Here is a 57,671-nt window from a genome sequence, read left to right on the forward strand (position 1 = left end):
TACTGAATTGCCTATCGTGACCGAGTGCAAGCCCCAACAACCCGAGAAAGCACCCCATTCGATACTCGTCACCAGATAGATATTACCATCATAAGTAACCGTAGAAGGAATAACCACATCGCCCGAATAAGAGTGACTCGTAGAATTACCTAATTCATTGGTAACCGTAACCTCCTCGCCATTTAGGTTGTAATAAATTCCTCCCACTTGAAAATCATATGCACTTGCCGAGAATATACCCAATAAAGCAACCATGAACAAAAGCCACCCAGGTAAATAAGATTTCATAGCATCATATTTTTTGTCTCCCTGCCCCCTGGGGTAGACGTTAAAAAACGAAAGCGTAGGGAACATTTTACCCTCTTGAATCGAGTAATACGCTTTTATAAATTTATTTGCAAAATTAAGGCATAATTCACTAAAACAGATCTATCAGGAGCGTTTTTTCATTCTTCCCACAATGAGATGTAAATGGTTTCTATCGATATTCCCAAAATGCCGGGGCAGGCACGAACAAAGTCCCCCGAGTAAAGCCCCACCCGGGTATTTACTGGATTCCGCATCACAGTGCGGAATGACACACTCTCCGCATCAAGTGTGGAATGCCGCCTGGCACAAAAAAGGCGGCAGAGTAATACTCCCTGCCGCCCAATCGTATCGAATAGATTCCTATTTACTTCACCCAAACCTTCTGCGACCGATTGCCCGCACATACGATATAGAGGCCTGCACCCGGCAACAATACCGTAGATTCGTCGCCCGCATAAACCAACTGCCCCATGGCCGTATAGACCCGATAAGCCTCATCGACATGCTCTACATACAGGGTATGACCTGCGGCATAGACGCGCATATCGTTGTTATCGACCGATTCCACGCCGGTTGGCGACTCCATGATGTTCGTAAAATTACTCCAATACGAAGCCTTCTGATATGCACTTTTACTGCCGGCAGGCACATACAAGGTAGCCTCATAATCCTCAAAAGTATTAGCATCGATTACAGGAGGCAGCTCGGCATAAATATATATATCCTGCAAATTATCACACCGGTCAAAAGCGTACTCACCGATACGAGAGACCGATTTGCCGATGGTCACCGAAGTCAACTCCTTGCAATAGCCGAATGCCGAGGCCTCTATGCTCTCCACAGTCGGTGGAATCGTCACCGAGAGTAACCCTGCACAAGCACAAAAAGCCGAAGGCCCGATGTGCTCCACCGACAGGGGAATTTCTATCGAGCTCTTTCCACCCGGACATGCACAAAGCGTAGTCCTGTCCTTGTTATAGAGTACACCGTCTAACGACGAATAGGCCAGATTCTCTTCCGAGACCGTAATCTCTTTTAGATTAAGGCTACCCACGAAGGGATTGGCTTCGATAGTTGCCACCGACGCGGGTATCATCACCGACTCCAAACTGGTACTTGAGAAAGCACCCTCCCCAATATAGTTTACGGCGTCTCCCGGTGAAACAGACTCTAAACTCGTACAGTTCAAAAAGGCCGAAGACCCAACATACTCTACTGAATCGCCCATAACCACCGACTCCAGTCCGGTACAGCCATTGAAAACACCTTCGTTGATACGTTTCACCGACGCAGGTATCACTATCGATTGCAGACTGATACACCCAGAGAAAGCATATTTACCAATCACCTCTATCCGCTCACTCCATATCACCTCGCCCAACCGTTTACAACCACTAAAAGAATAATCGCCTATCGTTATCAACGACTCGGGAAGCGTCAACTTTTTCAGATTCGCACAACCTTCAAAGGCCCAGTTTCCGATACTTGTTACCGAATAGTTTTCCCCGTCGTAAGACACTATCGAAGGGATTACCACATCACCCTCATAGGTCGGTTCAAAAGCCGATTCACGAGTGACCGTGACCTCTTCGCCGTTAATCTCGTAATAAATCCCTCCCGATTGAAAGTCATAGGCATCAACTCGAAAGATTCCCATCAGCAAGAATATGCCTACAAGACTTCGATACTCCTGTATTTTCATGTTTAGATAAATTTTGTATTTGTATATAAAACGGGGCCACAAATACAATATTATAAAAAATAAGAGCTATTTATAAGATTCTGCTACACTTACGAGAAATTTCTATTAACTATACCGCAATTTCCAGAACACAATTCTTTCATATTCCATATCGTATTACCTTCAGTCCATATTTCTGGATTCCGCATCAAGTGCGGAATGACCGCTCGACGCGTCGCGTCGCGGTATGACACGGCAAGTCACCCCGCACCCCGATGCGGGGTCCAGAAAAGAGAAGGCATTGGAAACTGTTGCAGATATTACCTATGCCAACAATTTTGCCAGTATTCCTGGATACCGCGTCGTAGCGCGATATGGCACACTCTCCGCAGTGCGGAATGGACCAGGCAGTGGAGTCCGGAGTGATATATACACAAAAAATACCCCCGGCCCGGAACGCTCCGGGTCGGGGGATTTTTGCAAGCCGCAAGTGCGGATTTTTTTGATTAGTTTATTGATAACGGGCATGACGCCCTTTTGCTAAATCGGGATTAGTCGATTTTGCCGTTTTGCTCGAGCATCAGGGTCTTGGTGGGCTGGTCGCAAACCTCGGTGGGACCAAAGTATTGGATAGGACCGGGGTATACGTAGCAGGTGTTCATAGCCCACTCGTCGCGATGTGCGGCAAAGTATTTGAAGGGTGCACCGTCGAGGTGAACGAGGGCTTTTTGGATAACCGGTTTCATCTCGCCGTGGCGACGCTCCATGTTCATCATCATGGTTACGGGCACACCGCCGGCAATCCATTCGCTGGCCGGTTTGGTGGTGTTGCGTACCGACGACATGTAACCCGTGCGGCCTTCGCCTACGAGCAGCGATGCGGTGTAACCCAGCGAGTAGCAGTAGTCGGCGTCGAAGTTGGAGGGATCGGCGCAACGGCCTTCGTAACCGAAGAAGTGGTATTGAGTAGCGAATTTGCCTACATATTTACCGGCTTCTTTCATCTCGGCCAAGCGACGGCCTACCATCTCGCCCAGCAGTTTCTCGGTCTCGATGAGCGATACCTGTACGTTTCCGTGGGGGTCGCGGTCGAGCGTGAGCTGACGGGCCACACCCTCGGGCAGGCTGGCGTAGATTGTCGAGTTTTCGGGCGAGAGGTGTTTGATAATATAGTTTCTTTGCTCCGATTTCTTGATCATGGCAAACTCGGCACCATTCTTGGCCAAAAAGTCGTTGAGTTCGGCGATAAGGCGCTTCATGGCGGGGATGAACTCGATGAGACCTTCGGGAATCAGCACCGTACCGAAGTTGAAACCTTTGGCAGCACGAGCGGCTACGATATCGGCGATATAGTTTACGATGTCGTCGAGGGTCATCTGTTTGGCCTCAACCTCCTCGGAAATCAAGCAGATGTTGGGTTGCGTTTGCAGAGCGCACTCCAGAGCGATGTGCGAAGCCGAACGGCCCATCAGTTTGATGAAGTGCCAGTATTTCTTGGCCGAGTTGCAGTCGCGTTGGATGTTACCGATAACCTCGGAGTATACCTTGCAGGCGGTATCGAAACCGAAGGAGCACTCGATCATCTCGTTCTTCAAGTCACCGTCGATGGTCTTGGGGCAACCGATTACCTGTACACCGGCACCGATTTGTTTGTAGTATTCGGCCAATACGCAGGCGTTGGTGTTGGAGTCGTCGCCACCGATGATAACCACGGCTTTGATGCCCAACTCTTTGATGATTTCGAGACCGCTGTCGAATTGCTCTTTCGTCTCGAGTTTGGTACGACCCGAACCGATGATATCGAAACCACCCGTGTTGCGGTAGTCGTCGATGATGTCGGCAGTGAGTTCCATATATTTATGATCGATGAGTCCGCCCGGGCCCAACAGGAAACCGAAGAGACGGCTATCCTTGTTCATGGCTTTGAGTCCGTCGAAGAGACCCGAAATCACGTTGTGTCCGCCAGGAGCCTGACCACCCGAAAGGATTACACCCACGTTGATGGCAGGATACTCTTTCTTGGGAGCGGCTTCGAAACGAAGCACGGGCATGCCGTAGGTGTTGGGGAACAACTTGGCGATAGCCTCCTGGTCGGCCACCGATTGAGTGGCTTTGCCTTCGACGATGGTTACGCCGTTTTTGATGGCTTCGGGCAGCTTGGGCTGATACGAAGCACGAGCAGTTTGAAGTGCACTTTTCTTCATTGTAATCACTTTTATTTGTGTATGTTTGCTTTATCTTTTTTAGCTGGGCAAATTTCGCATTTTTTTTTCAAAGAGCCAAACAGCTGGGTATTAAATTCCCATTTCGTCCCAGAGAAACGATGCGACCAGGAAGTCTGTCTCTTTTTTACTCATCAGCCCGCATCGAGTAGCTCTCGAAATAGTGGCCGGTGAGGATAAGGTTCGAGATGTCCCAGGCCTCGCGCTGCCGCGGGACGAGGGGCGACCGGGTGTCGCCCACCACGCTGCGGTCCCAATAGACGGCGCTCTTTACCGGGGTACGCAGCAGGCTGTACCCGAGGCCCTTCCAGGGATATTCGTTGCAACCCATCACATCGAGCAGTGTGGGGTAGATGTCTATCTGCCCGGCCACCGCCTCGTACGAAACGGTCCAGGGCGTGTTCAGCAGCAGGAGAGCTACCTCGCGGTCGGCCAGCGTACGGGTGGCGCGACCCTCGAGCACATTCAGCCCCAGCTCATCGTGGTCCGACACGATAGCCACGACCGAACGGTCATAGAGTCCGCAAGCCTGCAGCGAGTCGATAAACTGGCCCAACTGACGGTCGAGCCGATGGAAAGCCTCCATCGTGTTGATGAGTTCGTGCGACGACGTGGGGTATTGCGACAGGGCGGTGGGCTCGACCGGCTCACCGTTGGGGGCGTGGGTCGAGATGGTGACCAGCTGGGCAAAGAAGGGCTGTGGTGTCTGGCGCAGAATGGCGAGGCCCCGGGCCAGCATGGTAGAGTCGTCGAGTATCTCGCTCGACTCGAAAGCGCTCTTGTCGTAGAGGGTGTCGAACCCATAGGCGGGCGAAGTCTCCACCTGGTTCCAGTCCTGCGCCCGGTCGCAAACGATATTGAGGGTGCGATACCCCTTCTGCTTCAGGGCATGGCCCAGAGCGGGATAGCGATTATCGCCGTAGAGCACCGCGGTAGCTCCCGTGCGCACGGGCAAAAGGCCGGTATTGAACATGAGGTGGCCGTCGCTCGAACGGCCATCCTTCACCTGCGGTATCAGATGGAGAGCCGCGAAGGTCCCCTCTTGCCTCAACAGACGGTTCAGTCGGGGCATAATCTCCACCCCGCCTACCGTGCGGTCGAGCATCCACGAGTTCATCGATTCGACGACGATGAGAATCAGGTTGCGCCCCGGCTCCACGGCCAGACGGTTATCGGTATAGCGGGGCATGTCGACCAGGTAGTTGTCGACGGTTGCCCGTTCGTCGGCCGTCAACTCGTCCGACTGTACCAGCGACGACACCAGCACATAGCCCGTGTAAGGCACTACCCCGTGATAGATGAGGTATTCGCGGTAATTATAAGGAGTGATGAAGGCGGTCCAGGGCGATTCGCGGTCGGCCGACGCCCGATGGTAAATCTGGTACGACCGTCCACCGTAAGCCGCTAAGGCTATCACCAGCGACACGGCGGCAGTTATCCACCGCACACGCGGCGAGGGGTACGACCGCTGCTTCCCGAAATAGAGCAGATAGGCCGCCAGCAACAAAAGGGTGGGAACGAAGAGGGTGACATCGCGCCAGCGAAGCAGCCCCCGCACGCTGTTGAGCAGCACGCCGTTCACGTTGTCGAAGAGCAGAAACGACGAGTAGGGCATCACATCTTCGTAGACCCGGGCATAACAGCTCTGCGCCAAGCAGAAGAGATCGAAGAGGAAGAGCGGGATAAAGACCACCCACCGGCGGCGGGTGAAGAGCAGAAGGGGCAAGGAGAGTACCAAAGCATCGCCCACCGTAGGCAAGAAGGCCAACAGCGTGTCGCCTATCGGCCGTCCCTGAGGCAACAGGATGCGCAGATTGAAGATGGTCGAGCACTTCAGCTCGATATGCAGATACTCGATGGGATAGACGAAACAAAGCACCACGAGCAGGTGGAAGAGCAGGTATCGTCCCTCGCACGCCCAGGTATAAGCCGACAACCAGTTTCTGTTCAATCGCATGGCATTCACTCACATTCGATGCAAATGTAGTGAAATAAAAATTGATATGGCTCCCCCAACTATCGTTTTATAGTAAAATAGCCACGTGTTATCATCTGCCTAGAAATGTCCCAAGCCTCAATCTGCTGAGGAACCAATGAATCGTCGGGGGTGCCATAGACCGCCTTGTTCCAACCGACCGCACTGCACACCGAAGACCGTAAAATACTATGACCAAGCCCCTTCCACAGATACTCGTTGCACCCCATCACATCGAGCAGTGTAGGATAAATATCAATCTGCCCCATAACAGACTTGTGGGTATACTTCAATCCAGCATTGGCCACTATAAAGGCGACTTCGATATCGTTGTACCCTGGTACAGAACAGGGCTCGAGCAACTGATTGTGATCCGAGGCGATTGCAATAACCGTATTTTCATACAATCCGTTAACCCGTAGAGAATCGATAAAGGCACCTATACAGCGGTCGGTGTAATGCATTACCTCCATGTAGTTACGTACCTCGGTCGGGAAACCTTCAGCATTCGACAATGCAGTAGGTCGAGTCGGGGTATTGTAAGGCTTGTGCGAAGACCCCGTAATGAGTTGATAGAAAAAGGGAACTTTCTCTGTTTTTATCTGCTCAATAGCCCGTACCATCAACAAACTGTCGGGAACAACTTCTGCACCATTTAGCCGATCCCAATTATGGTCATAGCCATAAGCCTCACTCGCCTCGGCCTGATTCCAATAATTATTGCAATCGACCGTCATACTCACAGCTGTATAATTTTTCTGTTTCAAGGCTTTGGCAATCGAATAGTAATCAAGATTGGCATATCGGGTGGCCACTGCTCCACTCTGCAAGGGGAGCAAACCGGTATTGAACATAAACTGCCCGTCGCTCGAACGACCGTCTTTCACCTGAGGAAACACATGCACAGCTACGATAGAGTTACTATCGTTAGCGATCCGGTTAAGACAGGGAGTCACTTCTACCCCGCCAAACTGCTGGCCAATTACCCACGAATTGAGAGATTCTACAATAATCAAGACCAAATTTTTCCGGTTGTTTCCTTGAATCAAATTATCTGTATAACAGGTATAATCGTCGAAAAAAGAGTCGATTTTAGCCCGCTCCTCATCCGACAGTTCAGGCTCGGGTATCAACCCGGTTACCAACTGATAGAGCGTATATCCACACAAGCCATTATTGTCGATATAGAGTATATTGTTGGGATAGGTCATAAAACGATCGATAAAGGCTGTATACTGTCCCGACTTTATGTCACGCACCGAAAGCATGGCATAAAAAGCTACAGCTATTCCCACAATGGCTGCAATCGGCCACCACAGCCGCTTCCGCTCGGCCAAGACCCGCTTCTGGAGAAACAATTTATAAACTACAGCCGTCAACACAGTAGGAAGCAGGGCCAGCCAGTCAACCCAACGTGCCGATGCCAATGCACTGTCGAGCAGCAACGGTGATACGTTCTCGACCAACAGGAACGACGAGAAGGGTATGATGTCGAGATAATTGCGATAGTACCACACAGCCGAGAGACAGAACAGATCGACCAACACCAGCACAATAAAAATAAGGCCCCGTTTTTTCAACACAAACAGAGGCGACATGAGAATCATAGCATCAATCAGAGTCTTGATTACATGGTTCGGTACCGATGACACCATGTTGGTAGGTCTCACCACCTGCATGTACAACAGCCATATAACCGAGGCAACCGAAATAACCAGCAAAATAAAAAATGCCCATGTATATATATTCTTCTCGAAAAAAGACAAAATAGGTTTCCCTACTTTTCTCTTCAGACTATTTACGATTTCCATTACTCACTTTTCAAAGCGGGTACAAATATAATATTATAAAAAAATCCGAACACACAATCCATTCAATTCTTAAAAAATTTTTAATTTTGTCTGATTCTTTGTTCTATCCCCTATGAAAAAAGAGAGTATATGGCTCGTACCCGTAGGCGGACTGGCCAATCGCATGAAGGCAATCGACTCGGCCGTAGCCCTGAGCCGGCAATGTGGCAGCGAGTTGCACATCGTGTGGTTCAAGGACCCGGGGCTGAACTGCCGGTTCGACCAACTGTTTGCCCCCATCGATCGGCCGGGGGTTACCGTCACCGGGGCTTCGAGGCTCGACTTGCTGCGCTACGACCGCCCCCGCCGGAAAAACTTCTTCATTCCCAGCCTGTTCCAGCAGCCGGCATTCGACCGCCGCATGTACGAGATGGATACGTCGCGACGCTTCCGCGAGCATTTCGATTTCGAGGCGTGGGCCCGAGGCCACAAGGTCTACATCGCCGCCTTTGTCTACTTCTACGAACCCCGCACCGAGTGGGACCGCTTTGCCCTCTTCGAACCGCACCCCCTCCTGAAGCAGGAGATTGAGACGCGCCGGGCCCGATTCGGCGACCACACGATAGGGGTGCATATCCGTCGTACCGACAACGCCATCTCCATCGCCCAAAGTCCTACCCGACTCTTTGTCGACCGCATGCAGCAGGAGATCGATCGTAACGCCGATACCACCTTCTATCTGGCGACCGACTCCGAAGAGGATAAGGCCCTCATCACCGCCCGATTCGGCGACCGGGTATTCTGCTCGCCCCACCGGGCCGACCGCAACAGCCTCGAGGGGATGCGCGAAGCCCTCATCGAACTCTATCTGCTCTCGCACACCCGGCAGGTGCTCGGCTCGGTACACAGCTCATACTCCGAGACGGCTGCCCAGATAGGGCACATTCCCTACGAACTGTTGCAGGAAAAGGTGCCCCGATAAAACAGCAAGCCGGCCCCGGAGTGGTTGCCCCGAGGCCGACTATCCAGAGAGCCGGCAGCGTTTCTGCGACACGATGTCGGTCGCCCTGCCCTACTTGACGATGCTGCGCAACATGGCGGCCGCCTGCTCGGGCTGCCCCAGAATCTCGTAGACGAGAGCCGCACAGGTGTAACAAACCACCTGTACCAGCGAGTCGGCAATCTCGTACTTGTCGGCATCGGCCTGCGGATAAGCCACGTAACGGGCCGTCTTCACCCGATGCGCCTCGACGCGAGGCGGCAACGAGTAATAGTCGAGACACTTCTGGCCCCCCACGTTGGAGAGCACGCACACCGGAGTTGCCACGCCGCCGCGGGTGTAAAGGTTGAATTGCAACTCATAGGCGGGCGAGGTGTGGTCGATAAACGAGGTAACCGGCTGTCGCCACCCCTCCATGCAAAACTCGGTCATGCGCCACACATCCGAGGGCAGCACCACCCGGCCACTGCCGTCGGGCTGACGCTCGGGTTGCAGCGACGAGGCGCAGTCGGTCTGCGGCAACAGTTCGACCGGGGTCGAAGCCCACACCGACAGCAGCGCATCGGGCAACTTGGCCCGAATATACTGCTCGACATCGATGCCCACCTCCAACTTTACCGAGGCATTGCTCACATCGGTGAGCTCCTCCATGTTTATCTTGACCCGTTCGACGAGGTCATTGACACTTATCTCCATCGCTACCCCCTCTTCTGTTTCAGAAAGTTATTTTCGTCGACATAGATATCCCCCTCGGCCAGGGTGTCGCTCCACAGCTTCAACTTGCCACTCATCCCCTCGGGCGAAATTCGGGTCGAGCTTTGCACCTGCCCGGCACTGTCGAGTTTCGACAGCGTTATCTGCTGAGGTGTGACCAGTATCTGATGCGAGCCTGAGTCGTCGGACTGACTCAATGTCAGGCGAATATTATCGTCCGTATCCCAGTCGATGACCAGATTTTTCTCATCGGGTCCCCAGAATACCAATCCCTTCATCGTGGGGCTGATAATGATGTCGCACTGCTCCTTCGAGACGCGTAACTCACCGCTCTGCGAAAGGAAAGTACCCGACTCCAGATGGCGGATTTCGCCGTTACACAGCTCCCACGAAGAGTTGCCGCTGGTCGTTCGGATCGTCTGCTGCTGATCCAAGACCATCAGTTGGTCGGGCAGCATCTCCAACCGGTCGGCCACGGCGTAGAAGTGGGCAACCTCCTCCCAGTTCGACGACGCCCCGGGCGACAGACTGGTACTCCCCACCGAATCCTTCACCCGATAATAACGGCCCATGAAATAGACCACATCGACCACTCCGTTGGCACACGTGTAGGTTGCATCGCCATTCCACTGACCTCGATACATATATATCGGTCGGATGGCATCGTCGAAGGTCAGCGGCGTTACATAGTCGCGCCAGACCGAACCGTCCCATACCAGGGTGATAATGGCGGCCGAGTCGGTTACCACGGTCAAGGACGATCCCTCCTTCAATGCCGGGAACAGATGCGACCCGGCATAACCGGCCACATAGACAAAACTGGCCGGCTGGCCGCTCTCGACCGCCGGGCTAAAGGTGGCCGGGTCGGTGACCACGCCGAAAAACGGAGCGGGTGCCGCATGGTTGGTGTCGTACCATGAGCGGCCCGTAGAGTCCCATACCCAGATAGACTGGGTTTTGCCGTTGATGAAAAACTCGCCGGCCAAACCACCCTCGGGGTAGGCCGAGAGAAGCGCGTCGAGCCCGTAGAAAAATCCCAGGCACCCATTTTGTCCGCGCAAATGACTGTGTTCTCTTACCTTCATCGTCTTTTCTTTTTCTTTAATTGTGTAAATACCAAATGGAACCGCTCGGCCGCCTGCTCGATGAGAGCCGGCGTGGAGACCTCCTCGTCGGAGAGGCCATAGGGTTCCTGCCTCAAATAGTCGCGGGCCGCCTGCCACGAGCGAATACCGGGCACCAACTGGTAGGTCTCCTGCTCTACCCGGGTATCGGGTATCTCCATCAGCACAAAGCGCCGGCCGTATCCCCGGCTCTGCTCCAGTGCCTGCTGCAACGCCTCGTCTTCGGTCGAGAAGAGGCCGTTCACGCCGTCCCACGCGCGAAACTGAACCCGACGGGGCACCCCGTTCACCACGACCGAGGTACTCAAATTGCCCAATCGGGTCTGATAAATCTTGTTCATAGTTCTCCTTTCTTCTAAATTGAATATTGCCCACCTGCCGGTGGTCCAGAAAAAAACGGGGCAACCGGCTCGCCAAAATACCGGTTGCCCCGTTCAGTCCCCCTTGTTCAGATTTCGTTGCGAGCCGGGGGTGAGCCGGTCAGTCTTAATGGTTTATCATCCGAGCGGCTCGATGCGCATGTGAGCTGCCGGATAACGCAGCGTCAAGCAGCTGGCCTCGGTCAGTACCAGGGCATCGGTATTGCGCACGCCCGCCTTCTTCAGGTCGAGCTCCTGTGCACCGAAAGGCACATGCGACCACTTCTGGATGAACTCGGGATCGAAGATAAAGCCGTAGTCGTGCATGCCGCAGTCGTCGAACACCTCAGAGTAAAGCACATACAGTTTACCGAACTTCGAGCTGATTTCCGAGAAGTCGATGCCCCACTTCACCTTGTCCTCGCGAGCCATCACCACCTTGGTCATCTCAATCTTGTTGATAAGTCCGATGAAGACCGAACCACCAATCAGGATTTTACGCTTGTTGCCACCGTTGCCCGTGAAGGCCTGACGCATCATGTCGATCAAGTCGTCTTGCGTCATCTCTTTCGTCGGGTTATAGGTGTAGTGGTTACCGGCCTGCCACCAGATACCGCCCGTGAGCATCACGTTCTCCTTCTTGCGCGGGTCGAAAATCGTATTCTTCACCCCGAACATGAAGCTCTTCTCCATACCCAGACGCATGTCGTAGATGGCAGCCTCTTCGGCATCCGAGAAGTCCCACTCGACCTCTTTGTTGGCTATCTTCTGGAAGGTCGACTGCTCGATTTGCATCTTGAAAATCTGGCAATAGTTCTGACTCTTGACGGGCAATGCCGAGAACTGTGCCGTCTGTACGTCGAGTTCGGTAGCCGCACGGCCCATGCGGATGAGCTGTTTGTTGGCCGGAATCGAAGGCACACAATTCTCTACGGTACCGATTTTCATGCCGTTTACGGGATAGACCGTGAGCGAGCCGGTCTCCTCGTCTTTGGCGGCGATATAGAGCACCAGGTCGGCATTCGACTGGGTAGTACCGTCGGGCTCATACCCTTTCACGCCCTGCACGAGAATCGTCTCGGATACCTCGAAGATGCTGTTGTCCACGGCATCGATCTTGGCCTTCTTGTGCGACTCGTCGGCCGAACCCGAAGCGGGTGCCGTATACGCGGTTTTCGTAAACGACTTGGTGGGTTTCACGTCGACCGAATAGTAGTCAACAATCATCGACGACGACTTGCGGGCACCATTCCATCGCGACAACTGGTCGATGGGGGTCGACATGGGCCGGATGCGCACGATGCGCTTGTCAATCTCGTTGCGCAACAGCGAGGGGCTACCCTCGCGCACCAGGTCGGTAGTGAGCGGTTCGCCGGTCACAAGCTTACCGCCCGACACACCGGGGATGATGGCTGCCAGCGCCAGGCCACCGTCGAGCAGCCCGTCCCAAATCTGCCAGCAAACTACCAGAACCAACAGACCCGCCAGCCAAAACAGCGGAGTTTTCCACTTCGTTAGAAACTGTTTCATCTCTTCTCTCAATTTTTCAAAATTCAACAAAAACATAGGATTACAAAAATTTAATTAGGGTATCAAACTCTTCACTCTCCAGACAACCGGGGCTACATGTCCCACACGCTGCGACGGCGACGGTTGCCAAAAACCGGCGACAGCTCGGAGGTGTCCGACTCGAAACTGCCCCCGTTGCGCATGGGAGGCAACGAATCGCCACCCCGCTCGCGACGCTCGAAGACGATGCGCTCGTTGCGGCCCCGCACCTCGCCGTCGCGCTCGGCACACGACAAATCGCGGTCGTAGTAGAGCCCCTTGAAGAGCAGGTTCAGCACCTCGTCGTTCAACTCGCCCATGAACACATGGTTGCACAGGTGGTACACCCGGTCGAGGAAACCCTCGAACTCGGCATCGTTCATCCCCTTCTCGGTCTTGAAGCGCTCCATGCAACGGCTGCTCTTCTCGAGATTCTCGCGCATTTGCGACTCCAGTTCGTTGAACCGGGCCACCCGCGACAGATACTCGTCGTTGGCCCGACGCACCTCGGCCATGCGGTTTTCGTCCCGGGCACAGTCGAGCATATCGCGCCCGAAGTAGCGCACGCAGGCTACCAGCGCATCGTCGCCACCGATTACATCGGAGATGAAAGCCCCCATCTTGGGATTCGACATGAACAACTTGCACAGCTTGCTCTGGTCGTCGGCCAGCCGCTCATAGCGCTCGTTGCGGTACGAGTCGTACTCCTCCAGGGCATCGAACAGCTCGTCGTCGTTATCCAAGGGCCGGGTCGGGAATCGATCCAAAAGCTTCTCTACGAGCAAATCGCGCGATTTCCGCCGATTGCGATTTTCTTTCTGATAATTCTTTTCCATAAATTTAATTGATTAGATTTCCCATATATGGTACCGCAAAGTAAACCCCGCACTCGCCCCCTTTTATGGCAGCTTCATACAAACTCGACTCCCGTCGAAAGATTTCGCCATCGGCGAAACGATTACCGAAAAATTTCTTTACCTTTGTTACACGAAAACAGGATGCGGTTCGGGATAAAAAATATCGGAAAACAGGTGCCGATATTTTATTCTCCGCTCACCTTTCGCTATTTTTGTGGCACGATTGACCGCGGCTCTCCGCCCGTGCGGAACCGACGCATCGACCGACAACTCAAACTAAATAACATATATAACTATGGCTATTACACCGTTCAAGTATCAACCCATGTTCCCGCTGGGCGAAGATACGACCGAGTATTATCTGCTTACGAAAGACTATGTGTCGGTAAGCGAGTTTGAAGGGAAACCCATCTTGAAAATCGAAAAAGAGGGACTCACCGCCATGGCCAACGCCGCCTTCCGCGACGTGTCGTTCATGCTGCGCCGCTCGCACAACGAGCAAGTGGCCAAAATCCTGAGCGACCCCGAGGCCAGCGAAAACGACAAATACGTGGCACTCACCTTCCTGCGCAATGCCGAGGTAGCCGCCAAAGGCGTTCTGCCCTTCTGCCAGGATACCGGTACGGCCATCATCCACGGCGAAAAAGGCCAGCAGGTCTGGACCGGATACTGCGACGAAGAGGCTCTCTCGCTGGGCGTTTACAAAACCTACACCGAGGAGAACCTGCGCTACTCGCAAAACGCTCCCCTCTCGATGTATGAAGAGGTGAACACCAAATGCAACCTGCCTGCACAAATCGACCTCGAGGCTACCGAAGGCATGGAATACCGCTTCCTCTGCGTAACCAAAGGCGGCGGCTCGGCCAACAAGACCTACCTCTACCAGGAGACCAAGGCCATCCTCAACCCGGCCACTCTCGTGCCCTTCCTCGTTGAGAAGATGAAAACTCTGGGTACGGCTGCCTGCCCGCCCTACCACATCGCCTTCGTCATCGGTGGTACTTCGGCCGAGAAGAACCTGCTCACCGTCAAACTGGCCTCGACCCACTACTACGACAACCTGCCCACCACGGGCAACGAATATGGCCGCGCATTCCGCGACGTAGAGCTCGAGAAACAGGTACTCGAAGAGGCTCACCGCATCGGCCTCGGTGCACAGTTCGGCGGCAAATACTTCGCCCACGACGTGCGCATCATCCGCTTGCCCCGTCACGGCGCATCCTGCCCCGTAGGTCTGGGTGTAAGCTGCTCGGCCGACCGTAACATCAAGTGCAAAATCAACAAAGAGGGTATCTGGATCGAGAAGCTCGACAGCAACCCCGGCGAACTCATTCCCGAGGAATTGCGTCAAGCCGGCGAAGGCAATGCCGTGAAGATAAACCTCAACCAGCCCATGAGCGAAATCCTCAAGGAGCTCGACAAATACCCCGTAGCTACCCGCCTCTCGCTCAACGGTACCATCATCGTAGGCCGCGACATCGCTCACGCCAAACTCAAAGAGCGCCTCGACCGTGGCGAAGACCTGCCCCAGTACATCAAGGATCACCCCATCTACTACGCCGGTCCCGCCAAGACGCCTAAAGGCATGGCCTGCGGCTCGATGGGCCCCACGACAGCCGGCCGTATGGACCCCTATGTAGACCTGTTCCAAAGCCACGGCGGCTCCATGATCATGCTCGCCAAGGGTAACCGCAGCCAGGCCGTTACCGACGCCTGCAAGAAACACGGCGGCTTCTACCTGGGCAGCATCGGCGGTCCTGCCGCTATCCTGGCCCAGAACAACATCAAGAGCATCGAGTGCGTAGAGTATCCCGAGCTCGGCATGGAGGCCATCTGGAAAATCGAGGTAGAAGACTTCCCCGCATTTATCCTCGTCGATAACAAGGGCAACGACTTCTTCAAACAGATCAAACCCATCTGCCCCGCCCACAAATAATCTCGCGGGACAAGTTCCTATACACCGGCGGGGCTGCCTTACTAAAGAGGCAGCCCCGCTGTATTTTTACGAGATTCAATTCATCTACTTTCCCCGCTTCTCCTTCTCGAGAAGGTGCTTTGCCGCCAACCGATAGGTATAACGCACATTCGGGTCACTCTGATCCCAAGTGTCCAGTTCATCGAGAATCAACTGTGGGAACTTCTTGCTGATATCTCGCAACGCATTACCTACCGATTTTCTCACATACTCGCTCGAATCGGCCTTGTGTCTACTCAAAAAAGCAACAGCCTCCAAAGGATGCTCCTTGAAATAGGGTCGCGAGGTCCATATCCTCAACCCTTCGGTAACAGCCCGTACTACATTCGGATGACCATCGGCCAACCATTCAGCAATAAGAGGCAAAGTGCTTTCATAACCTCGCTCTTTACAAATAAAGTCAAACGATTTGGCCAGCATCTCCTGCACACGCCAATTCTCATCGCAGCTTACCCGCTCTTTCAAAAAACTCAGGGCTTTTTCATTGTCTACTCCGGCATACCCCAATAAAACAACCGACAGCATACGCACCTGATAAGCCGGATGTTTGAATAATTCGAGCGAAAGGCCGTAACACTCTTCGTCACTACACGACTCGTGTATCCGATGAGCCGCATCCAAAATATGCTGAAATCCATTTTCAACCGTTACAATATGGGCAATAATCTCTTCGAGGTTCATATTCATTAGGTTTATCTATCGCTGGAGTATGAAACCGCGCAATTCAATCGAGATTCTGAGCATGAGATTTGTGCTCCATCATCTCGCGTACACTGTTTACCTCGTCGATAAGTTGTGTTTGTGAAGGCAGATACAATTTATATTCACGGGCCAGTATGGTTTTATTATCTTCGGGAAGAGCCATCTTCACGGCCGTATCGTTCTTGCTGGTACACAAAAGGATTCCTACGGTGGGATTCTCGTCGGCCATCTTTTCCACCCGGTCGTAGTAGTTGACATACATTTGCAACTGTCCCAAGTCCTGGTGAGTCAGTTTGCCCGTCTTCAACTCAACCACCACAAAACATTTCAGCAACCGGTTGTAGAAAACCAAATCGGCAAAAAATTCGTCATCCTCCAACAAGATACGTTTCTGCCGGGCCACAAAAGTAAAACCCTGCCCCAGTTCGAGCAAGAAGTGCTGCAAATGAGTGATGATAGCCGACTCCAAATCTTTTTCATAATAGGTTGCCTGAGGCTTCAATCCCAGAAACTCCAAATACATGGGGTCTTTGATAATCTCTTGCGGCGACTGCGGCATGCGCTCCTTTCGCGCCACAGCCAACACAGCCTCCTTGTCGTTGCTCAACAACAGCCGTTCGTACAACTGGGAGTTTATCTGCCGCTCCAGCTCCCGGGCCGTCCACGCATTGTTCACGGCCTCCAGTTCGTAATACTCCCGTTTATCGGCTTCCGATATAGCCATCAGCATTTTATACTGCGACCAATTCAATTGCGTCCGCAGTGTGGACGCAATTGGATACAACCGATAAAACTGCCTGCTTCGCTCCAACTGTCGCACCGAAAATCCGCTACCATAATCGGGTTCCAACTGCTTGGCCAGGTTCTTTATCAGGTAACTGCCATAGTCGGCCCTCTCTTTTCCTTGTTGCTCCTCCTCAAAAATGCGGCGTCCCAACTGCCAATACATCTGAACCCGGCAGAAATCCACACTACGCACCGCATGAGCACGAGCCGCATCGATAATGCCGCGGATGTCGTTCAAAAACAGTTCTTCCTTTTTCATATCTCCATCCATGGTATTTACTTGTCAGACTTATACATACAAATATAAACAATTCCTTTCACTTGACCAAATGCAGAAGGGTCCCCTCCGAAAACAGGCAGGGCCCGACGAACGGCAAGCGTTCTCGGGCCCTGTATGGTTGGGCTGTCGGCCTCGTAGGCGAAAGACTTTCCGCCTCGGCCGATGTGTTTAGCCTTTCTTTTTCTCCCCGATGTAGATGGTGCAGGCACCGAAGGTGAGGCGGCGGCAATAGCAACGGTCGAAGCCGGCACGACGGAAGATGTCGAGCATAGCCTCGCCCTGCGGCACGACAGCCACCGAGCGCGGCAGATAGCTGTATGCGCTGCGGTCTTTCGATACCAGGCGACCTATGAAGGGGATAAAGGTATAGGTATAGAACTTATAAAGCTGGCGGAAGGGAAAACGCTCGGGGGTCGACAGCTCGATGACACACAATGCACCACCGGGACGGAGCACCCGATACATTTCGCGGAATCCCGCCTCGAGGTGTTCGAAATTGCGCACCCCATAGGCCACCGTCACCACGTCGAAGCTGTTGTCGTCGAAGTCCATCGACAGGCAATCCTGCACCTCGAAGAGGATACGGCGCTGGGCATTGCGCTTGACCGCCTTCTCGCGGGCAATCCGCAACATACCCTCCGAGAGGTCCACACCGATAATCTGGTCGGGGTTGAGCCGCTCGTCGAGCAGCAGGGCCAGGTCGCCCGTGCCCGTAGCCACATCGAGTATATGGCGGTGTGGATAGCGCCGCAACATCTTCACGGCCACCCGGCGCCACCAGCGGTCTATGCCCACGGTCATGGTACGGTTCATCGCATCGTAGGCCGGCGCAATGGAGTCGAACATCTCGCGCACCTGCGTGGTCTTGTCGGTCTCCTCGTTATAGGGTTTTATCTCTTCTGCTTTATAGTCCATTCGTTATGTAATCCTTTCTCCGCCCCCTTATTTCTTGCGGCTGTTCAGGAAGTCGGTCACGTTCTTCTCGATACGGGCAGCCAGGTCTTCGCCTTCGGCCTTGACAAACTTCTCGCCCACGATGTGCTCGTAGAGTTCGATGTAGCGGTCCGATACGCTGTTGCAATACTCCTCGGTCATCTCGGGCACCTTCTGACCCTCTTTGCCCTGGAAGCCGTTTTGAATCAGCCATTGGCGCACAAACTCTTTCGAGAGCTGACGTTGCTCTTCGCCACGGGCCAGACGCTCCTCATAACCATCGGCATAGAAGTAGCGCGACGAGTCGGGCGTGTGGATTTCGTCGATAAGGATAATCTTGTCGCCAATCTTACCGAACTCATATTTCGTATCTACGAGGATGAGCCCCTTCTGAGCAGCCATCTCGCAACCACGTTGATAGAGGGCCAGGGTATATTTCTCGAGTTGCTCGTAGTCCTCGCGCGAAACGATGCCGCGGGCAATGATTTCGGCCTTCGAGATGTCCTCGTCGTGACCCTCGGCAGCTTTGGTCGTAGGCGTGATGATGGGGTGCGGGAATTTCTCGTTCTCCTTCATACCCTCGGGCATGGTCTCGCCGCACAGCGTACGGTTGCCAGCCTTGTATTCGCGCCAAGCGTGACCCGTCAAATACCCCCGTACAACCATCTCGACCTTGAACGGTTCGCAACGCAGACCCACGGTCACCATCGGGTCGGGAGTAGCCACTTTCCAGTTCGGAAGAATATCGGACGTAGCGTCCAGGAACTTGGCGGCAATCTGGTTCAGCACCTGTCCCTTGTAGGGAATACCCTCGGGCAGAATCACATCGAAGGCCGAGATACGGTCGGTTACCACCATCACCAGCAACTCGTCGTCGATGTTGTACACATCGCGCACTTTACCATGATATACACTCTTTTGTCCGGGAAATTTGAAATCGGTTTTTACCAAAGCATTTTTCATTTCTGTAATACTTTTTCTGTTTATAATATAGTCGTTGTATGTCCTCTGTAAAGACACGGCAAAGATACAACATAAAAACGAGATAGCACGTCAATTAAAACAGATTAAGCATTACCCGCGTCGACAATCTTTCTCCCCTCACGATACCGCTGCCCCTCCCGGGCCATGCACTCAAAAGGGCGATATTCACCCCGCCCAATCCCCATAAGTCTTTCGCTCCGTCGGGGCCAACCAACCGCCCACAGGCCTCACGCCTCAGGCTTCTCCTTACCGGCCTCTTTGGCAGCGGCACGCTCCTGCTTGCGGGCCTCGGCAGCCTTGCGCTCCTTCTCGTCGTGCTTTTCGTAAGCCTCGACAATGCGCTGTACCAACTTGTGGCGCACAATATCCTTTTTGCCGAACTCCACGCGAGCTATACCCTCGACATTCTTCAATATACTTATCGCCTGCACCAGACCCGACGTCTGCGAGGCCGGCAGGTCTATCTGCGTCATGTCGCCCGTGACTATCATCTTGGCGTTCATGCCCAGGCGGGTGAGAAACATCTTTATCTGGTGTGTCGTGGTGTTCTGCGCCTCGTCGAGAATGATGACCGCATCGCTCAACGTACGGCCGCGCATGAAGGCCAACGGGGCAATCTGTATCACGTTCGACTCCATGTACTCCTTCAGCTTGGCGGCCGGAATCATATCTTCCAGCGCATCGTAGAGCGGTTGCAGATAGGGATCGATCTTGTCCTTCATGTCACCCGGCAGGAAACCCAGCTTCTCGCCGGCCTCCACGGCGGGACGGCTCAGGATAATCTTCTTCACCTCCTTGTTTTTCAGAGCCTTCACGGCCAGAGCAATAGCCACATAGGTCTTGCCCGAACCGGCCGGCCCCAGAGCAAACGTGAGGTCGTTGTGGGCAAAAGCCTCGACCAGCTTCTGCTGGTTGGGCGTGCGGCCCGTGATGGGCTTGCCGTTCACCCCGTAGATGATAAGGTTCTCCAGCGGTTTCACGGTCTGCGGCTCATCGCCCTTGATGATGTCGATAATCACCTCTTCGCCCAGTTGGTTATACTCGGCACAATATTTCTCGAGCTGCTTGATTTTCTGCTCGAAAAGTTCGGTCTCCTTCTCGTCGCCGATTACCTTCATCACATTGCCCCGGGCAGCGATGCGCACCTTGGGGAAAAGATTCTTAATCACCTGCACGTTGGCGTTGTTCACACCGTAAAAAGTCACCGGATCGACGGCGTCCAATATAATTACTCTTTCTATCATTCGGCTGTTTCCTGTTCTTGGCCCGGCCTGTACACACCCGCCTGCCCCCTCGACCTTCACGCAGTCGACGACACAAGCCCGATACCTCCCGGGCAACTTATGCAAAAATAAAAAATTATCTGTTCATTTCTCAAAACAACGAGGGATAATTCATCGACATCTTTTCGAAGAAGCCCTCGGTAAGGCGCGACACCGCATAGTCGCCTATAGCTCCGGCCTCGATGCGCAGATAGCCCGGCATGGCAGGCTTCTGCTCGGTCTCGACCACATAAAAGCGGGCATGGATTACCCGGTGCGAAAGCACATGCTTGCAACTGTACACCTGGGCCGACACGCTCACCCGACCGGCCCCGGCAAACAGTTCGCCCCACACCTCGCTCTGCTGCAGGGCGTCGAGCGGCTGCTCTTCGGCCGTCTCGACAAGCGGCAGCTCATACAGATTGCGCCAGATGTCGCGACCCTCGCGCCGGCGCACCCAGGTATAACCCTCGTGCCGCACATAGAAGTAGTTGAAGTAGCGGGGCTTCACCACCGTGCGTCCCTGCTTCACCGGCAACTCCTCCACACGGCCCGTTGCCAAAGCCATGCAGCGGTCGGCAAAGATACACCTGCCGCACTGCGGCGAACGGGGCACGCAATAGAGCGCCCCAAACTCCATCATCGCCTGGTTGTAACCGCCGGGATCCTGCCGGTCGAGCAGCTCGTCGGCCAGGGCGGCAAACAGTTTTTTGCCTTCGGTCGTGTCGATAGGGGTGTCGATGCCGTAGATGCGCGAGAGCACCCGATAGACGTTGCCGTCGACTACGGCATGAGGCAACCCATAGGCAAACGAGGCAATAGCCGCCGCCGTGTAGTCGCCGATACCGGGTAGCGAACGTATGTCGTCGTAACTCCGGGGGAACTCCCCGCCAAACCGCTCGACCACCTGCCGGGCAGCAGCCAGCAGATTGCGGGCCCGGCTGTAATAGCCCAGCCCCTGCCACAGTTTCATCACCTCGTCGTCATCGGCCGCAGCCAACGCCCGCACGTCGGGGAAGCGCGACACAAAGCGGTTGTAGTATTCATACCCTTGTACCACCCGGGTCTGCTGCAAGATTATCTCCGAAATCCAGATGCGATACGCATCGGTTATGCCCCGCCACGGCAACACCCGGTGATTCCGGGCATACCAGTCGTGCAGGTCGGCGGCCAACGGCGATACGGCCCCGTTCGATAGTTCTTCCTTTCGTCTCATATTCCATGCAAAGATAGGACACACCGTGGGTAGAAGCAAATTTATTTGAACACACCGATACCACAACCGCACCCTCCCCTTCTTCATCTCGACAACTCACCAATAGCAGGAGTCGAATGGAGGATAATATTGGTTGCCATTACCACAAAAAGAGAGGCAGAAACCGATGGAAAATACCACCTGTCCCTGCCTGTTCCAAGCAAATCACTACAAACTATCGTTTATCCATGATACCAAATTTCACCCATTCCTCCTGAGGGAAACCGCTTTTAATCAAATAACGGAGGACATTGGCCTGGTCCTTTACCTCACAGAGCTGAACATTGGCTTTCCGCAGCTTCTCCGACACCTCGGCTCTAAGAGCATCTACTTCCCGAATCATCTCTATTGCTTTCGACGCTTCGGCTTCCAATTTATCAACAGCCGCTGTACCGATGCCCAATTTGGAAAGTTCTTGAAAATGAGACCTGATTCCTGCCACCATAGTTAACGCTTTTTGTGCATTTTGCTCAAATGTCTTTGACATAAACATTATAAATTTTAAATAAAACAAGGATCTACAACGCATCGAAATGCGCATGGATCCATAGCAAATATACGAAAAAAAACTTTTTTTTGTAACCTTAAAAAAGCAACTTTTTATATATAATTCACTCATTTCCAATCTATATAGAATCTCGTCCAGATAGATTTCACTCTATCCACACGACACAGATCGAACCTCAATCGGTACAAAAAAGTGACCGCACAAAACCGTCTTTTCCGATTTATACTTACATTTGCAATCGTACCTAATTTTTTTCGTTATGAACAACGACAAACAGCGCATATACAGCGGAGACTGGAAACCCCTGCATCCCTACACCGGCTCGGCATCGACCGACCTCTACTACATTACCCTGGCCAACAAAGTATTGACCGCGATTCGTTCCATCGAAAACGACCTGGCCGAAGACGACTACCGTAAAATCGACCCCTCGGAACAGAAAGAGCTGGCCTGTATCCTCACCGCCTACTTCGAGGATGTCATCTCGCAAACCGGCATCTTCCAGGCCTTCTCCCGCGTCTATCAACAGAAGTATGGCAAATCGCTGCCCTTCTATTCCCTCGACAGCGACTACACGCCCGGCGAAATCAATACCGAGGACATCCAGTTCCTCATCTGGCACTACCACATGCAGCTCAACAACCTCGACATTGCCTACTCGCCGGCTCTCGATACTTTTGCCGCCATAGCCGCCGACGTGATGGAGTTGTTCGAGGCCGAATACGAAACGGCGCCCGAAAACGAAAAACTGCTCCACTACCTCCAACTCGACGAGAAGGAGCAGCACAACCTCTACGCGCTGCATGCGCGCTTCCTGTGGCTCTGCACCCAGTCTTACCTCTTCTCCAACAACGGATACCTGCTCGAAGACCAGGCCGAAGCGCTGGCCGACGAAGCCAAGGAGAACGGACTGGAAGACCAGATTCCCGACATGGTCAACCAACTCTGCAACGACTTCGGCTTCAACCAGGTCACCGAGTTCATGCGCCTCACGCCGCCCCACTGGCTGGCCGAGGTTCTGGGTCCGGAATCGCCCCTCTACGACTCGCTCAGGAGCATGGGCCACAAATACACCGGCTACTACCGCTACGAAGGGTGCGACGACCGGGTGACCCGCTTCCGCCACATCGCCACCGACCGAGTGCTCGAGGTGACCAACCGCTCGCTCGTGGGACTGCCCCGCGACATGAAAAACCCCTCGCTCATCCTGCGCACCGGCTTCGTCGAATGGAACGGCGAATGGTGGCTCTCGGGACAGATTACCAGCTACGAAGATAGCGAAGACCTCATCGGCCAAATCACCGGCGACGACGACGAATACAACCTGTTCGAACCCGACGACGACCTGCCCGACGACGAACAGCAGATTATCCTCACCGACATCCTCTCGACCACCGTGGGCGAAGAGGGGCAGACACTCGACGAGTCGGATACCGCCTGGCAGGCCATGCTGAGCGACGAGATAGGCGAAGACTTCTTCATCGCCCAGGTCGAGGCCGGCCAGATAAAAGGACTCCAGTTCTACGACGACCCGGGCCGACTGTTGCTCGATAACCTCCGCTTTGTCACCGAATACATAAAACGATAAACACTTTAACTTTAATCATTTAAAAGAATTCATCATGAAAAGATTATTGCTGCTACCCATCACCCTGCTGCTCTGTATCGTCAGCCTCTGTGCCCAACAAGTCGACACCGTCACGATACACAGCAAAATGGGTCACGACCTGAAAAATGTGGTCATCCTGCCCAAAAGCTACGCCGAGGGCAACACCCGGTACCCGGTTGTATACCTGCTGCACGGCTGCGGCGGCAACTACGCCTCGTGGATTACCATCAAACCCGAGTTGCCCCAACTGGCCTCGCAATACAACCTCATCATCGTCTGCCCCGACGGACTGATAAACAGCTGGTACTGGAACAGCCCGCTCAATAAGGACATGCAGTTCGAGGACTACATCTCCGACGAAGTCATCCGCTATACCGACTCGCACTACCGCACCATCGCCGACCGCAGCGCCCGGGCCATCTCGGGTCTCAGCATGGGCGGCCACGGTGCCATGTGGAACGCCATCCGTCACCGCGACGTATTCGGTGCCGTGGGCAGTACCAGCGGCGGACTCGACATTCGCCCCTTCCCTACCAACTGGAAGATGCAGAACCAACTGGGCGAATTTGCCTCCAATAAAAAGCGTTGGGACGAGCATACCGTCATCAACCTCATCCCCTCGCTCAAAGACGGCGACCTGGCTATCATCATCGACTGCGGAGTCGACGACTTCTTCCTCGAGGTCAACCGCCGGGCCCACCAATCGCTGCTCGACCACAACATCAAGCACGACTACATCGAGCGACCAGGGGCTCACAACAATGCCTATTGGAACAACTCCATCGACTACCAGTTGCTCTTCTTCCACAAATTCTTCGCACAGCCCAAAGAGCCGAAGAAATAACAGCCCTGCCGGGCATAGAGGGGGATGCCAAAACACGTACAGCCAACGAGCTATCGACGAATTAAACGATTGTCTAACCTATTATAAAACCAAACTTTTATGGCTATGAACAAAAATCTAATTCTTACAGCCCTGCTGACTATCCTGTTTTCCACCGCCTCGATGGCACAAGAGAAGGTCTATCAACTCTCCAGTCACATCCTCGACATCAACGCCGGCCAACCGGCCACGGGGGTAACCATCCAACTCTCGCGGCTGGCCGACGGGCAGTCGTGGCAACCGGTCGATGCCAAGACCACCGACGCCAACGGCCGGGTGAAGGAGTTTCTCGAGAAACGCCCCGGCACCGACAACCGGGGCATCTACAAGCTCACCTACCTCGTAGGTCCCTACTTCGAGGCGCAGGCGCAAAAGTCGTTCTACCCCTTCATCGAGGTGGTATTCGAGATTACCGACGACAGCCACTACCATGTGCCCATCACCCTGTCGCCCTACGGATACTCGACCTACCGGGGCAATTGAGCGATTTATAAACAAATTACGAGATACGGTACTCCGTTTCAACAAAATTTTCCAAAGCCCGTTAAATAGTTAATAAAATAATTTGTTATACGACAATTACGTTAAAAACAGTTTGATTTTAAACTATCTGATTGGAATATTGAGCAATACGCCTTATATTTGTACCATGTTTTTTCATAGTATTAGATTTAAGGTTTACAAATTGGCTGTCGTGAGACAGCCTTTTTTTATTTTATATGCTCCCCTGCTACGCCGACAGTCACCTCTGCCGCGCCCCGGAGCTGAGCTCCCGTCCAACCGGGCGAAATACTCGGCGATTTCGCACGAAATCTCCGGTAGATAACCTGCCTATCATTCCTCTTTTTTTGCTAATTTTGCACCCAAATCTCATGGTAAGCCCTATGAACTATCAAGTTTTCGCACCCACCGACTGCTCGGCCACCATCGTACTGCCCACCTCCAAGAGCATCAGCAACAGAGCTCTCATCCTCAACGCCCTGTGCCGCGACGCCATTCCCGTCGAGAACCTCTCGGAGTGTGACGACACGCGGGTCATGCGGCAGGCCTTTGCCGGCAGTGGCCCCGTCGTCGACATCCACGGTGCCGGTACCGCCATGCGATTCCTCACCGCCTACTACGCCCAACGGCCGGGCAGCCGCATCACCCTCACCGGGTCGGCACGCATGCAACAGCGCCCCATCCGTATTCTGGTCGACGCCTTGCGCTCGCTGGGGGCCGACATCCGCTACACCGCCCGCGAGGGATTCCCCCCTCTCGAAATCTGCGGTCGCGAGTTGAAGGGCGGCGAACTCACCCTGCCCGGCGACGTCAGTTCGCAATACATCTCGGCCCTGCTTATGATAGCCCCCCGCATGCACTACGGCCTCACCCTTACCCTCACCGGCGAGATGGTATCGATACCCTATATCGAGATGACCCTCGGCATGATGGCCCGCTTCGGCATCGAGGCCCGGCGCACGGAAAACACCATACGGATACCGGCCGGCGAATACCGCCCCGCCCCGTTCCGGGTCGAGCCCGACTGGTCGGCAGCCTCCTACTGGTACGAGATTGCGGCATTGGCCCCGGCGGGCACCATCACGCTGCCAGGTCTCTCGACCGAAAGTCTGCAAGGCGATGCCCGCATTGCCGCCCTGTTCGAACCGCTGGGTATCAATACCCTGTTTTCTTCAGACGGAGCAAAACTAATAAAATCGGACCACCGCACAACCGAATACCGCTGCGACCTCTCCGAACAGCCCGACCTGGCCCAAACCCTCGTCGCAACCTGTTGCCTGCTGGGAGTTCCCTTCCACTTCACCGGACTGCAAACCCTGCGCATCAAGGAGACCGACCGCATTGCCGCCCTCTGTGATGAGCTTATAAAATTAGGATACAAACTATTATCTTCGGACAGCACACTCACCTGGAACGGCGAAACCGTCGCCCCCGGCGAGTCGCCCGTCATACAAACCTACGACGACCACCGCATGGCCATGGCCTTCGCCCCGGCAGCCTTCCGCTTCCCCGGCATCACCATTGCCGACACGACCGTTGTCGACAAATCGTATCCCGGCTATTGGGACGACCTCGCCCGGGCCGGCTTCACCCTCACCCCCCGGGAGAAAGGAGGTATTTCGCTATGATTATACTCGTCATCGCCATCGTACTGCTGGGTCTCGTCACCTACTACTTCCACCGCCGCGACCAGCGCAAACAGGCCGCTGCCGGCACACCGCCCCCGGCCGAAGAGAAACCCGCACCGCCGCAAGAGTGTTGTGGGCAGCACCTCGTGTGCGAGCGCGACAGCCTGCTGGCCGGGGTGAGCAAGGCCATCGAATACTACGACGACGAGGAGCTCGACGAATGGAAGGGGACCCCGGCCGACCAGTACACCCCCGAGCAGGTAGAGCACTTCAGGGACATTTTCTACACCCTCCTGCCCACCGACGTGCCGGGATGGGTACGCAGCCTGCAACTGCGCCAGATCGAGGTACCCGAAGCCCTGCGCGACGAGATTCTGCTCGTGGTCAACGAGCAAAGAAACATCGACAAATAACCACCGTTTACAATGGATATTTTCAATTATACATTTTTTCAAAATGCCCTGTGGGCGCTCCTCCTCATCTCGATTATCAGCGCCATCATAGGCACCTATATCGTAGCCCGGCGCATGCTCTTCATCACCGGAGGTATCACCCACGCCTCGTTCGGCGGATTGGGTATAGGCTACTTTCTGGGAATAAGCCCCACCCTCTCGGCTCTCTTCTTCGCCATACTATCGGCGCTGGGGGTCGAGTGGATGTCGCGCGGGAAAACCGTGCGAGAAGACTCGGCCATCGCCGTCATCTGGACACTGGGCATGGCCGTCGGCATCATCTTCATCTTCATGACACCCGGCTACACCCCGGGACTCACCGAGTTCCTCTTCGGCAACATCCTCACCATCACCCGCACCGACATCCTGGTGTTTGCCGCCTTTGCCGCCCTGCTCGTCGTCTACACCCTGCTGCAATACCGCCGCATCGTCTACACCGCGTTCGACACCGATTTCGCCCATACCCGCAGTATCAACACCCGGCTCATCAACTACATCATGACCTTCTTCGTAGCCACGGCCGTGGTCCTCTCCATCCGGTTGGTAGGCATCATGCTGCTCATCTCCATCCTCTCCCTGCCGCAGATGATAGCCGAGCTCTTCTGCCACCGCTTCCGCGACATCATCTGGCTCTCGGGACTCATCAACCTTCTGGCCGGTATCGGCGGGCTGCTGCTCTCCTACTGGCTCGACGTGCCGGCCGGCGCCACCATCGTCTTCACCCTCATCGTCGTCTACCTGGTAGCCAAGCTCCTGACGAGTCAGATGCAACGCACCGTAGCTAAAAGACAATAAAACCGCCGTTTTTCAGTTTAAAAATATGGCTTCTTATCCCCGTAGCGTTTGAAAAAAAGAGTAATACATATCGTCGTTCTGCTGGTGACCCTGGCGCTCGTATCCTGTTCGACCAAGAAGAATACGGCCTTCACCCGCTTTTACCACAGCTTTACGACCCGCTACAACGTCTATTTCAACGGGATAGAAAACTACAAGGAGCAGATGAAAAACATGGAGACCGAGTATCAGGACAACTTCACCGACCTCCTCTACATGCACCCGGCCCAAGCCTATGCCAACCCCAAGGACCCGCAACCCTCGGGCAGCTTCGACCGCACCATCGAGAAGTGCCAGAAAGCCATCCAGCTCCACTCCATCAAGAAGAAGCCCAAGCGCGACTCCCGAAAGATGAGCGACCCCAAATATCGCGACTACCTCAAGCGCGACGAGTACAACCCCTTCATCCACAACGCCTGGCGACTGATGGGCCAGGCCCAGTATTACAAGGGCGAGTTCCTCGAGGCCGCAGCTACCTTTCTCTACATCTCGCGTCACTTCACCTGGATGCCCGACCTCGTAGCCGAGGCCAAGCTCTGGCAGGCCCGATGCTACATTGCCCTGGGCTGGCTCTACGAAGCCGAAGACATACTCCAGAAAATCAACAACGACAAACTGCCCGAGTCGCAAAACAACTGGTTTGCCACCGTCAATGCCGACTACCTCATCCGCAGCGGCCAATACCAGAAGGCCATCCCCTTCCTCGAGACCGCCATCAAGTCGGCCCCGAGCAAGCAACAGCGCATCCGGCTCACCTTCCTGCTGGGGCAGCTCTACGAAAAAACCGGGGTCAACGCCAAAGCCTACGAGACTTTCGGGAAGGTCATCTCCATGAACCCGCCCTACCGCACCGAGTTCAACGCCCGCATCAAGCAGACCGAGGTCTTCTCGGGCAAAGACATCACCAAGGAGGTGAAAAAGCTCACCCGCATGGCCTCACGCGACCGCAACAAAGAGTACCTCGACCAGGTCTACTACGCCATCGGCAACCTCTACCTCTCGCGTAAGGATACCCTCAAGGCGATGGAGAACTACCGCCTGGCCAACCAGAAGAGCACCCGCAACGGCATCGAGAAGGCCATCTGCCAGGTGACCCTCGGCGACCTCTACTTCGACCGGCGCGAATATGTCGACGCCCAGCCCTGCTATGCCGAGGCCCTGCCTCTGCTCAAGGAGAATTTCCCCCGCTACGACCTGCTCTCGCGGCGCTCCACCGTGCTCGACGAGCTGGTAGTCTACGCCCAGAATGTCGAGTTGCAGGACAGTCTGCAAGACCTGGCCGCCATGAGCGAGACCGAGCGCAACAAAGCCATCCAGCAGATTATCGACGACCTCATCAAGAAAGAGAAGGAGGAGGCCGAAGCCCTTCAGCGCGAAGAGTATCTGGCCCAGCAACAGGGGCCCCAGTTCAACAGCAACAACGCGGCCAAGAACAACGCTACCATGATTTCGGGCGACAAGTCGTGGTACTTCTACAACAAGACCATGGTAGCCGCCGGTAAGACCGAATTCCAACGCACCTGGGGTAGCCGTAAGCTCGAGGACGACTGGCGCCGCCGCAACAAGTCGGGATTCTCGATGAGCGACTTTGCCGAGAAAACCGATGGAGGAGGCGACACCGAGGAAGGCATGGAGGTCGACGAGAACGGCATGCCCCTCGAGGAGAGCCCCGACAGCGCCCAGCTGGCCGATGCCGAGGATCCCCACAAACCGGCATTCTACCTCAAGCAGATACCTCTCACCCCCGAGGCCCTCGAGGTCTCGAACGAGGTGGTGGCCGAAGGTCTCTTCAACATGGGTATCATCCTCAAGAACAAGCTCGAGGACTACCCCGCCGCCATCGCCAACTTCAACCTGCTCGAAGAGCGGTTCCCCGAGAACCCCTATCGGCTCGACGTCTACTACAACATGTACCTCATGTACATGCGCAACGGCGACGAAGTCACCGCCGGCATCTACCGCGACAAGATACGGTCTACCTTCCCCGAGAGCGCCTATGCCCAGGCCATGGCCGACCCGCACTACCTCGACAACCTGCGGCGCATGAGCACCGAGCAGGACTCCATCTACGAGGATACCTATGCCGCCTATCTCGCCAACAACAACGCGGCCGTGCACCGCAGCCGCCAGTATATGGAGGAGAAGTATCCCCTCTCGCCGCTCATGCCCAAGTTCCTATTCCTCGACGCGCTCGCCTACGTGGGCGACAAGCAGTACGACAAATTCAAGGCCGGGCTGAGAGACCTGCTCGAGCGCTATCCGCAAGCCGACGTATCGCCCCTGGCCACCACCATGCTCAAGGGGGTAGCTCAGGGCCGGCAGGTAGCCGAGGGCAGCGGAAACCTGCGGGGCATGCTGTGGAAGGCCCGTCTGACCAACGACACCACGACCGTCCTCAACGACACGGCCCAGGTAGCCTTCACCCAGGACCTCAAGGCTCCGCACGTGCTCCTGCTGGTCTACGCCACCGACAGCGTATCGTCCAACCAGTTGCTCTTCGACGTGGCCAAACACAACTTCACCACGTTTGTTATTAAAGATTTCGACCTCGAAATAATGACCTTTAACGAAATAAGTATGTTAGTTGTCAAAGGATTTAATAACTTTGACGAGTTGTCGCACTATCGCCGGTTGCTCGACCACAGCGAGACATTCCGCTACCCGCCCGGTGTCAAGCCCGTGATGATCAGCGAAGACAACTTCAAGAAACTGCTCGAAGGATACAGTTTCGAAGACTATTTCTTATTTCTTGAAAACAACCCGCTACCAGAAGAGCCTTATGAAGAACGGTAAAATACTTTGGGCCGACGACGAAATCGATTTGCTGAAACCGCATATCCTCTTCCTCCAACAGAAGGGATACGACGTCACCACCGTATCCAACGGCCGCGACGCCCTTGAAAAAGCGGCTCACGAGGTTTTCGATCTCATCATTCTCGACGAGAACATGCCCGGCTTGAGCGGTCTCGACACCCTCAGCCAAATCAAAATGGACAACCCCTCCATCCCCGTGGTCATGATTACCAAGAGCGAGGAGGAGAACATCATGAACCAGGCCATCGGTAACAAAATATCCGACTACCTCATCAAACCCGTGAATCCCAACCAGATACTCCTGTCAATCAAGAAGAATCTCCACCACAAGGAGATTATCCTCGAGAAGACCTCGAGCGACTACCGGCAGGAGTTCCAGCACATCAGCAGCCAGATAAACGACTCCTATTCGTGGACCGACTGGTACGAGGTGTACAAGAAACTGGTATTCTGGGAACTGGAGCTCACCCAGGCCGAGAGCGACATGGACGAACTCCTCACCCTGCAGAAGAGCGAGGCCAACAGCGCCTTTGCCAAGTTTGTCAAGAAGAACTACGAAAAGTGGATTACCGGCGGCGAACACCCCCTGATGAGCCACGAGCTCTTCAAGACCAAGGTATTCCCCCTCATCGACAACGGCGAGAAGGTATTCTTCATTCTCATCGACAACTTCCGGCTCGACCAGTGGCGGGTCATCAAGCCGCTGCTCAGCGAATACTTCACCGCCGAGGAGGACCTCTACTTCAGCATCCTGCCCACGGCCACACAATATGCCCGCAACGCCATCTTCTCGGGCCTCATGCCCAACCAGATTGCCCGCATGTTCCCCGACCTCTGGGTCGACGAAGACGAGGAGGAGGGCAAGAACCTCAACGAAGCGCCTCTCATCCAGACGCTGCTCGACCGCTTCCGCAAGCGTTACACCTTCTCCTACAACAAAATCAACGAGTCGGCTTTCGGCGAGAAGCTCATCCAGAACTTCCCGCAAATCGAGAACAACCAGCTCAACGTCTGCGTGCTCAACTTTGTCGACATGCTCTCGCATGCCCGCACCGAGTCGAAGATGATTCGCGAGCTGGCCTCGACCGAGGCGGCCTACCGCTCCATCACCGAATCGTGGTTCAAGCACTCGTCGGCACTCGACCTCTTCCGCAAAATCGCCGAGAAAGATTTCAAGATCATTCTCACCACCGACCACGGTACCGTACACGTGAACAACCCCATCAAGGTAATCGGCGACAAGAACACCAACACCAACCTGCGCTACAAGGTGGGCAAGTCGCTCAGCTACAACCCCAAGCAGGTTTACGAAATCAAGTCGCCCGAGCGCTACGGACTGCCCTCGCCCAACATCAGCTCTACCTACATATTTGCCACCAACCACGATTTCTTTGCCTACCCCAACAACTACAACTACTACGTGGGCTACTACAAGGATACTTTCCAGCACGGCGGCATCTCCATGGAAGAGATGATGATTCCACTGATTACACTCACAAAAAAATAGAATACGATTATGCACACCCTTGTCATAGGAAACCTCGACCAGATAAATAAGACCGCCCGCCAGTTCATCGAACTCATGGCCGACTACACCGTCTTTGCCTTCCACGGCGAGATGGGCGCAGGCAAAACCACCTTCATCAAAGCCATCTGCGAAGAGCTGGGCGTCGAAGACCCCGTCAACAGCCCCACCTTCGCCATCATCAACGAATACCGTTCGGCCACGACCGGCGAACTCATCTACCACTTCGACTGCTACCGCATCAACAAGCTGCAGGAGGCCTACGACCTGGGAGCCGAGGACTATTTCGCCAGCGGCGCCCTCTGCTTCATCGAGTGGCCCGAAAAGATTGAGGAGCTGCTCCCCGACGATTGTGTGAATGTAGAGATTACCGAGACCGACGGCGGCGTCCGCACCGTCAACATCGACCTGTAATCGGCCGTCCAATCGCAACCGTCGCCCGCCATGCACCACGCCCCCGACCTCATACCGGCCCTTATCGTGTTGAGCCTGTTCCTCATCTCGGGACTGCTCGCACTCGGTGCGGCCCTGGGCAACTGGGGGTGGTTCTTCAACAGCAAGAACTGCCGCCTCTTCACCTCGCGGCTCACCCGCGGGCAAGCCCGTTGGCTCTACGGCATACTGGGGGCTCTCATCCTGCTGATGACAGTACTCATCGCACGCGACATGCTGCCGCAGACGGTATCCGCCCGCGAACCGCAGCCCCACCCGGCGACGGCATCGCCAACGCTCTACCTCGGCTGCAACACGTCGACAAACGACTCGGGCAACACCACATTCTCCATCGTCAACGCCTCGGCAAAGAGCGGCGCAATCTCCCGGTCGTGAAACCCGGCTATGCCGCACCCGATGCGGGTCACATAGAAAAGCAGCTCGCCGTGTGCCCGGGCAAAGGCGATAAACTCGTCGACGTAGGGCTTGATAGTCTCCACTCCGCCCTGCATCGTGGGTATGGCGTATGACTGTCCTTGCAGTCCCACGCCCTGCCCCCACACCGCACCGAAGTGCCGCATGGCCACGCGCGCGGCTCCGCCGCCGTGCATACCGGCCAGATTGCTGCCAAACACAAACACCTCGCCGGGCGCCAGCGAAGTGATACGCTCCGGGGTAAACCGCCTCGGACCTGCCGTCCGGCCACCCGCCTCCCGGGCAGCCGAATACTCCTTGTTCTCTTCCTGTTTCATATCTGCTTGCGAGCCTGTGGCTCGATACCAAAAATAGGCAAATTCTTTCGATTGAGCCCCCTCTGTCCTCCATTTTTTCTGCACGCCCCCGGCACGACTCCCCCACCCTCCGCGCTGCACCGGTTCGGTCTGCGGTTGTAGGTACAAACAATTCGGCACACGGGTTGTTATATATCCACAACATCTTACCGAACCAATTTTAAATAAACGCTATTATGAAAAAGATTCTGTTCGGGGCTACCGCCCTGCTACTCGTGCCGGCCCTCTCGGCCTGCTGCGACGACGACAAGACCACCGACGAACCGGCTCAACCCGAGGCGGTGCAACTGATTACCCCCAACGTGAGCGCCCGTATTGCCGACCCGCTCAACCAAAATCCCTTCACGGGTATCCTCGAAATCTATCCCTGCTACGCCGAGACCTCGACCTACTACGGCAACTACATTAACAACAAAAAGACCGTATTCAACGGCTACTACACCATTATCGACGGCCACATCTACGGCGAGTACAACCGGCCGCTGCAACTGCCGGTGGGCACCTACAACATGGTCTACTGGGGCACCCCGAAATACGACGACCCCATCTACAACACCCCCGCCATCAACGAGCCCGGTATCACCCAGGATGCCGACCTCTCGACCCTCTACTTCAGACTGCGGGCCAACACCGACGGCACCTACATGCCCGTCTATGACCTGGTACACGCCGTGAAACCGGCCAACGTGGGACAGGAAGACCTGCAGGCGGCCCTCACCCGCGTGACGGCCGGCATACGCATCATTGCCAAGATGCAGGACAACTCCGAATTCAACCCCTCCATCACCAACATCCAGGCCCGTATCGGCGGCATTGCCGAGAAGATGAACTTCTACACGGCCGAGGTCGAAAACACGACCAAAGTCGTCAAGTTCGACCTCGAACGCTCCGACGACAACACCATCATGAGCAACGCCACCGTCATGCTCTTCCCCTCGGCCGAAAATCCTCCGCTCGAGCTAATCATCACCCTGGCCAACGGTACCGAACATACCCTGTCGAAGAACCTCAGCTCTACCCTATCGCCCAATACCAAGCTCACCCTCAACATCGTCCTGGGCGAAATCCTGTCGGGCGAAACGCCGGGCGACTTCTCCATCGAAGACTGGAACGAAGTGAGCGAAACCATCGAATTCCCGATTATCAACTGAATACGACCAAGTCCATAGCGAGGCTGTCGATACAACCTCCCCCCCCCTCAAACAGCAAGGCGACCCCCGGTCCTCGGGAGCCGCCTTGCTGTCGTATCTTCGCTCTACGGTTATCCGTTCGATATACAACCGTTACACTATCTTTTCAGGTACAGCGCCGGCCCGGCACTCCACCCCCTCGAGCCGCAGCAAAGCCGCCTTGCGTTCCACCCCACCGGCATACCCGGTGAGGCTGCCGTCGCACCCCAGCACCCGATGGCAAGGCACCACGATACTCACGGGGTTGTGCCCCACGGCGCCGCCCACGGCCTGTGCCGACACCCGGCCACCGCCCCGCTCGCGCTCCAGTTGCCGCGCTATCGCCTTGTAGGTAACCACCTCGCCGCGCGGTATCTGCTGCAACAGCCGCCACACGGCCAGCCGGAAATGGCTCCCCTCCAGCCGCAAGGGCGGAACCGCCCCGGGATTTTCGCCCGCAAAGTAGCGGTCGAGCCACACACGGGTCTGGTCGAAGAGCGGTAACGCCTGAGCTTCGCAGGCCGGCAGGCCGGCCTCGGGGTAATACTTCTGCCCGTCGAACCACAGCCCCGTCAGCCGCTCCCCGTCGCTGGCCATCGTCATCGGTCCCAGCGGCGAAAGGTATCCCTGTCTGTAACGAAAAAGTTCCATCCTGCCGATATATAAAAACGACAAGCCCCGGGCATTGCACACACCCGGGAGCTCGGTGTTGTAACGATAATTTGCGATTCGATTATTGCGGTTGAGCCGGATTCTCGGGCTCCGACTGTGCAGGCTCCGCAGCAGCGGCAGCCTCGTCGGCTACGGCGAGTTGTTCGCTCGCCTTAATCTGCTCATACAGGGTCACTATCATAAAGGCCGAAATGATGAGCGTCACCACCACGCCTACAATCAAGGCAATAAAGCCGATGATATTCAGTACTATCATCATCAGAACAGCAAGAATGATTTTCCCCATGTTCCCGTGAGTCATCGACCAACTGCGTTGAATGGCATCGAATACCCCCAGAGAGGAATCGTCGACATAGGCCAAAACCGTAAACATCAGGCGCAAGACCAGATACAAAGCGACCAGCGAGAAGAGGATGGAGACAATGCCCGATACCCCGCTGAACATCATACCCAACGTGTATCCCAACTCATAGGGATTGGAGAAATCGGCAACGGCCAAACTCGACCCGAGACCGGCTACCAAAATGACAACCCCGACCAACATGGGCAACATGCAGATGAAACTCACCACCACGTTCAACACAATCAAGCCGCCCAATTTAGGCAACATCTGTCCGAATGTCGAGAACGAAGGCTCTTCGCCCGCATGGGCATTCAGCATGATTTTATTCATACTGGCACTGAACCATACCGACAAAACGAGGCTTACGATATAGAAAAGCCAGTACCGGATCGAAGTCATATCGCTGCCCCCCAGCAAAGAGACAATCCACGACACCACCATGATTCCCAAAAAGAGGCCGAGCATGACAATAAAGTGCTTACGGGTCAATGCCCACCCCGTCTTCAATGCGCCGTTAGGCGACAGCAATTGTGCTTTCATATTGTTTGTTATTTAATCGATAATCTTAATCAACTCTTGCAAATATAATATTATTAACAGAATTAGCCCTATTCACAGACAGAAAAAAAATTTTATACCCCTTTTCATTTGCCTCTGCAGCCACCTTTCACTACCTTTGAAGAAAAACGCATTACACATGAAAACCGTCTCTATCGAAAAGGAGTTTGTCGCCACCTGCCCGGCTCTCCGCATCGGGGTCATCCAGGCCCGGGTAGCCAACAGCGAGAGCGACCCGGCACTGTGGCAGCTCATCGGTGAGGAGGAGGCACGCATCGCCTCGACCTACCGGCTCGACGAAATCAACAAACGCCCCGCCATACAGGCCACCCGCAAGGCCTACCGAGCCTTCGGGAAAGACCCCAACCGCTACCGGGTATCGTCCGAAGCGTTGTGCCGCCGCATCGTCAAGGGCTTGGGCATCTACCGCATCGATACCCTCGTCGACCTGGGCAACCTCGTCTCCATACGGGCCGGATACTCCATCGGAGCCTTCGACGCCGACCACATCGACGGCGACCACCTCACTCTGGGAGTAGGCCGCGAGGGCGAACTCTTCCATGGCATAGGCCGGGGCGTGCTCAACATCGAGGGGCTGCCCGTCTACCGCGACCGCACCGGCGGCATCGGCACCCCCACCAGCGACGAGGAGCGCACCAAAATCTCGCTCGACACCCGTAGCCTGCTGCTCCTCATCAACGCCTACGGCGAGGAGATGCCTCTCGACCAGACCATCGACTGGACGGTCGAGCTGTTGAAGCAGTTCGTCTCGGCTACCGACATCACCACAACAATCGTCGCCACCTCGCAGTTCGTCCTCTCGGAATAGGCCCTGAAACCAAAGAAACTGCCGTTCAGAAAACCCGATTACGAGTACAGCCAGCCGCTTCGACCGCATGAACAACCGGAACTTGAGACAGGCATCGCATACCACGCAGTCCTTTTAGAATACATTTAACTTCATTTGGGAGAGGAATTGGCGACAGAAAACTTTGTCGGGGAATAAAAGATCTATAATTTTACGTATTGTTCCGTTCTAAAAAATTAGGTAGAAATGAAAAGTAAGATGATTTCCGTATGGGCGGTTTTACTGCTGGGTACTTCCCCGATTTGGGCACAGAAGTATCACGATGCCATTGTAGAGGATGCTTGTGGCCCCGTGAAGATGATAAAGAGTGACGGGGAAATATTCACTTATGATTCCGACGGTCGCTTGACGGCAGTCGACCATGAAGATGTGCCGGATGCCAAATATGACAGCAACGGTTATCCGGTGGAGAGGTGCAGCAACGTGTGTACGCAGTACGAGTATAATGCCGACGGGCAACTCACCTCGGAAAGCTACGAGACGTTGCTGGGTGTAATGGTTATCGATTACTCATACAATTCGAAAGGCGATCGGGTTAAAAAGATGACAACGTATGGTTTCTCCCTGATGAGTGTCGATACTTACCGGATTCTCCGTTATGACGACAGAGGTAACTGGATTGAGCGGGAAGTGCTGCATCGTAGTACGGACGACAATGGCAAGTTGGGGAACAGCAAGGTAACCAAAGAGACCCGAGAGATAATCTATTTCACACCGACAGCACCGTCGGGAAACTCTTCTCCGGCTTCCGGCACCGACAACTCCGACTGGGCATCGCTGCGCGAAAGCCTCATCGGGAAACAAATCACCCCCAATTCACCGGCATCGGCGGGCTGGCAGACTCTCATAGGCAAACGTCTGTCACTCATCACCTACGGCATCTCGCAAAACGGGCAGGAGGTAAACCGGTTCCAGTGCCAAACGGGCGAATACATCAAACTCGGCAGCAACGGAATCCTCTACTGGGAAAACCGGTACGACGGCAGCACCTCTTACCGGTACCGAATCGACGGCAAACGCATATACCTCACCCAAATTTCGGGAAAAGAGACCGGCGACAAATGGCTCGAACTGACCCGCCAAAGCAACGGGCTCATCAAGACCGAGAGCAATCTGGGCACCTACCGCTACTTCAGCATCGTCAACTAAATCCTCGAAAAACAGCTATCAACCCGATTTTTATCTCTACCTCATACACAAACTACCGATTATGAAAAAATTCCGCATCTCGCTCCTCTGGCAAGTGCTTATCGCCATCGTGGCCGGCATCGTGCTGGGGCAGTTCCTTCCGGCGCCCGTGGCCCGACTGTTTGTCACCTTCAACGGGCTCTTCGGCAACTTCCTCAACTTCATCATCCCGCTCATCATCATCGGCCTCATCATCCCCGCCATCGCCGACCTGGGCAAAGGGGCCGGCCGGCTGCTGCTCATCACGGCGCTCATTGCCTACGGCTCTACCGTATTCTCGGGATTCTTCACCTACTTTACCGGCGAAGCCATCTTCCCCCGGCTCATTGCCCAGTCGGCCCAAACCGCAACGGTCGACAACCCCGGCGAGATGGCCCTGAAACCCTTCTTCACCGTCGAGATGCCCGCCCCCTTCGACATCATGACCGCCCTGCTCCTCTCCTTCTGTATCGGCCTGGGGCTCTCGGCCATACCGGGCAACACGCTGCGCATGGCGGCCGCCGACCTGCGCGACATCGTCACCCTGCTCATCGAGAAGGTCATCATACCGCTGCTGCCGCTGCACATCTTCGGCATCTTCCTCAACATGACCATCTCGGGACAGGTAGCCTCCATCATCTCGGTGTTTGTCAAAATCATCATCGTCATCTTCGTGCTGCACATCCTGCTGCTACTCATCCAGTTCTCGCTGGCCGGACTCGTAGCCCGCAAGAATCCCCTGCGCCTGCTCAAGAACATGCTGCCCGCCTACGCCACGGCGCTGGGCACCCAGTCGTCGGCAGCCACCATACCTGTCACGCTGGCCCAGACCCTTAAAAACGGGGTGAGCAAAAACATCGCCACCTTTGTTATTCCCCTGTGCGCCACCATACACCTGTCGGGCAGCACGATGAAAATCACCGCCTGCGCCATGGCCATCATGATGATGGCCGGCATACCCATACACACGCTCGATTTCAGCGGCTTCATCTTCATGCTCGGCATCACCATGGTCGCCGCACCCGGGGTTCCCGGCGGTGCCATCATGGCTGCACTGGGTGTGCTCGAGGGAATGCTCGGCTTCGACGAGACGGCCCAAGCCCTGATGATTGCCCTCTACATCGCCATGGACAGCTTCGGCACCGCCTGCAACGTGACGGGCGACGGAGCCATCGCCGTAGTCGTGGACCGCATAAACGGAAAAAGCGGAAACCTCGTGCAGCGTTCGTAGCAGACAAAGCATCTGTATAGATATAGACTGTTAAGTAAATTTTATTTATAGTAGTCCAACATATTAACATTCCGCGTATGAAAAAAGGCACATGGATTATCGTGGCTACTCTCTTTTCAATAGGAGCTATCGTCGGAGTCAGCGCTCTGACCCACACCTCGGATTCTATGAAACAGGAACTATCGGCCGAAGAGCAGATAAAGGCCGCTCCCAAAGAGGCCCTCGACTCGGCCACCATCGACCTGAAGCAGGCCCTGGCCCGGCACGACGCACCGGCCGTCATCGCCTCGCTCATGAAACAGTCGGCGGCCCGGCTGCTCATCGACCGCGACACTCTCCCCGCCATCATCGGACAGACCGAATCGCTGGCCGACCGTTCGAAAAACCCCGTCGAGCAGAGTCTGCTGCGCCTCATCTCGGCCCGGCTGTACCACCTCTACCTAGAGGATAACTACCGGATACGCCTGCGCGACGAGGTCGACGACTTCTCTCAGCCGCTCGAGACCTGGAGTGCCAACATGTTCCTGGCCAAAATCGACACCCTGCTCACCCGGGCTACAGCTCCCGTACAGGAACTGCTGGCTACGCCGGTAAGCGCCTATCGCCAGGCCCTCACCATCGGCAGCGATTCGATTTTCCGCCCCACCCTCTACGACTTCGTGGTGGGCGAAGCCATCGACCTCTACAAACAGGAGAGCGGCTACTCACCCCTCCAGCCGGTAGCCCGCAAGGAGCTGCTGGTTCCTGCACAGAAGTTTACGACCATCGTACTGGACAATAAGAAGCAGCCCGACGGCCGCATACTCCAACTCTATGCCGACGCCCTCAAGGCCCACGCCGCCGAGACCGGCTCGGCCCCGCTCATGATGTGGGACCTGCAACGCCTCGAATACCTGGGCGAAAGCCTCTACTACAACGACGAAGAGGAGCTCTTCGGCAACTATATCGACCTGCTGGGCAGTCTGCTCGAGAGCTACCGCGACAAGCCCTATTCGGTCGAGGTGGCCTCGACCCTCGCCTCCATCCTGTGGAATACCGACCGCTACGACAATGCCCGCCGGGCTCTCGACCTTTGCGAACAATGGACGGCCGCTTTCCCGAAATACCGCAACATCAACCGGCTGGTAAATCTGCGCAACACCATCACCGCCAAAGAGGCTTCTGTTAAAGTCTCTACCCTCCTCTACCCGGGCGAAATCGACAGTGTGAGACTTTCATACCGCAACGTCGACAGCCTCACCCTGCGCATCTACCGCCAACCCGAACCCCTGCCCATCGACATGCAGGACAACGACCTGAAGCAACCGGAATGGGACTTCGGCGACTGCATTTATGACCACGACTACGCCATAGGCGAACCGCTCTCGCTCGTGACCCGCCAACGCACCCTCGCCTTCCCCCAACTGGGTCCCGGCCTCTATGTAGCCAAAATCCTCATCGACGGCAAACCCAACCCATCGACCACCCACTTCACCGTATCGGGAGTGAAAACCATCACACGAGCAGCCTCCGACAAGCACATCGAGTTGCTCGCCGTCGATGCCCGCACAGGCAAGCCTCTGCCCAAGGCCGAGGTTACCCTCTACGCTTCGCCCTATTTCTTAGGTCAAGAGAGTGTCGAAAAGGCCCGACTCCGCACCGACAAGAACGGCCTCTGCCGCATCGAAACCGGCGACGAGGGATTCCTCTTTACCCAGGTTTCCACCCCGCTCGACCGCTTTGCTCCGGCCGACCGTCTCTCATTACCAGGCTGCTACGACGACAGCGACGACAGCGATACCCGCACCGCACTCTTCACCGACCGCTCGCTCTACCGGCCGGGACAGACGCTCTACTTCTCGGGCATCCGCTACATCAACTCGACCGACGAACACCGCACCGTAGGCGGCGAGCACTGCACCGTATCGCTGTTCGACCCCTCGTCGCGCGAGGTAGCCTCGACCCAGGTTGTCACCGATGCCTACGGCCAGTTCACCGGCTCGTTTATCATTCCGCGCGGCAATCTGCTGGGCAACTATACCCTGCGCGTGAACCAGTCGTGGGGCGACCGGCTCTCGGTATCGGTAGCCGAATACAAACTGCCCATGTTCCGCGTCGAGTTCAAGCCGGTGACCGAGGGCACCAGCTTCGGCCAACCCGTCACCTTGCAAGGCTCGGCCCGCAGCTACAGCGGCGTACCTCAGGCCGGGGCCTCGGTGCGATACACCATCTACCGCCAGGCCAACCCCTTCTTCCGATATTACCTTCCCTCCGGCCGCAAAGAGATTGAGAGCCGCACCACCACGGTCAACGCCTCGGGCAATTTTGCCATCACTTTCACGCCGCAACGCATCAGCTCCCAATCGTTCATCAACCAGGAGCAAGCCTATATATACAGCATCGAAGCGTCCGTCACCGCCCCCACCGGCGAGACGGTAGAGCAATCGACCACCGTACAGGTAGGCGACTCGCCCTACTTCATCACCGTCACCGCCCCCCGATACCTCGACAAGTTCAAGTCGGCCGGGCAAATCAAGGCACAAGTGCGTACCCTCAACGGACAAACCGTCGACCGGGCCTGCCGGCTCGTATTCTACTCGCTCTACGACGTCGAAGGGGAACCGCTCGACAGCCTCAAAATCAAGATGCAGGTGGGCGAGGTGACCATCGGTGCCGACGGCCACGCCCTCTACCCCGACTTCTCGAAATGGGCTTCGGGCCCCTATCGCATCGTGGCATTCAGCAACGACGAGTCGAAACGGATTATCCGGTCGGAGTGTAACTTTGTATTGTACAGCGAGAAAGACAAACAACCGCCCCGCTTTGCCGAAATATGGCTTCCCCGTACCCAAATCACGGCCGAAATGGGCGAAACGGTGAAGATTCCCGTAGGCACCTCGCTGCGCGAAGGGTACATCTTCTACTCCATCTATACGGCCGACCATCTGGTCGAGACCCGCATGCTCAAGCTCAGCAACAGCTGCAAGACGCTGTCGGTCAAGTTCGACAAGTCGTTCGGCGGCATCGCCACCATCAGCCTGCTCACCGTGCGCGACGGCGAAATAAAAACCGCCCAGGTAACCATACGACAGGCTCTGCCCGACCGCAAACTGAATATCAAGACCGAGTCGTTCCGCGACAAACTGCTGCCGGGGAATGCCGAGAACTGGACCTTCTCGGTGACCGACGCCCAGGGCAATCCCGTCGAGGCCCGCTTCATGGCCGAGATGTTCGATGCCTCGATGCAGGCCATCAGCACCCACAGCTGGCACTTCAGCGCACCGGCTCCGGCACCTTGTACCTGCATCTCGACTCGACCATCGACCTCCTACTCTTATGGACGCTCCATCGAAGCCGAAGAGATTCCGGCCCGGCTCGCCGTACCCGGCGAGACCGCCACGCAGTTCCTCTATCTCAATCTGCTGGACGGTAGTAACAGACGTTTCCCCATCTTCGCCTCTAATGCGGTAGCATCGGGCATACAGATCAATGAGGCCGAAACTGCACTCGACGAGGTAGTGGTGACCAAGAGTGCCAACACCGCTATGGCCAAGGGCTCGGCCTCACCTGCACTCGAAAGCCGCGAAGAGAGCGGCGGTTCCCAACCCGACGAGCCCCTGCGCACCGGCGAAGTAAGCACCGCCTTCTTCTACCCCTCGCTCACCACCGACTCGCTGGGACAGGTATCTGTCTCGTTTACCGTACCCAACGAGAACACCACCTGGCAATTCCTCGCCCTGGCCTACACGCAAGAGCTCCTCTCCGGCCAATACGAGGCACAGACCGTGGCCAGCAAACCGCTCATGGTGTCGCCCAACCTGCCTCGCTTTGTCCGGCAGGGCGATCACGTGACCATCGCCACGGCCGTGCAAAACCAGAGCAACAGCCACCAGGAGGGGACCGTACGCTTCGAACTCTTCGACCCCTATACCGACAAGGTGCTCCACTCCAGCCAGTCGGCCTTCATCCTTGAGCCCGGCGAAAACCGTACGGTCGACTACTCCTTCACCGCACCCGAAGGGGCCGAACTGCTGGGATTCCGCGTCAAGGCATCGACCCTGCAATACAGCGACGGCGAACAGCAGATTCTGCCCGTGCTCCCCACCCGCGTACTGGTGACCGACAGCAAACCCTTCTACATACCCGGCGGCGAGCAGACCGTCCCGGTTGTCATACCCGGCATGGAAGAGAAACTGAAATCGCCCACCGTCGAGAGCCTGCGCATGACGCTGCAATACTGCAACAACCCCGCCTGGTATGCCGTACAGGCGATGCCCGCCCTGACCGAGATCGACGGCAGCGACGCCATCTCCATCTCGGCCACGCTCTATGCCAACAGCCTGGCCGCATCGATGGCCCGCAGCAACCCGCTCATCGCCCGTGCTATCGAGCTGTGGAAGGCCTCCGGCAACCGGGACCTCACCTCGCTGCTGGCTCAGAACGAAGAGCTGAAGCAGGTACTCCTCTCGGCTACCCCCTGGGTGCTCGAGGCCGATAACCAGACCGAGCGCATGCAGCAGCTGGCCACCCTCTTCGACACCAACCGGGCCGACCGCCTCTCGCGCGAGGCCATCCTCAAACTGCAGAACCTCCAGGGCAGCGACGGCGGCTGGAGCTGGTTCCAGGGCATGTCGGCCAGTCCCTGGGTGACGATGAACATTCTCGAGAGCTTCGCCCGATTGCGCGCCCTGGGTGTACCCCTCGACGACAGCACGATACACGAGATGCAGGTCAAGGGCATCGGCTACCTCGACCAGACCATCGAGCGGCAACGCAAGCGCGAGCCCAACGCTCCACTCACCTACAACGACATCTGCTACCTGCACGTACGCTCCTCGTACCTCGACATCCCGCTGGCCGGCGACATGCTCGGGCTGCACAAGGCTATGGTCGAGCAACTCAAGCAGTGGATCAACTTCTCGACCATCGAGAAGGCTTACGCCGCCGTAGCCCTGCACCGCTACGGATTCACCGACGTGGCCCGCGACATTGTAGCCTCGCTGCGCCAGTACGCCGTGACCACCCCCGACAAGGGGATGTTCTGGCCCAACAACCGCTCGAGCTACGGCTATAGCAACAGCGCCGTGCAGGAACAGTGCACACTCATCGCCGCCTTCACAACGGTCGACCCCGTCGCCACCGAACTCGACGAGATGCGTCGCTGGCTCCTCGCCCAGAAACAGACCAACGAGTGGGAGTCGGTACCCTCGACCCTCGAGGCCATCTACGCCCTGCTCTACGGCGGCTCCGACTGGCTGGCCTCCAGCTCGACCCGACCCGTCATCGTATGGGGAGGAAAGGTCATGAAATACGAGCCCGAAGACCCCTTCCTGGGACTGACCGAACTTACCCTGTCGGGCAACCAGATAACGGCAGCCGAGGCCGAGGCCGTCGTCTCGACCGACCAGCAGCAACCCTCGTGGGGAGCCCTCTACTGGCAATACTTCGACGATGTCAAGAACGTATCGGCCGCCTCGGTCAACGAGCTGGCCATCGACCGCCAGATACTCGTGCGACAACCCTCGGGTACCTACCTTCCCATCAGCCAGGTAGCCCCCAAGACCGGCGACCGTGTAGCCATACGGCTCACCCTCACCGTGGGGCAAGACATGCAGTTTGTCTGCCTCACCGACGCCCGGGCCGCCTGCTTCGAGCCGGTAGACCAACTCTCGGGCTACCGCTGCCGCGAGAGCATCTGCTACTACCAGGAGGTGAAAAACGCCGAGACCCGCTTCTACTTCGACTACCTGCCCAAAGGCACCTACGTCATCGCCTACGAACTCGACATCGACCGTCCCGGCGACTACACCCAGGGACTCTCGTCCATACAGTGCCTCTATGCCCCGCAGATTATCGCCCGCACACCGGCACAAACCATCGTTGTCAAGTAACGCCGGCTTCCGACCGACACTCGTCATACTCCCCCTCCGACCGACCGCCAACGGCTCGGAGGGGGAGTTTTTATTGCCCCATCCCTACAAGTTTAATAAATTTTATAAAAACTCATAAAAGGGTTATTTTCTATAAAAAAGATGCCGATAGTATAAAAATAAATAAATAACTTTGCCATCGAAAGAGGGATCTACCGCTGTTTAATACGAACTTATCGATTCAATACTTTTTTATGAAAATTACAAAATTTATCACAAGTAGCTTATTCTTAGGGCTACTTTCCTCTTTTGCTTCGTGTATTGATGCCGATTATGATTTCAAAAAAGACATCGATTTGAAAGTAACCGTAGGAGGAAATCTAAGTTTACCCATCGGACAGACCGATACCATCCGACTCAGCCGAATGATTGAAGAGGGCGATGTGCTCCATGTAATCGACGGACGGTACGTAATCAGCAAATCCGACAATATCACAGAAGACATCGACGCCATCGACCCGGTAATTATCGACGCCTTTTCGCCCAAATTCGAGCTTTATACGCGTGATTTCCAGGCTGCCACAACCGAGCTGCCACAGATTCCCGGTCTGGAGATGCCCGACATCGAAATCGCCTTCGAAGCCAACATCAACACGGCCGAGAACTTCAACGTCGATACCGAACTGCCAACCGAAGTCAAACACGTACGAAGCGTACGGATTACCGATAACAACGGCGACGACCTGCACGTCGAGCTCTCTATCGACATCTCGGGCATGCCCGATTTTCTGCCCCGCATCTACCTGTCGGGTGTCGAGCTGGCTCTCCCCGAATTGATTGACTTCGACATCGAACCGAACGGCGAACTCGTACGCGAAGGCTCGTCGATATTCATATCGAAAACCATCGAACTGACCAACGGCACAGGCCACGTATCCGTTCCCTTGACCATCTACGGATTCTCCAACCCCACAGTCGAGAACGGACACCTGCTCATCACCGACGAAATTGCCTTGAAGGGCCTCGTCTATGCCGACAAACAATCGATCGGACTCGAAGACCTCACCAATACAACCGTATCAGTTCAACCCAACCTCAATCTCTCTACCCCCCAGATTCGTATCAAAGGCGTATCGGGTACCGTCGTTCCCAACGTCGACATCAATACCTCGGTCTCGCTCTCCGATTTGCCCGACTTCCTCAAGGAAGAGGGGACCTCACTCGAAATAAAAGACCTCGCTCTCAACCTGTCGGTACAAAACCCCATCGATGCCCCCATCTCGGCCAGCTTCGAAATATCGCCGCTCGACGAGAACGGCCAGGTAGTCAACGGCAATGTAGTTTCACTTGCCCTCAAGGTCGCTGGCGGCGAAAGAACCACCTTCCAGATCGACCGCAACTCGCCCCTCATCACCTCGGGCTCGCTCACCTCGCTGCTCAGCACCATCCCCGACCAGCTCGACATCAAAGTGACCGAAGTGAAAATCGAGAGCGAAACCAACGACCAAACCATCGAATTGGGTAAAGGTGATTACAACCTCAACATCGACTACGACATAAACGTACCGCTCGAGTTCGACAACCTCCGCATCTTCTACACCGACTCCATCGACAACCTCCGCAGCGATCTCGCCGACGTCTCCGACAAAATCAAGCACCTCGAACTCAACGTGGTAGTCGACAATGCCATTCCGCTGGGGCTCGTTCTCTCGGTCAAACCGCTCGACCAGAATGGCGCCCCCATTACCGGCCTCACTCTGCCCGAAGGCGTAGAGATCAATGCCGCGCCCAACAGCGACAATGCCATACAATCGACTCACGTCACCCTCAATATCGAGGAGGTTCGCGAGAATGCACTTCAGGAACTCGACAAGCTGGAATTCAAGGTCGAAGGCAGCAACCAGGACAACCACGACGTCACCCTGCGTCCCGACCAGTTTATCGTCGTACACCTCTCGGCTCGACTCCCCGAAGGAGCACAAATGGACTTAGAAGATTTGTAACGGATTTAAAGCTAACAAACAATGAAACACGCTATAAAACATGTTGCGAGCATCGCCCTCGCCCTGACGCTTTCGGCCGGGCTATCGGCCCAAACCACGCTCAACTCCTCCTACTTCATGGAGAAGATGACCAAGCGCAACCAACTGAACCCGGCCCTCAAGACACCCAACAACTACGTAAGCATGCCGAGCCTCGGCAACTTCTACCTGGGTGTCAACTCCAACCTGGGATTGGGCACCTTCCTCTATCCGCGCGACAACAAGCTGGTAACGTTCCTGCACGAAAGTGTGCCGGCCAATGAATTTCTGGGCAAACTATCTGCCAACAACACCATCGAACTCGACCTGGGCATCGACCTCATCTCGTTCGGCTTCTGGGCCTGGGGCGGACAGAATACCTTCAACCTCGCACTCAAAAGCAACACCGGTGCCTACCTGCCCAAAGAGATTTTTCAATTCCTCAAAACCGGGCAAGAGGCCACCGGTGTAACCCGCTACGACATGAGCAACATCACCGCCACCACCAGCAACTATCTGGAGCTGGCACTGGGCCATGCGCGCGACATCACCGACAAGTTGAGCGCAGGAGCCAAAATCAAGGTACTCATCGGCGCCGCTCACGCCGAGGCCCGCATCGACCGTATGGACATCTCCATGTCGCAAAACGAATGGACCATCAAACAAGCCGGACACCTGCAAGCCACCTCGCTGCTCGAGCTCACCACCGACCCCGAGACCGGCGAAGTAACCGACTATAAAGTGGGCAACAACTTCGGTCTGGCTGGCTTTGGCCTGGGTTTCGACCTGGGTGCCACCTACGAAATCATCGACAACCTCACCCTTTCGGCAGCCCTCACCGACATCGGCTTCATGCGCTGGAACAACCTCACCCGCGCCGAGACCGACCCCGATAAAGGGTTCATATACACCGGCTTCGACAATATCGGAGCCGAAGACGACGAGAACGGCGACAACCCCTTCGACCAAAAAGCCGACCAACTGGGCGAAGACCTCAAGGCCCTCACCAAGTTCTACAAAACAGACACCCAGTCGGTGAGCAACTCGCTGCGCACCACCCTGCGCGTGGGTGCCGAGTATGCTGTGCTCGACAACGCCATCTCGTTCGGTCTCCTCTCTACCACCCGGTTCGGAGGCTACCGCACCTATGCCGAAGGCATGGCAGCCATCAACTTCCGTCCCCTCTCGGCCCTGCACCTCACCGTCAACGGGTCGGTATCCAACATGGGCAGTTCGGTAGGCGCCATCCTCAACCTCTGCGCTCCGGGGTTCAATTTCTTCCTTGGCACCGACTACTTTGCCACCCAATACTCCAAACAGTTTATCCCCATCAACCACGCCCGGGCCAATTTCAGCTTCGGCTTCAACATCACTTTCGGGAAGAATCATAAAATCTGAACTATACGACAATCTATATTCCAGGGGGCCATCTCAAGTTCAGTTTGAGATGGCCCCCGTTTTTATTACCCCTCAAGTTCGCCGAAAATTCCCCGCTAAAAAGATTTCCAGAAAGGCGGCACACCCAGCCGCCCCCTCTGACTTTTGCCCGCTCCACCCCTCCTCTCAGACACCGGGCAGCGAGCCGCCCGCCACACCCCATACCACACGCCTCACCCCTCCCGACAAAGCATTTAACCAATATATGTTTTTTTTTGCATAATAATAGACTTGTCGAAAACTTTTACTATCTTTGTAAAAGATAGGAGACGTTCGGCATAGCCAAACTTCGAAACTTCGTTTCGGTTTGTCTCTGCTCTCAACTTTCACTATCTTTGAAAACTATCGAAAAAACAACAGCGTCCTCATTCAAACCAAACTGAACCTGCCATGAAAACACAATCACTACTTTGGAGTTTCGCACTGATATGTCTCGGCAGCATCGCCGGGCAAGCACAGGAGTATGAATATGTTCCCATCGTGCGGGAGAATGTCCGATGGACATTTAATGATGAGCAGAAAATGACCCTTTTACCGGATTACCGATATTTTGATGGAAAACTGTATGCCTATGCCTATATGCCAGACTTTTCGTTCAGGACAGATATCATGATATTCCTGCGCGAAGAGAATAAAGTCGTCTATCGAATAGAGAAAAATGTATTAGATTCGGTCCCCTTGAAATCCGAGATTCCCATCTATGATTTCAATGTAGAGCAGGCCGGCGATACCATGTGGGCCTGGCACAACGACCCGCCCTATTTCGGCATGGAGGTCGAGTGGATTGACACGATACTCGTCAACAACACATACAGAAAACGAATCAAACTGAAGGATGTCGACGGTGTCTGTATCGAGGGCATAGGTTACACCGGCAAACGGAATAATCTCTACTACCCTTTCTGCAATTCCGACACCGAAGCGGGGACAAAATATCTCGACCGGTTAGAGACCTTTGAAAATATAGAGGGCCGGCTTATCTACCAACCCGAGTGGTCCAGACTGGGGACCTATGAGTATGTGCCTTTCGTGCGCGAAGGGATAAAATGGGGTTATGACGAATGCTATCGTTTCGAGGGAGATACGGTAGTCGGCGGGGTGTCGTACAAGAAATGCTATGTGAGCAAGAGCTGCCCCTTCGAAGAGGGTCAGACACTCTATGGCCTGGCTCGCGAGGAAGACCGGGTGGTCTATTGCCTGCGCCCCGGCGATGAACAGGAGACGGTGCTCTACGATTTCAGCGTCGAGAAGCCTGGCGACCGGGTGCCTACCCGGCTCAATCCCAAAGGCGAGCCGGTGATACACATCGACACCATAGCCGTGAATAACGACCAACTGCGGCGACGCATCAAACTGCCGTCGGGCAGTTATATCGAAGGATTCGGGAGCCTCGAACCCTGCCGGGGGTTCTTCTTCCCCTTCGAGGCTTCGCCGGAAGAAATCGACGACCCACACAACCGGCTCGGATACATAAAGAATATGGAGACCGGCGACTATGAATACAAAGGAATAGTCAACACGCTACGTGACGAGTGCGAGTTTGGACGGTCGTACGAACCGTTTGTCAGAGACTGTGAATATGGCTATTACGAGGCCGATTACTATTACTACGACGGCGACTTAACAGGCAATTATGTCCACTACCGCATAGCAGGCGATACAACCATCAACGGCAAGGCATACAAGAACATTTCTCTCACGGTTGATTGTCCCGACTGGGAAAGAATCCCTCCGGCCGGACAAATCAGGGAAGAGAATCGAAAAGTATATTTCCGGGATACGGAAGATGAGATGGGCTATGATTTCAACCTGACCAAAGGCGACGGTATTATCCTGAGCAAGATGCACAATTCCTTAGAGACTGATATAAATATAACCGTATACGATGTAAAAACCGTCGAATTTGCCGGGAAAGAACGTAAGTGCATCTATTTCAAAAATAGTTATGGCTATTATATAGGCTACTGGATGGAAGGCATCGGCGATATGAATCAGGGAACCCTATGGACTTTCGATGATCATGAAGGCTGTCCATATCCAGACAGACCATGTGACGACGATAATTATTTTCTCTATTATCTGCGGGAGAACGGAGAATATATCTATTTACAGGATAACCACAACGGGAGTCCTCTGGACGATGGCAACTGTATACTGGCCGTGGGCGAAACTCGCACAGCTACCCTGCGCATCGCCCGCACACCCGATGCTCTGGTCGTAACCTTGCCGGGCAGCGGCTACCGTCTGGCCGAACTCATCGACACCACCGGCCGACTGGTATGGTGCGAATACCTCGACGGTGAACCGGGCGAGGTCTCTGTCCCCACTACCGCCCTCGCCCCGGGAGTCTATGTGGTGGCCCTCACCGACAATCGCGGCAAGCGCACGGTGCAGAAAGTAGGGTTGTAGCAAAACAATACGCATAAAACCAAGCCAGAGAATAACTTAAAACAGTATCGAATATGAAAACACATTTACTACTATGTACGTTTACGGCAATTTGTCTCGGCTGCATCGCCAGTCAGGCGCAGGAGTATGAATACGTCCCCTTCGTACGGGAAAATGTAGAGTGGTTCGATGGCGACAAATATCGGTTTATAGGCGACACGATTGTCGAAGGAAAAACCTATAAGAAGTGTTACCAAAGCAACTCTTGCCCGTTCGAAGACAATATGCGGCTCTATGGACTGGCTCGCGAAGAAGACCGGGTGGTCTATTGTCTGCGCCCCAGCGACGAACAGGAGGAGATGGTGGAAGAGATAATCTACGATTTCCGGGCCGAGAAGGCGGGCGATCGGGTTTATCTGTCGTGGGAAAACACATACTACGATGAGAATGAATGTATCATAGCTCAAATAGATACCATTCTGGTCAATGACGGGAAACGCCGCCGGATAGAACTACAGAATTCATATCAAGGAATATATATCGAAGGTATAGGCAGCATCGGACCCAGACAGGGTCTATTCCATCTGCTGTTTACTATTCCCACAGAAATAGGATATACCTATAAGACCCTCGATTATGTCAAAAATATAGAGACCGGCGAGTATGAGTATGTCAACGGCCGGAAAGATCCTTGCGAGATGGAATATATCCCCTTCGTCAAAACGGCCGATTGGACCTACTACGACGCCGGACCGGGCGACGGTGTGACGACATTCCCCCGGTACCATTTGTCGGGCGATGAATCGGATCGCGTGACGGTAAACGGTCATGACTATTACAGACTGTACAGTTATACCGGTTGCGACTTCAACACGGCCGATACCCGTCGGGAACTGGTGTTGGTGCGGGAAGAGGAGCAAAAAGTCTATGTGCTCGATAGCATCGAGGACACCTATGTCGATAAGTTACTCTACGACTTTACCCTGAACGTAGGCGATACCCTGCGTATGGACGAGGGGTCGTATTTCCATCGTCCCGAAGTGGGCGACGATTGGAACGACATAGCGGGCCGGAAGCGGTGCAACGACCGTTATCAGCGCGATGTGTTCGATGAACTTGACCCCTATTCGGGCTTTGAGGTGACCAGCATAGAGTCGATAGTCGTGGCGGGTAAACCGCGGAAAGCCATTCATTGGAACAATGGCAATACCTGGGTGGTTGGTCTGGGCGAAATCAGCGAATATCCTTTGGCTCAATTCTATATGGATTACTCCTCTTGTACCACACCACCGTTCTATTTGCTGTATCAAAAGAGCAACGGCGAGTATTCCTATGAGGTACTGGATCTTCATCAATACACACCCGACCCCTGCCTGAGCGGTATTGACGATAACAAGGCCTATGCCCTGCGCATCGCCCGCACGCCCGATGCTCTGGTAGTAACCCTGCCGGGCAGCGGCTACCACCTGGCCGAACTCATCGACACCACCGGCCGACTGGTGTGGTGCGAATACCTCGACGGTGAACCGGGCGAGGTCTCTGTCCCCACTACCGCCCTCGCCCCGGGCGTCTATGTGGTAGCCCTCACCGACAACCGCGGCAAGCGCACGGTGCAGAAAGTAGGGTGGCAGTAAATGCCATCTACTCAACCATACCGACACCTCTCCGACCACCGGGGAGGTGTTTTGTTATCTTCCCCCTCCACTCCCGCTACAAAAAAACTGCCGCCCGGTGTACAACCGGGCGGCAGCCTAACGAAATATAACGGGGTTATACCTTATTTCAGAGCGTCGGCAAGAGCAGCGTTGGTCTTGTGAACGGCAGCGGCGCTCTTGGCAAATGCCTCTTTCTCGGCGTCGTTGAGTTTCAGTTCAACCACTTTCTCGATACCGTTGCGGCCCAATACACAGGGAACACCGATGCAGAGGTCGCTTTCGCCATATTCGCCTTCCAGCAAAGCGCTGCAAGGAACCAGACGTTTCTGGTCGCCCAGTACAGCCTCAACTACCGAAGCCGAAGCAGCACCCGGAGCATACCAGGCCGAAGTACCCAGCAGACCGGTGAGCGTAGCACCACCTACCATCGTGTCGGCAGCTACTTTTTGCAGAGCCTCTTCGCTCAAGAACTCCGATACCGGCATACCTTTGTAGGTAGCGTAACGGGTAACAGGAATCATCGTCGTATCGCCGTGACCGCCGATTACGAAACCTTCAACTTCCGACAGGTTGGCGTTCAAAGCCTGGCTCAAATAGTATTTGAAGCGCGAGCTGTCCAAGGCGCCACCCATACCGATGATGCGGTTTTTGGGAAGACCCGATACCTTGTGAATCAAATAAGTCATCGTATCCATCGGGTTGCTTACGCACAGGATAACGGCATTGGGAGAGTATTTCAATACATTCTCAACAACCATTTTCACGATACCGGCGTTTACACCAATCAACTCCTCACGAGTCATACCCGGTTTACGAGGAATACCCGAGGTGATTACTACCATATCCGAATTGGCCGTAGCCTCGTAGTTGTTGGTTACACCTTTGATACGCGAAGAGAATCCTGCCGTAACAGCAGCCTGCATCATATCCATGGCTTTGCCTTCCGACACGCCTTCTTTAATATCAAGCAGAACAATCTCATCTGCAATTTCTCTGAATGCTAATACGTTTGCGCAAGTGGCGCCCACGTTTCCAGCTCCGATAACCGATACTTTAGACATAATTGTTAGGTTTATAAAGTGAATTATACAATAATATTTTTTCGTTCTCTCTGTTTGGCAAATTTACAACTATTTCGACATTATGGAAAAATTTCCACAATTAAATTTTTATAAACTTTGCATAATCTTTTAACCGTCTGTAACAACAATATAACAATCTACATACCAATATTTTACAGTTGCAATCCGATCCTATTCCTCCAGCTCGCCCTTCCCTTCGCGCAGCACCACCGGCTCGTCGCCCGTGCAATCGACCGTGGTCGAGGGTATCGTACCCCCTTCGCCGCCGTCGATCATAAGGTCGGCCACCGACTCATACCGCTCGGCAATCAACTCGGGATCGGAGCCATATTCGGGCTCCTCCTCGTCGATGGCCACCGAGGTGGTGAGCAGCGGGTTGCCTAGCGCCTCGGCCAGGGCCAGCGTAATGGCATTGTCGGGGATACGAATTCCCACCGTCTTGCGGTTTTTGTAAATCTTGGGCAACGAGGCACTCGTGGGCAGAATAAAGGTAAAGGGGCCGGGCAGGTTCCGCTTCAGCAGTTTGAAGTACGAGTTGCTCATCTTGGCATACTCGCTCACCCAACTCAAATCGCGGCAGATAATCGACAGGTTCACCTTCTGCGGGTTGATACCCTTTATCTGGCAAATCCGCTCCACGGCCCTCACGTTGAGGGCATCGCAACCCAGGGCATAAATCGTGTCGGTGGGATAGATTACGATGCCGCCGTCGCGCAGCACCGCCACCGCCTTGGCTATCTCGCTCTCGCTGGGGTTGGTTTCATAGATTCTCAATCGTTTCATAATTCCGGCTTAAGGTCCGCCAAGATAGTCATTTTTTTATATTTCAACAATATTTAAGGCTTTATTCCGGCCTCCCGGCCTCGAATTTCGGGGCTTTACGACAAATTGACCCAACAAAAAAGCCGCTGCGACAATGTCGCAACGGCTTCGGCGGAGTAAGGGGGATTCGAACCCCCGATACGCTTTTGACGTATACACGCTTTCCAGGCGTGCCTCTTCAACCACTCGAGCATCACTCCATGAGGTTGTTCCCTTAAAAGCGGTGCAAATATAATATAAATTTCGGGTTCGGCGAAAGTTTTTTCAAAAATAGTGCACCGCGTGAATTAAAGTCACCCCGCACAACGATGCGGGGCCCAGTTGTGAGCCGCTTGTGGGAAACATAGAAACGTACGACCCGTGCGTTCTAAAAAGAGGTACGAGCAAGGAAACGACCCTGATGTGAAATCACTGCCCGAGTATTTCTGGATTCCGCATCACGGTGCGGAATGACTCTCCCCGTCACCCCGCACAATATCGACCGTATCCACCAGCCCTTGGCTCTCTCCATTATCCCCCTTTTTAGCTCCCGGGGTGTTACAGCATGTGAGTACTAAAGGCAAAACAACTAAATAAAAACGAATGCTCTTTATAGGGTATGTTCTTTTATTGAATATGATACTGATAATCGTTCTCATACATTCAGAAACATGGATATGCTTCATGGTGATATATTGTATTACGTTTTCTTTTGAGTGCTCATCAGAAGTTTAAGAGAAAGTAAGAAATTCAAATCGGGAATAACAAAACATATCATAATACACCCAAACATATTGTTTACCTGCTCAAACAAGAATAACAACCCCATAAAGAATATGGTATAAATAGAATACAAAAACAACAATATGCTTAAAACTGACCTCAATACTCTATGTTTAATAAGCAACAGGAATGCTATAATTATCAGAGAACAACCTATACCTAAAAGTGTATAGGAGAGATCTTCAAGATCAAGAGAAAAACTTATTCCCGACCCCAACAGTGTGAGACCTTGTAAGATCCACCAAATAGATAAAATCGTAATAAAATGCTTGTTAAACCACTTCATATTCAATCGCTTTTAAGTTTTATTCCAGGAGGCAAAATACTTGAAACGCTGTACGACTACCGCCTCGGTTACCGTTGCCTGATTTAATAAACGAGGCCGTGTTTCCCCACTACCGGTTCTCGTTCGAATGTAGTATCGTTCAACTCTTCAAGACCATCAATCATAGGTTCCCATACTATTCCATAATAGCCGATGCTTTTTCTCAGCAAATACAACAGCCGATTGTTGGTATAGCTTCTCCCCCTGAATCCAAAGTAATTATACTCACCCATACATATCTTTTCTTCTGTGCCGTCCTTGTAGCGCAAGGTATAGGAGGCTCGAGCATCAGGAGGATAAGTGTTAGTATCGGGTTTCAGTTTTTTCAACTCATTCTGAACTTCCCGCAACAGCACCGGGTCGGTCAATAGAGTGTCGACTATGCCCATTGAGTCGGGATACTCTATCAGACCGCTATCGGTAATATCGATAAATGGCCCTATCATTCTTTTTCTCAGACAGTCGCAATCTATATCTACCGGGCTGTTAAATGAATAATTGTAATACAGCACATATATCGATTCGATTGTATTTTCAGTATCTTCACTCCTCCCCAAAAAGGGTAAAAGCAAAAACAGAATCGGGAATATTAAAATCGCCTTTTTCATAATGAATTACTTTAAGGTTACACAATTCCCATCACCAGCACCCCAGCCCGGTTATCTCCATCTTTCCACGAGAGTATTTGAAATAGAAATCGCCCCAATCACATATCATAGTTGGGACATATTGTTGATATGTGAATCTTCTTTTTTTCCCCGTTCGTTCATATAGATAGGGAGGAAGATCACCATGCCACACAAAAAGGAAATCGTTGTATTCGAAATATCCCGTTCCATCCCTGGCTTCTGGAGAGGAGGATATCGAGAATATGAGATAATAGCTTCCATCGTCTTGCCTTTTCGATTTAATATCAAATACATCGGCATCTTCGTAGTCCAAGCAAGCGCAACCCGAATTGAAAATCTTGGAGTCTATCTCTTGTAAAAAGACCGAGTCTTTTATATTCATTTCGGGCATATAGACCGTGATTTTTTTCACCATCTCTTCATAGGTCAGCATTTGGGCCTGTATGGTTGGTACACCTATCAGTGACAGCAACACATAAATCATACACTTTTTCATAGCCGTTAAACAGAATTTTGTTAGTCCTCACCATAGAATGAACGCTTCATATCCCTATCGATACAATCCATTCCCATAGATTTTATCGAGCCCTCGACGTAACCCAAATACACGGAGATAACCGAATCTCCATTCTCTCCTTTCCAATAGGAGAACTCCCGTTTCCTGTCTGATACCTCGCATAGCGAATCGGGAATAACTCCATACCAAACGAAAGAAAAATTCTTATATTCAAAATATCCGGTTATTGTACCTCCGCAAAATTCAAATTCGGGATATAAATCAAATCTCAGCCAGGGCTCTTCCGAATCAACGTAACATACCTCAAAATTACCTTTATCCAACTTATGCAAGTTGAAACAAATCGAATTAAAAACAAGTGAGTCTATACGTTGAAAGAACAGAGAGTCTTTAAAGACAAGCTCCGGCACCTGCAGGTACCCTCTTTCTCTCTTTGACTCGTC

General features: G+C 54.3%; 46 protein-coding genes and 1 tRNA gene (2 of these 47 cut by a window edge). 21 read left to right on the forward strand and 26 right to left on the reverse strand.

Annotated elements, in window-relative coordinates; translation table 11 throughout:
• The 5 genes from Q1K76_RS02690 to Q1K76_RS02710 form a co-directional block, all read right to left on the reverse strand.
• On the reverse strand, positions 1-354 hold the 5' portion of the coding sequence (locus Q1K76_RS02690) for a leucine-rich repeat protein (RefSeq protein ID WP_366944475.1). It extends 1,572 nt beyond the left edge of the window; 354 of the gene's 1,926 nt are visible here — the first part of the coding sequence; it begins with the start codon at positions 352-354; its stop codon lies beyond the left edge, outside the window.
• Positions 355-673: 319 nt separating this feature from the next.
• On the reverse strand, positions 674-2,011 hold the full coding sequence (locus tag Q1K76_RS02695) for a leucine-rich repeat domain-containing protein (RefSeq protein WP_300130840.1): 1,338 nt from the start codon (positions 2,009-2,011) through the stop codon (positions 674-676).
• 530 nt (positions 2,012-2,541) lie between these two features.
• The gene (locus Q1K76_RS02700) at positions 2,542-4,194 is read right to left on the reverse strand and encodes a diphosphate--fructose-6-phosphate 1-phosphotransferase (RefSeq protein WP_087408988.1); all 1,653 of its coding nucleotides are present in this window, start codon (positions 4,192-4,194) and stop codon (positions 2,542-2,544) included.
• 145 nt (positions 4,195-4,339) lie between these two features.
• A complete protein-coding gene (locus Q1K76_RS02705; RefSeq protein WP_300130843.1) occupies positions 4,340-6,169 on the reverse strand; it encodes an LTA synthase family protein in 1,830 nt (609 codons plus the stop codon).
• A 59-nt stretch (positions 6,170-6,228) separates the two neighbouring features.
• The gene (locus Q1K76_RS02710) at positions 6,229-7,998 is read right to left on the reverse strand and encodes an LTA synthase family protein (protein ID WP_300130845.1); all 1,770 of its coding nucleotides are present in this window, start codon (positions 7,996-7,998) and stop codon (positions 6,229-6,231) included.
• 112 nt (positions 7,999-8,110) lie between these two features.
• Between Q1K76_RS02710 and Q1K76_RS02715 the strand changes: the two genes are divergently transcribed.
• Positions 8,111-8,959, forward strand: a complete 849-nt coding sequence (locus tag Q1K76_RS02715; RefSeq protein ID WP_300130847.1) for a glycosyl transferase — start codon at positions 8,111-8,113, stop codon at positions 8,957-8,959.
• A gap of 90 nt (positions 8,960-9,049) precedes the next feature.
• On the opposite strand, the gene Q1K76_RS02720 is transcribed toward Q1K76_RS02715, so the two are convergent.
• From Q1K76_RS02720 to Q1K76_RS02740, 5 genes are all read right to left on the reverse strand, one after another.
• A complete protein-coding gene (locus Q1K76_RS02720; RefSeq protein WP_087408984.1) occupies positions 9,050-9,673 on the reverse strand; it encodes a hypothetical protein in 624 nt (207 codons plus the stop codon).
• Between the two features lie 2 nt (positions 9,674-9,675).
• Positions 9,676-10,776: a hypothetical protein gene (locus Q1K76_RS02725; RefSeq protein WP_143240953.1), complete on the reverse strand. Its 1,101-nt coding sequence runs from the start codon at positions 10,774-10,776 to the stop codon at positions 9,676-9,678.
• A complete protein-coding gene (locus Q1K76_RS02730; RefSeq protein WP_087408982.1) occupies positions 10,773-11,156 on the reverse strand; it encodes a hypothetical protein in 384 nt (127 codons plus the stop codon). The genes Q1K76_RS02725 and Q1K76_RS02730 overlap by 4 nt, the downstream gene beginning before the upstream one ends.
• A gap of 156 nt (positions 11,157-11,312) precedes the next feature.
• Positions 11,313-12,704: a DUF5309 family protein gene (locus Q1K76_RS02735; protein WP_300130849.1), complete on the reverse strand. Its 1,392-nt coding sequence runs from the start codon at positions 12,702-12,704 to the stop codon at positions 11,313-11,315.
• A gap of 92 nt (positions 12,705-12,796) precedes the next feature.
• Positions 12,797-13,558: a hypothetical protein gene (locus Q1K76_RS02740; RefSeq protein WP_300130851.1), complete on the reverse strand. Its 762-nt coding sequence runs from the start codon at positions 13,556-13,558 to the stop codon at positions 12,797-12,799.
• A gap of 316 nt (positions 13,559-13,874) precedes the next feature.
• On the opposite strand from Q1K76_RS02740, the gene Q1K76_RS02745 reads away from it, so the two are divergent.
• Positions 13,875-15,515, forward strand: coding sequence for a fumarate hydratase (locus Q1K76_RS02745; RefSeq protein WP_087408979.1), 1,641 nt, complete (start codon positions 13,875-13,877; stop codon positions 15,513-15,515).
• 84 nt (positions 15,516-15,599) lie between these two features.
• Here Q1K76_RS02745 and Q1K76_RS02750 read toward each other — a convergent pair whose 3' ends face one another.
• The 7 genes from Q1K76_RS02750 to Q1K76_RS02780 all read right to left on the reverse strand — a co-directional run bounded on the left by Q1K76_RS02750 (position 15,600) and on the right by Q1K76_RS02780 (position 22,243).
• On the reverse strand, positions 15,600-16,235 hold the full coding sequence (locus Q1K76_RS02750; protein WP_300130853.1) for a DNA alkylation repair protein: 636 nt from the start codon (positions 16,233-16,235) through the stop codon (positions 15,600-15,602).
• A gap of 43 nt (positions 16,236-16,278) precedes the next feature.
• Complete coding sequence (locus Q1K76_RS02755; RefSeq protein ID WP_300130855.1) at positions 16,279-17,301, reverse strand: PDDEXK nuclease domain-containing protein; 1,023 nt, start codon at positions 17,299-17,301, stop codon at positions 16,279-16,281.
• Positions 17,302-17,490: 189 nt separating this feature from the next.
• Positions 17,491-18,237 (reverse strand): bifunctional demethylmenaquinone methyltransferase/2-methoxy-6-polyprenyl-1,4-benzoquinol methylase UbiE, encoded by a 747-nt coding sequence (gene ubiE, locus Q1K76_RS02760; protein ID WP_300130858.1) that lies wholly within the window; start codon positions 18,235-18,237, stop codon positions 17,491-17,493.
• Between the two features lie 27 nt (positions 18,238-18,264).
• Positions 18,265-19,218 (reverse strand): phosphoribosylaminoimidazolesuccinocarboxamide synthase, encoded by a 954-nt coding sequence (locus Q1K76_RS02765; protein ID WP_258327865.1) that lies wholly within the window; start codon positions 19,216-19,218, stop codon positions 18,265-18,267.
• 248 nt (positions 19,219-19,466) lie between these two features.
• On the reverse strand, positions 19,467-20,483 hold the full coding sequence (locus Q1K76_RS02770; protein ID WP_087408975.1) for a PhoH family protein: 1,017 nt from the start codon (positions 20,481-20,483) through the stop codon (positions 19,467-19,469).
• A gap of 130 nt (positions 20,484-20,613) precedes the next feature.
• On the reverse strand, positions 20,614-21,717 hold the full coding sequence (gene mutY / locus Q1K76_RS02775) for an A/G-specific adenine glycosylase (RefSeq protein ID WP_300130861.1): 1,104 nt from the start codon (positions 21,715-21,717) through the stop codon (positions 20,614-20,616).
• A gap of 214 nt (positions 21,718-21,931) precedes the next feature.
• Positions 21,932-22,243 (reverse strand): hypothetical protein, encoded by a 312-nt coding sequence (locus tag Q1K76_RS02780; protein ID WP_143240952.1) that lies wholly within the window; start codon positions 22,241-22,243, stop codon positions 21,932-21,934.
• Between the two features lie 280 nt (positions 22,244-22,523).
• On the opposite strand from Q1K76_RS02780, the gene Q1K76_RS02785 reads away from it, so the two are divergent.
• The 10 genes from Q1K76_RS02785 (at position 22,524) to Q1K76_RS02830 (ending at position 33,338) form a co-directional block, all read left to right on the forward strand.
• Entirely contained in the window at positions 22,524-23,852 is a 1,329-nt protein-coding gene (locus Q1K76_RS02785; RefSeq protein ID WP_300130862.1) for a DUF3843 family protein, read from the forward strand.
• A 34-nt stretch (positions 23,853-23,886) separates the two neighbouring features.
• Positions 23,887-24,717, forward strand: a complete 831-nt coding sequence (locus Q1K76_RS02790) for an alpha/beta hydrolase family protein (RefSeq protein ID WP_298662989.1) — start codon at positions 23,887-23,889, stop codon at positions 24,715-24,717.
• 105 nt (positions 24,718-24,822) lie between these two features.
• Complete coding sequence (uraH, locus tag Q1K76_RS02795; RefSeq protein WP_087409038.1) at positions 24,823-25,239, forward strand: hydroxyisourate hydrolase; 417 nt, start codon at positions 24,823-24,825, stop codon at positions 25,237-25,239.
• A gap of 401 nt (positions 25,240-25,640) precedes the next feature.
• The gene (locus Q1K76_RS02800) at positions 25,641-26,885 is read left to right on the forward strand and encodes a 3-phosphoshikimate 1-carboxyvinyltransferase (RefSeq protein WP_300130864.1); all 1,245 of its coding nucleotides are present in this window, start codon (positions 25,641-25,643) and stop codon (positions 26,883-26,885) included.
• Positions 26,882-27,298, forward strand: a complete 417-nt coding sequence (locus Q1K76_RS02805) for a phospholipase (RefSeq protein WP_087408969.1) — start codon at positions 26,882-26,884, stop codon at positions 27,296-27,298. Before Q1K76_RS02800 ends, Q1K76_RS02805 begins: the two co-directional genes overlap by 4 nt.
• A 12-nt stretch (positions 27,299-27,310) precedes the next feature.
• On the forward strand, positions 27,311-28,132 hold the full coding sequence (locus Q1K76_RS02810) for a metal ABC transporter permease (RefSeq protein WP_087408968.1): 822 nt from the start codon (positions 27,311-27,313) through the stop codon (positions 28,130-28,132).
• Positions 28,133-28,180: 48 nt separating this feature from the next.
• Entirely contained in the window at positions 28,181-30,964 is a 2,784-nt protein-coding gene (locus tag Q1K76_RS02815) for a tetratricopeptide repeat protein (RefSeq protein ID WP_300130866.1), read from the forward strand.
• Positions 30,951-32,492 carry a bifunctional response regulator/alkaline phosphatase family protein gene (locus Q1K76_RS02820; RefSeq protein WP_300130869.1) on the forward strand — a complete coding sequence of 514 codons (1,542 nt, stop codon included), beginning with the start codon at positions 30,951-30,953 and terminating at the stop codon, positions 32,490-32,492. The genes Q1K76_RS02815 and Q1K76_RS02820 overlap by 14 nt, the downstream gene beginning before the upstream one ends.
• Before the next feature lie 9 nt (positions 32,493-32,501).
• A complete protein-coding gene (gene tsaE, locus Q1K76_RS02825) occupies positions 32,502-32,924 on the forward strand; it encodes a tRNA (adenosine(37)-N6)-threonylcarbamoyltransferase complex ATPase subunit type 1 TsaE (protein ID WP_300130872.1) in 423 nt (140 codons plus the stop codon).
• A 30-nt stretch (positions 32,925-32,954) separates the two neighbouring features.
• On the forward strand, positions 32,955-33,338 hold the full coding sequence (locus tag Q1K76_RS02830; protein ID WP_300130874.1) for an immunity 17 family protein: 384 nt from the start codon (positions 32,955-32,957) through the stop codon (positions 33,336-33,338).
• Here Q1K76_RS02830 and Q1K76_RS02835 read toward each other — a convergent pair.
• Entirely contained in the window at positions 33,242-33,694 is a 453-nt protein-coding gene (locus tag Q1K76_RS02835; RefSeq protein ID WP_300130876.1) for a hypothetical protein, read from the reverse strand. The genes Q1K76_RS02830 and Q1K76_RS02835 overlap by 97 nt on opposite strands.
• A gap of 215 nt (positions 33,695-33,909) precedes the next feature.
• Here Q1K76_RS02835 and Q1K76_RS02840 point away from each other — a divergent pair, with 215 nt between their 5' ends.
• Positions 33,910-34,884, forward strand: a complete 975-nt coding sequence (locus Q1K76_RS02840) for a FimB/Mfa2 family fimbrial subunit (protein WP_300130877.1) — start codon at positions 33,910-33,912, stop codon at positions 34,882-34,884.
• 132 nt (positions 34,885-35,016) lie between these two features.
• On the opposite strand, the gene Q1K76_RS02845 is transcribed toward Q1K76_RS02840, so the two are convergent.
• Together Q1K76_RS02845 and Q1K76_RS02850 are read right to left on the reverse strand one after the other, a co-directional pair.
• Positions 35,017-35,553 carry a methylated-DNA--[protein]-cysteine S-methyltransferase gene (locus Q1K76_RS02845; RefSeq protein ID WP_300130879.1) on the reverse strand — a complete coding sequence of 179 codons (537 nt, stop codon included), beginning with the start codon at positions 35,551-35,553 and terminating at the stop codon, positions 35,017-35,019.
• 82 nt (positions 35,554-35,635) lie between these two features.
• Complete coding sequence (locus tag Q1K76_RS02850; protein ID WP_087408962.1) at positions 35,636-36,457, reverse strand: hypothetical protein; 822 nt, start codon at positions 36,455-36,457, stop codon at positions 35,636-35,638.
• A 157-nt stretch (positions 36,458-36,614) separates the two neighbouring features.
• On the opposite strand from Q1K76_RS02850, the gene Q1K76_RS02855 reads away from it, so the two are divergent.
• From Q1K76_RS02855 to Q1K76_RS02890, 8 genes are all read left to right on the forward strand, one after another.
• The gene (locus tag Q1K76_RS02855; RefSeq protein WP_300130883.1) at positions 36,615-37,304 is read left to right on the forward strand and encodes a phenylalanine--tRNA ligase beta subunit-related protein; all 690 of its coding nucleotides are present in this window, start codon (positions 36,615-36,617) and stop codon (positions 37,302-37,304) included.
• Positions 37,305-37,529: 225 nt separating this feature from the next.
• Positions 37,530-38,492 carry a hypothetical protein gene (locus Q1K76_RS02860; RefSeq protein WP_300130886.1) on the forward strand — a complete coding sequence of 321 codons (963 nt, stop codon included), beginning with the start codon at positions 37,530-37,532 and terminating at the stop codon, positions 38,490-38,492.
• A 61-nt stretch (positions 38,493-38,553) separates the two neighbouring features.
• Entirely contained in the window at positions 38,554-39,741 is a 1,188-nt protein-coding gene (locus Q1K76_RS02865; protein ID WP_087408959.1) for a dicarboxylate/amino acid:cation symporter, read from the forward strand.
• Between the two features lie 77 nt (positions 39,742-39,818).
• Entirely contained in the window at positions 39,819-45,611 is a 5,793-nt protein-coding gene (locus Q1K76_RS02870; RefSeq protein ID WP_300130888.1) for an alpha-2-macroglobulin family protein, read from the forward strand.
• A gap of 335 nt (positions 45,612-45,946) precedes the next feature.
• A complete protein-coding gene (locus Q1K76_RS02875; protein ID WP_300130891.1) occupies positions 45,947-47,593 on the forward strand; it encodes a hypothetical protein in 1,647 nt (548 codons plus the stop codon).
• 21 nt (positions 47,594-47,614) lie between these two features.
• Positions 47,615-49,009, forward strand: a complete 1,395-nt coding sequence (locus Q1K76_RS02880; protein ID WP_300130894.1) for a DUF5723 family protein — start codon at positions 47,615-47,617, stop codon at positions 49,007-49,009.
• 429 nt (positions 49,010-49,438) lie between these two features.
• Positions 49,439-51,457: a hypothetical protein gene (locus Q1K76_RS02885; RefSeq protein ID WP_300130897.1), complete on the forward strand. Its 2,019-nt coding sequence runs from the start codon at positions 49,439-49,441 to the stop codon at positions 51,455-51,457.
• Positions 51,458-51,510: 53 nt separating this feature from the next.
• On the forward strand, positions 51,511-53,070 hold the full coding sequence (locus tag Q1K76_RS02890; protein WP_300130900.1) for a hypothetical protein: 1,560 nt from the start codon (positions 51,511-51,513) through the stop codon (positions 53,068-53,070).
• Between the two features lie 143 nt (positions 53,071-53,213).
• On the opposite strand, the gene mdh is transcribed toward Q1K76_RS02890, so the two are convergent.
• The 6 genes from mdh to Q1K76_RS02920 form a co-directional block, all read right to left on the reverse strand.
• Positions 53,214-54,152, reverse strand: a complete 939-nt coding sequence (mdh, locus tag Q1K76_RS02895; RefSeq protein WP_289542411.1) for a malate dehydrogenase — start codon at positions 54,150-54,152, stop codon at positions 53,214-53,216.
• 192 nt (positions 54,153-54,344) lie between these two features.
• Complete coding sequence (locus tag Q1K76_RS02900) at positions 54,345-54,956, reverse strand: L-threonylcarbamoyladenylate synthase (RefSeq protein ID WP_300130903.1); 612 nt, start codon at positions 54,954-54,956, stop codon at positions 54,345-54,347.
• Positions 54,957-55,107: 151 nt separating this feature from the next.
• Positions 55,108-55,195, reverse strand: a tRNA-Ser gene (locus Q1K76_RS02905).
• Positions 55,196-56,126: 931 nt separating this feature from the next.
• On the reverse strand, positions 56,127-56,690 hold the full coding sequence (locus Q1K76_RS02910) for a hypothetical protein (protein ID WP_300130905.1): 564 nt from the start codon (positions 56,688-56,690) through the stop codon (positions 56,127-56,129).
• Between the two features lie 31 nt (positions 56,691-56,721).
• Positions 56,722-57,195, reverse strand: coding sequence for a hypothetical protein (locus Q1K76_RS02915; protein ID WP_300130907.1), 474 nt, complete (start codon positions 57,193-57,195; stop codon positions 56,722-56,724).
• Between the two features lie 32 nt (positions 57,196-57,227).
• Positions 57,228-57,671: the 3' portion of a hypothetical protein gene (locus Q1K76_RS02920; RefSeq protein WP_300130909.1), read on the reverse strand. Its footprint extends 78 nt past the window's final position; 444 of the gene's 522 nt are visible here — the last part of the coding sequence; its start codon lies off the right edge, out of view; the stop codon is at positions 57,228-57,230.

This window comes from uncultured Barnesiella sp., from assembly GCF_946496565.1.
In the GTDB taxonomy this organism is placed as follows: Bacteria; Bacteroidota; Bacteroidia; order Bacteroidales; family Barnesiellaceae; genus Barnesiella; species Barnesiella merdigallinarum.

Excerpts from the sequence above, each read along its gene's own strand:
- mdh (WP_289542411.1), bottom strand. The coding sequence starts at position 54,152 with ATGTCTAAAGTATCGGTTATCGGAGCTGGAAACGTGGGCGCCACTTGC.
- Q1K76_RS02830 (WP_300130874.1), top strand. The coding sequence starts at position 32,955 with ATGCACCACGCCCCCGACCTCATACCGGCCCTTATCGTGTTGAGCCTG.
- Q1K76_RS02790 (WP_298662989.1), top strand. The coding sequence starts at position 23,887 with ATGAAAAGATTATTGCTGCTACCCATCACCCTGCTGCTCTGTATCGTC.
- Q1K76_RS02700 (WP_087408988.1), bottom strand. The coding sequence starts at position 4,194 with ATGAAGAAAAGTGCACTTCAAACTGCTCGTGCTTCGTATCAGCCCAAG.
- Q1K76_RS02785 (WP_300130862.1), top strand. The coding sequence starts at position 22,524 with ATGAACAACGACAAACAGCGCATATACAGCGGAGACTGGAAACCCCTG.
- Q1K76_RS02770 (WP_087408975.1), bottom strand. The coding sequence starts at position 20,483 with ATGATAGAAAGAGTAATTATATTGGACGCCGTCGATCCGGTGACTTTT.
- Q1K76_RS02730 (WP_087408982.1), bottom strand. The coding sequence starts at position 11,156 with ATGAACAAGATTTATCAGACCCGATTGGGCAATTTGAGTACCTCGGTC.
- Q1K76_RS02840 (WP_300130877.1), top strand. The coding sequence starts at position 33,910 with ATGAAAAAGATTCTGTTCGGGGCTACCGCCCTGCTACTCGTGCCGGCC.
- Q1K76_RS02745 (WP_087408979.1), top strand. The coding sequence starts at position 13,875 with ATGGCTATTACACCGTTCAAGTATCAACCCATGTTCCCGCTGGGCGAA.
- Q1K76_RS02755 (WP_300130855.1), bottom strand. The coding sequence starts at position 17,301 with ATGAAAAAGGAAGAACTGTTTTTGAACGACATCCGCGGCATTATCGAT.
- uraH (WP_087409038.1), top strand. The coding sequence starts at position 24,823 with ATGAACAAAAATCTAATTCTTACAGCCCTGCTGACTATCCTGTTTTCC.
- Q1K76_RS02880 (WP_300130894.1), top strand. The coding sequence starts at position 47,615 with ATGAAACACGCTATAAAACATGTTGCGAGCATCGCCCTCGCCCTGACG.
- Q1K76_RS02885 (WP_300130897.1), top strand. The coding sequence starts at position 49,439 with ATGAAAACACAATCACTACTTTGGAGTTTCGCACTGATATGTCTCGGC.
- tsaE (WP_300130872.1), top strand. The coding sequence starts at position 32,502 with ATGCACACCCTTGTCATAGGAAACCTCGACCAGATAAATAAGACCGCC.
- Q1K76_RS02800 (WP_300130864.1), top strand. The coding sequence starts at position 25,641 with ATGAACTATCAAGTTTTCGCACCCACCGACTGCTCGGCCACCATCGTA.
- Q1K76_RS02750 (WP_300130853.1), bottom strand. The coding sequence starts at position 16,235 with ATGAACCTCGAAGAGATTATTGCCCATATTGTAACGGTTGAAAATGGA.
- Q1K76_RS02900 (WP_300130903.1), bottom strand. The coding sequence starts at position 54,956 with ATGAAACGATTGAGAATCTATGAAACCAACCCCAGCGAGAGCGAGATA.
- Q1K76_RS02735 (WP_300130849.1), bottom strand. The coding sequence starts at position 12,704 with ATGAAACAGTTTCTAACGAAGTGGAAAACTCCGCTGTTTTGGCTGGCG.
- Q1K76_RS02720 (WP_087408984.1), bottom strand. The coding sequence starts at position 9,673 with ATGGAGATAAGTGTCAATGACCTCGTCGAACGGGTCAAGATAAACATG.
- Q1K76_RS02705 (WP_300130843.1), bottom strand. The coding sequence starts at position 6,169 with ATGCGATTGAACAGAAACTGGTTGTCGGCTTATACCTGGGCGTGCGAG.
- Q1K76_RS02765 (WP_258327865.1), bottom strand. The coding sequence starts at position 19,218 with ATGAAAAATGCTTTGGTAAAAACCGATTTCAAATTTCCCGGACAAAAG.
- Q1K76_RS02860 (WP_300130886.1), top strand. The coding sequence starts at position 37,530 with ATGAAAAGTAAGATGATTTCCGTATGGGCGGTTTTACTGCTGGGTACT.
- Q1K76_RS02740 (WP_300130851.1), bottom strand. The coding sequence starts at position 13,558 with ATGGAAAAGAATTATCAGAAAGAAAATCGCAATCGGCGGAAATCGCGC.
- Q1K76_RS02890 (WP_300130900.1), top strand. The coding sequence starts at position 51,511 with ATGAAAACACATTTACTACTATGTACGTTTACGGCAATTTGTCTCGGC.
- Q1K76_RS02915 (WP_300130907.1), bottom strand. The coding sequence starts at position 57,195 with ATGATTTATGTGTTGCTGTCACTGATAGGTGTACCAACCATACAGGCC.
- Q1K76_RS02695 (WP_300130840.1), bottom strand. The coding sequence starts at position 2,011 with ATGAAAATACAGGAGTATCGAAGTCTTGTAGGCATATTCTTGCTGATG.
- mutY (WP_300130861.1), bottom strand. The coding sequence starts at position 21,717 with ATGAGACGAAAGGAAGAACTATCGAACGGGGCCGTATCGCCGTTGGCC.
- Q1K76_RS02910 (WP_300130905.1), bottom strand. The coding sequence starts at position 56,690 with ATGAAAAAGGCGATTTTAATATTCCCGATTCTGTTTTTGCTTTTACCC.
- Q1K76_RS02780 (WP_143240952.1), bottom strand. The coding sequence starts at position 22,243 with ATGTCAAAGACATTTGAGCAAAATGCACAAAAAGCGTTAACTATGGTG.
- Q1K76_RS02845 (WP_300130879.1), bottom strand. The coding sequence starts at position 35,553 with ATGGAACTTTTTCGTTACAGACAGGGATACCTTTCGCCGCTGGGACCG.
- Q1K76_RS02870 (WP_300130888.1), top strand. The coding sequence starts at position 39,819 with ATGAAAAAAGGCACATGGATTATCGTGGCTACTCTCTTTTCAATAGGA.
- Q1K76_RS02820 (WP_300130869.1), top strand. The coding sequence starts at position 30,951 with ATGAAGAACGGTAAAATACTTTGGGCCGACGACGAAATCGATTTGCTG.
- ubiE (WP_300130858.1), bottom strand. The coding sequence starts at position 18,237 with ATGGACTATAAAGCAGAAGAGATAAAACCCTATAACGAGGAGACCGAC.
- Q1K76_RS02850 (WP_087408962.1), bottom strand. The coding sequence starts at position 36,457 with ATGAAAGCACAATTGCTGTCGCCTAACGGCGCATTGAAGACGGGGTGG.
- Q1K76_RS02805 (WP_087408969.1), top strand. The coding sequence starts at position 26,882 with ATGATTATACTCGTCATCGCCATCGTACTGCTGGGTCTCGTCACCTAC.
- Q1K76_RS02810 (WP_087408968.1), top strand. The coding sequence starts at position 27,311 with ATGGATATTTTCAATTATACATTTTTTCAAAATGCCCTGTGGGCGCTC.
- Q1K76_RS02835 (WP_300130876.1), bottom strand. The coding sequence starts at position 33,694 with ATGAAACAGGAAGAGAACAAGGAGTATTCGGCTGCCCGGGAGGCGGGT.
- Q1K76_RS02715 (WP_300130847.1), top strand. The coding sequence starts at position 8,111 with ATGAAAAAAGAGAGTATATGGCTCGTACCCGTAGGCGGACTGGCCAAT.
- Q1K76_RS02710 (WP_300130845.1), bottom strand. The coding sequence starts at position 7,998 with ATGGAAATCGTAAATAGTCTGAAGAGAAAAGTAGGGAAACCTATTTTG.
- Q1K76_RS02725 (WP_143240953.1), bottom strand. The coding sequence starts at position 10,776 with ATGAAGGTAAGAGAACACAGTCATTTGCGCGGACAAAATGGGTGCCTG.
- Q1K76_RS02865 (WP_087408959.1), top strand. The coding sequence starts at position 38,554 with ATGAAAAAATTCCGCATCTCGCTCCTCTGGCAAGTGCTTATCGCCATC.
- Q1K76_RS02855 (WP_300130883.1), top strand. The coding sequence starts at position 36,615 with ATGAAAACCGTCTCTATCGAAAAGGAGTTTGTCGCCACCTGCCCGGCT.